Consider the following 57,671-nt stretch of genomic DNA (forward strand, 5'->3'; position numbering starts at 1 on the left):
GTGACGCTGTCACTTATAGCCAGTTCCTGCCAGGCAGACCGAAAGGCATTGAACAGGCTGTTCACACCGGCCTGGGTGCTGTCGGGAATAAAGTAATCATAGACATTCAGATGATGTGCGCCCGGCAGGGTTCCGGCCTGCCACTGCGTGATTTCACGGACATCAATCAGCGCAAACTGCTCGCCATTTTTGTGGCGTTCAAGCAGTTCGGCGGCGCTGATAAGGATGCGCGGCAAGGGTAATGCAGAATAATCAGTCAAGGTAAAATGACTCCGGAAAAAGCGGTAACAACGTACCGGTTCCCTGTTGCTGCGCGAGTGCCAGTACGCGGGCTGCCAGGGCGATGTCGAAGACGTTGAGGCCAAACGAGGAGAAATACACACTGTCATCCGGCGCAGGCCGCCAGCCATCGAGCAGCAGATGGGGTAAATCGGCATCCACGCGGTCCGGCGAAAATTTTCCGGCGCGGTACATCTGAAAAAGACTTTTGGCGCTGGTTTCGCAGAAATCTCCCCACAAATCGACCACCACCCGTGTGGCGCGGGCAATCGCTTCGAACGTGACTTCGTGATAACCCACCTGGATAACCAGCCTTCCGGGACGGATTGCCTCCGTGCCCAGCAGGGGTTCTGCGGCGCTGGTGCAGGTGATCACCGCACCGGCGTCCTGTGCGCAGGCGTGCTGTAAATTGCTGAACCTGATCAGCGGCCACGGCAGGTTTTCGCTGTCCGGGGCAAAAACCGTTGCGCTGCGGCTCCACCAGCTGACCTGTTTCAGCTCAGGGAAAAGCTGGCGCAGCATCTCAAGATGCGCCGTGGCCTGCACGCCGGTGCCGAGCAGGAGGACGTGCTGAACCGGGCGCGGTGCGGCATGGCGCAACGCCAGCGCCGAGACGGCGGCGGTGCGGGTGGCCGTCAGCGCGGCGCTTTCCACCAGCCCGAGCGGCAAACCATTATCTGCGCGGTTAATCAGCGTCATCGCCATCGCCTGCGGCAGACCGTCGTGTGCATCGGGGCGATGTGCCGTCCATTTCACCCCTGCGGCATTGAAACGGCCACCCACACTGGCGGGCAGCGCGTAGGCTTTTCCCCGGTCGCCACCGAGAGTGACATGGGTTTCCGACGGCATCTGCGCCTGTTGCTGACGCATTAAGGTGACAACGTCACGAATATCATCCAGTGCAGCCTGCGCCTGCGTACCGCCGAGCGTCATCACATCCTGCTGACTCAGATAGCGGAAACCCTGCGTCATCTCAGTGCTCCAGCAAGGTCTGCGCAAAGGGGTACAGCGCCGGAGAGCCGCCGCAATGGACGAAAATCACCCGTGAACCGGCGCTGATTTTACCTTGCTCCACCAGACTGATCAGCCCGTGCATGGCTTTGCCGGTGTAGACCGGATCCAGCAGTAAACCTTCGGCCTGGGCGACGCGATAGATGGCTTCAATGCCGCCGTCAGACGGCACGCCATACGCGGTGCCGACGAATCCGTCCTCAATCCAGATATCTTCCGGCGTCCAGTTTTGCGACCATTCCAGCAAATCCGCGCAATCCTGCGCCATAGCGGAAATCCGTGTCTGAAACCATTCTGCTTTGGCGCTGACGCTGATGCCGGCAATTCTGGTGTCCGGCCAGTATTTGCGTGCGCCGACGTAAAGCCCGGCAAGCGTGCCGCCGGAACCGGTCGGGGCAACAATCACGTCCGGCGGCAACTGATTGCGTTCTCTCAACTGGGCGTCCATTTCTTCTATGGCACGCACATAACCCAGTGCCCCGAGCGGTGTGGCACCGCCGAGCGGAATAATCAGCGCCTTTTCGCCCCGCGCCTGTGCGGCGTCGGCATGGGCGTTCATCGCGCCTTTAATTTGGGTGAAATAGCCCTCGGGATCGAGAAATTCCAGCTCCGCACCGAACAACTTATCGAGCAGAAGATTGCCCTGATAGACATCCGGCTGATTGCCACGCAACACCAGCACCGGTTTCATGCCGAACTTACGCGCCGCCGCCGCTACCATGCGGGCGTGGTTGGACTGATGCCCGCCGGTGGTGATCACCACATTGATCTGCTGACGGCAGGCGTCGGCCATCAGATATTCCAGTTTGCGGACTTTGTTTCCGCCTCCGCCAAAACCGGTGTAATCATCACGTTTGATATCCAGCGTGATGCCAAGTGAATCGCCAAGTGTGTTCAGGCGCTCCAGCGGTGTGGGGAAAAATCCCAGTGAAACACGTTCAAAATCATCTGTTTGTTTCATCATAATTTTCCTGCTGATTATCTTTTAAACATTCCCGGATGTTGACGCAAAGCTTCGCCGGCTTATTCCGGCAAAGCAGAAAAAGAGCTGTCATGGGTATAAAAACGGATCCAGTCAGTGACGGATTGCTGAAAGCGCTCCAGCCCGTGCAGGGTGACAAATTCATTCACGCCGTGCGCATTGCCACCGTGACCCAGGCCGCCAATCAGGAAGGCCGGTGCGATGCGGGCAAAGGTATACGCCGGTGCGCAGCCTGGTGCCCACGGCCAGATCTGCGGTTTTGCGCCCTGTAGCTGGTAGCTGGCAAGCAGGGCATCGACGCCGGGGCTGTTGCGCGGGAAACGGTGGCCGGGATAGCTGTCGTCCAGCTCAAGCTCCACGCCGCCAAATTCCGCCTGGCTGAGCGTCCGGCGGACGTCTGCCAGCAGATTTTCACCGTCAATGCCCGGCGGCACGCGCAGGGCGAGTTCCGCGCTGGCGCTGTGCGGGATTACACCCCGTGCCTGTTGCGGGTCACTGCGGATTTCTGAAATGTTAAGCACCGCGCCGTTAATCAGTTGTTGCAGGCAGGCCAGCGTATCGCCGCTGACCGATAAGGTTTCGCTGTGGCGAAAGCGCAGTTCATCGCGAATGCTGAAGTGTTCCGCCAGCGTATGCAGCAGCTCGTTTGCCGCCTCATCGACGGGCAGACGCGCGATGACGCCGCTGTTTACGGCGGGCGCAATGGTATGAAGGGCATGAACCAGCCGCCAGACGGGGTTGGCAATCCAGTTGGCATTACTGGCGTGGATCGCTGCATGAGGGCCGCCCCATGCGCCGCCGCTGACGCGTAAACGGCCGCCGCTCAGTCCGCTGAAACCAAGATACACGCGGGGTTCGCCCCCGCCGTACTCGCACAGCGAGGGGAAAAATACTGCCCCGGCGGGCGGCACAGGGCACGGTTCCTGCGCCAGATAACGGCGTAACCGGCCGCTGCCCGTTTCTTCTTCGCCTTCGAGGATGATCTCGAGGTTGACGTCCAGCCCGCCAGTGTCGCACAGCGATTTTATCGCCATCAGCATGCCCGCCAGCGGCCCTTTATTGTTCTCCGCACCGCGTGCGATATACACCGCGCCGGTGCCCGGCCATTCAGTCATGCCGCCGGTGAAAGGCGGGAATTCCCAGCCTTCATCCGTGGCGGGCATCACGTCGTACATGTTGTACAGCACCAGCGTTTTCGCCGCCTGACGCTCAATGCGCATATGTACCAGCGGCGGGGTGCTTTCGTCGTTTTGCAGGCTGACCGGCAACACCGGCACGCCGTTCAGTTGCTGGCGGATCCAGTCTTCCAGCCACTGTGCCAGTTCGCGCTGCTGGCTGAGCTGGCCGGACACACTGGCAAACGGCGTCATCGCATTGAGTAAACCGAGCGTCGCATGCAGTGAGGGGGAAATGGAACATGTCACAGGCGGATCCTCGGATTGAGTACCACATAGAGCAAATCGATGATCAGGTTAATGCCAACAAACACCAGCGCGGCGAGCAGCACAATGGCCTGTACCAGCGGGAAATCGCGGTTCTGGATCGCCTGGACCGCGAGGCGGCCGATACCCGGCCAGGCAAAAATGATTTCAGTCACCAGCGCACCGCCAAGCAGCGAGGCAAAATACATGCCCTGCACCGTAATGACCGGGATCAGCGCATTGCGTAAACCGTGGCGAACCACAATACGCCAGCGGCTCAGCCCTTTGGCGCGGGCGGTGCGGATGTAATCTTGTTGAAGAACGTCAATCAGACTGGCACGGATCAGACGCGCAATGGCGCTCATGTAATACGCACCAAGGCTGATGGCAGGCATCACCAGCTGACTGGCACTGCCATAACCGCCGGAAGGCAGCCAGCGCAGGTTAAGGCTGAAGGCGATAATCAGCAGCAGGCCAAGCCAGAACACCGGCACCGCCTGGCCGCTGAAAGCCAGCAGACGTGAAATCAGATCCCACACTGTGTTCTGATATAACGCGCTGATGATGCCGAGCAGTAAACCGGCGGCAGTGCTCCAGAGTAACGCGGTAAAGGCCAGCAGCAGGGTGGCGGGAACGCGCTGGCCAATCAGTTCAGTGACCGGCTGGCTGTAGCGCAGCGATTCGCCAAGGTTGCCCTGTAAAACACCGGTCAGATAATGCCAGTACTGCCATGTCAGTGAACGGTCAAAACCCATGCTGTGCCGGAAGTTATCAATTTCCTGCTGGCTGGAGCCCGGCGGCATCATCACCGCCGCCGGGTCACCGGTCAGGTGCAGACTGTAAAAAATCAGCAGTGACACACCAAACATCACCAGTACCGATTGTCCGAGGCGTTGCAAAATATAACGCAGCATATCAGTCGAGCCTCGTGTGGGTTTTACGCAGCAGGCTGTCGCCAAGCAGATTGCAGCCAATGACCAGTGCCGCAATCACCAGCCCCGGGTACAGCACCAGCCACTGTGCAAGCAGCATGTAAGAACGGCCTTCGCCGATCAGATTGCCGAGTGTTGGTGTCGGCGGCTGAATGCCCATGCCGAGAAAACCAATCGAGGCTTCCAGTACGATCAGGCGCGGGATATCCAGCGTCAGCAGCACAATCAGCGGCGTCATCAGATTGGGCAGCACATGGCGCAGCACAATACGCGGGGTGGAAAATCCCATGGCTTTGACCGATTCGATAAATTCCAGCTCGCGGATCTCCAGCGTTTTGGCGCGGGCGACGCGGGCATAAATCGCCCAGCTGGTCACGCCCATGATCAGAATGATATTAGTCAGCGACGCGCCGAACAGCGCCATTACCAGCAGGATCAGCAGGATAAAAGGCACCGCCAGCTGAATGTCCATCAGACGCATGATCAGCGCATCAAGCCAGCCGCCGGTGTAACCGGCAATCATGCCCAGCGCCGAGCCAATAACGGCGGCAATGACTGCGGCCAGCATCACCACCATCAGCGAGAGACGCGTACCCGATAAAATCCGCGACAGCAAATCACGCCCCAGCTGATCGGTGCCCAGCAAATGATGACCGTCCGGCGGCGAAAAGGCCGCAGCCAGATTGTTTGTCAGCGGATCAGGCAGGGGCAGCCACGGCGCCAGCAGCGCCGGGACAATCACCAGTAACAGCAACAGTGCGCCGAGGATCCCGTCGCCATAAAACCGGCGGCGGGATTTCCGTTGCAGGGTTGTACGCAGTGAAATCATTTAATCCTCAGGTCAAACAGCGGGATCCGCGAATCAGCGCGGCCGGTGAAGGCTACGTTGTCGGCGCTGGCATACAGGGAATCTTCTTTGTACAGCGGGATAAGCGGTTGCTGCCTGGCGACAACCTCCTGTATCTGCTGCAAAATTTTCTCACGTTTGGCCGGATCGACGAGGGTGCGGCTGCTGTTGAGCAGAGTATCCAGCTCTGGCGAATTCACCGTGGAATACGGCTCGCCGGAGTGCAGGATCGGATAAAGCGCGGCATCTGCGTCCAGCGTCTGGGTTGAACCCCATGCCAGCATGTACATCGGTGCCTGTTTTTGCGCCGCCACCTGTTGGGTATAGACCGACCATTCCGGCACCTCGAGTTGCGCTTTCACGCCGATCGCAGCCAGATCCTGCACAATCGCCTGGGCGACGTCGGCGCTGGCAATATAACGGCGGGGAGCCTGGAAGCGCAGGGTGAAACCTTGCGGATAGCCAGCTTCTGCCAGTAACGCTTTGGCTTTGGCGATGTCCTGAGCGGGGGCGGGGATGGCCTCATAACCGAAATCTTTCGGTCCGGCCATGGTGCCGGTCGGTGTGCCAAAACCGTGCAATAAATCGCGGGTATAAGCCGCACGGTTCAGCGCGAGTGATAACGCCTGGCGTACGCGCACATCGTTCAGTGGTTTCTGGTCATTCTTCAGTCCGAGGTAAATGGTCAGCCCGCCATTTTTTACCTGCTCAAGATGTACGCCCGGCTTGTTTTTCAGCGCCGGTACCAGATCAGCCGGTACACCATCAACCAGCTGTACTTCGCCGGTCAGCAGAGCAGTGATGCGTCCGGTAGCCTCCGGGATCGGACGCCAGGTCACGGTATCAATGGCGGGTTTGCCGCGCCAGTAATCCGGATTGGCCTGCATCACCACTTTTTCATCGGGAATAAACGCGATAAGGGTATAGGCGCCTGAACCGACCGGCTTACGGGCAAATTCTGCCGCACCGACTTTGGTGACATACGCCGGTGGCACAATATAGGTCGGGTAGCGGCTCATGCGCGTTGGCAGCAGCGGGTCGGGGCCGGCGGTGTGGATGTTCACCTGATACTCGCCGGTGATTTCCACGGATTTGATGGTGCGGATATAGGAAATGGTCGGTGCGTGATTAGCAGGGTCAAGAATACGGTCAATGGAGAATTTTACCGCCTTCGCATCAACCGGCTCGCCGTCGCTGAACTTCACGCCCTGACGCAGGGTGAAGGTCCAGGTGGTATCATCCAGTGGTTTCCAGCTTGTCGCCAGCCCAGGCTGCAACTGCATATTGGCGTCGCGCAGCACCAGCGTATCGAAGAGGTTATCCACCAGCGTGGCAGACTCTTTCAGGAAGCCCGGATCCATGGCCGTGGCGGAAGCCGGTTGGGCGATCACCAGTTCAGAGGCGAAAGCAGCCGGTGTTGCCAGGCTGATAAGCAGGGCGAGTGAAGCCAGTTTGAAGGCAGGTATTCTCATTACGGTCATTCCCAAAGTGAAGCCGTCAGAAGAGTTGACGGAATTAACGTGAAGGTGTGCGTCACAAAAAAGGTCAGTCAATATTCAATTCTTCAATACATGATATATCCTATATAATGTATTTTTTGCAAGCTACGGATTAAACCGCAAAAGAAAAGCCATTATTTTGCTAAAGGAAAACGTCACATGTTTGAGATGGAAAAAGCGCAGCGTGTCAGCCTGACCATGCAGGTGGAAGCCAAACTGAAAGGGGCATTAATCGTCGGCGTACTCAAACCAGGCGCGCGGCTGGTGACCAAAGAAATCGCTGAAAAACTGGGTACCAGCGTGACGCCGGTGCGCGAAGCGTTGCTGCGTTTAGTATCGGCCGGTGCGCTTGATGCCACACCGGCACAGGCCTTTCTGGTGCCTAAAATTGCACCTGCGCGCTATCAGGAAATTACGCTTATACGTAAAAACCTTGAAGGTCTGGCGGTGTCGCAAGCTTGCGGGCAGATCACTGCGGAACAGATTGCCTTACTGAAAACCCTGAATGCCCGATTTATGGCAGCGAAAGTGGAAAATAACGTGGAGGGTGCTTTAGAGGCGAACCGGGAGTTTCGCTTTACGCTGTATGACATGGCCGCGATGCCCACGCTGACCGCGCTGATTGAGCAACTGTGGGTGCAGATTGGCCCTTGCTTTAACTATCTTTATCCCCAGTCGCCGCATATGGCGCAGGGGCAGCACAATTACGATCAGTTGTTACTGGCGCTGGAAGCCGGTGATGATAAACGCTGCGTGAAGCTTATCCACAAATCGATTGATGACGGCGCGGCCATCCTGAGTAAGCATTATTTTCTACAGGAATGACAGATGGTTGCGGTGATGCAAAAAGGGTTGCCAGACTGCGGGAGGCAGTCTGGCGGGGGCACGTATCAGAACATCATGACCATCCACGGGTAGGCAATCAGCATCATGCTACCGAGGAAAATCGCACCAAAAATGGTACCGAGACGCCAGTAATCTTTGGTCGGCAGATAGCCACTGCCGTAATAAATCGGGCTGGGGCCGGTGCCGTACGGGGTGATGATCCCCATCACACCCAGCGAGGTCACCATCATCAGGCAGTAAACCGGCATGTTTATGCCCGGTATGGCCGCCGCGATTGTCAGCATAGCCGGTAACAGAGCGGTGGTGTGTGCCGTGGTACTGGCGAACAGGTAATGCAGCAGGAAGAATGCAATCAGCAGCATAACAGCGGCGACCTGCGGGTCGAAACCGTTAAGCAACTGGCCGCCTTCTTTACCCAGCCAGGCGATAAAACCGACACGGGCCAGGCCATCCGCCAGCGCCACCAGAGTGGCAAACCACGCAAAGGTATTCCAGGCCGGTTTGTTACTGGTGATGTCGTTCCAGTTCAGCACGCCGGTCCATAGCATCAGCACCACGACCAGCAGTGCAGCCAGCGCGGGTTCAATCCACGCCGCAGCGAAAATCCACATCAGCAGCGCAGAACACACGAAGATCAGCAGCAGGATCTCGTTGCGCGACAGCTTACCCAGTTTCTCCAGCTCACTTTTCGCCCAGCGCGGCACCTCATCATTAATTTTCACTTCCGGCGGATAGAACCAATAGGCCAGCAGTGGCATGGTCAGGATCAGCAGTACGCCCAGGGGCAGGAAGGCCAGGAACCACATCCCCCAGGAAATAGTAAAGCCGGTGATGCTTTTGACTAACGCCAGCGCCAGCAGGTTCGGGGCCAGCGCCGACAGGAACATCGAACTGGTGATACATGCCGCGGTAATCGCTACCCACATCAGATAAGAGCCGATTTTACGCGCACTCGGGTCATTCGGTTTGGAGCCATATAAGGGTGGCAGGTTGGCAATGATCGGGTAAATGGTCCCGCCGCTGCGTGCGGTGTTGGATGGCGTGAAAGGTGCAAGCAGCAGATCCGCAAAGGTAATGGCGTAACCTAACGTCAGGCTGCGGCGGCCGAGATATTTCACCAGGATCAGCGCCAGACGGCGGCCAAACTGCGTTTTGTCATACCCGGCGGCGAACATAAACGCGCCAAAGATAAGCCAGACCGTCGAGTTGCCGAAGCCGCTCACCGCCCATTTGAATGCCTCGGCGGGCATCTTAAATTTTGGATTAGCGATTTCGGCCGGGCTGAATAACAGCCACTGGCTGAACAGGGCGATTACCACCACACCGGTCAGGCCGATCACGGCGCCAGGCAAGGGTTCAAAAATCAGGCCGACTATGACGCCGACAAAGATAGCGAAGAAATGCCACGCATAGGGTTCAAGCCCGGCAGGGACCGGGGTCAGCAGTAAAAGCACCGCCACCAGCACCGGCAGGAACAGCATAATCAGACGTTTTGTGAGTACCCCGGAGGCCGGATCGGCTGTGCCGGGATCATTCAATGTGGATGTGGGTTTCATAAATTTTGTCTGCCCGTAATTGAGAGTGAGCGTTACGCCACGGTTATCTGAGAGGGTGTTCTGATTCAGAAAACCATTAATTATTCTTTCGATCTGAAATGCGTTAAGCGGTACGTAATGATGGTGGATCCTTTGTGACGAAATTAAGACGTTACTATTATTCTGAGGTAAATGTTCTCAGGCAAAATGGCGTAATGCATTCATTCAGCAACCCATGACATTACAGAAATTGTGGTTAATTTTTTTTGACGTTAATCCGTTTAAATGACTGTAGAGTAAATTTGAGTAAACGCCAGTTTTGCGGTCAACGTACTGATTTTCAAGGTGGAGTTTTTTATGTTATTCTAAAGTTGATTTTTGTCAACTCATCATTAACAATTGATGATGGTATCGGTTTTCATGCCGGTTAAATAAACAACTCCTGCTTAAACAACGTTTATAACGCTAATTTTATCGTCTGATATAAATACATTAGCCCACAGATTTCTGTATTCATCACCTGCTCCGGGTTGCTTAATTAAATGGTAGTTTTTATTTACGGTAAGCAAGGATAAGCAATGCGGCCACGAAAAAATTCAAGACTTACACATTTCGGAGTTGATCATAATGAATAAGCTGACACCGGTACTTAATCCGCTCACGCTTCCTAACGGTGCGGTACTGAAAAACCGTCTGCTGATGGCCCCCATGACGACCTGTACCGGCTTTTATGACGGTACCGTGACCAGTGAACTGGTGGAATACTACCGCGACCGTGCCGGTAGTATCGGTACAATCATCGTCGAATGCTGCTTCATTGACCGTATGGGGCCGGCGTTCCCGGGCGCGATCGCTATCGACAGCGACAACAAAATTTCCGGTCTGAAGAAAATTGCTGATGCCATTAAATCTAAAGGTTCAAAAGCGATTCTGCAGATTTATCACGGCGGCAGAATGGTGGAGCCGGAACTGATCGGCGGCCGTACGCCAGTGGCACCAAGCGCCATTGCTGCGCCGCGTGAAGGTGCGACCCGGCCGAAAGAGCTGACCGGCGAAGAAGTGGACACGCTGATCACCAAGTTTGGTGATGCCGTGAACCGTGCCATTAAAGCCGGTTTCGATGGCGTGGAAATCCATGGCGCAAACACCTACCTGATCCAGCAGTTTTACTCGCCGAACTCCAACCAGCGCACTGATAAATGGGGCGGTGACCGCGACAAACGCGCACGTTTCCCGCTGGAAGTCCTCGAGATCACCCACAAAATGGCGGAACGCCTGGCGGATGCGTCTTTTATTATCGGCTACCGCTTCTCGCCGGAAGAACTGGAAGTCCCCGGTATCCGTTTTGACGATACAATGTATCTGCTGGAAAAACTCGCCGCCCGCGGGCTGGACTACGTACACTTCTCAGTCGGGCAGTTGTTGCGTCCTTCCATTGTCGATACCCAGGATCCGACGCCACTCATCACTAAATACCGTGCCATGCGATCTGAAACCCTCGCCAAAGTGCCGGTGATTGGCGTCGGCGGGGTGATCAATAAAGCTGATGCCGAAAAGGGGCTGGAATACGGCTTTGATCTGATCGCCGTCGGGAAAGCCTGTATTGCTTATCCGGACTGGGCTGACCGTATTATCAATAACGATCATCTCGAGCTGTTTATCGACAGCCATAAACGCGAAGAACTGAACATCCCTGAGCCGCTGTGGCGCTTCTCGCTGGTTGATGCCATGATCCGCGACACCAGCGTCACCGGCCGTAAATACAAAGCCGGGGTTTATCAGGAAAAAGTCGAAGCTGAAGCGCTGAAGCTGAAGATCAGCGTTACGCTCGATACTGACCGTATTACTGATATTGCACTGGTCAAAGATGACTCGCTGGACGTCGATTTCACCACCACGTTTGAAAGCCTGCGAACCCGTATGCTGGTCGCCAACAGTCCGCATGTCGATGCCATTACCGGCGCGACCACCCAGAGTGAGGCGCTGAAAAAAGCGGTCTCACGTGCGCTGGCGACGTCCAGTAAAGAACATGTTATTGAAGAGGGCGGTAACCCGCAGGCGCCGCAAAACTATGATGTTGTGGTGGTGGGCAGCGGTGGCGCAGGGTTGGCTGCGGCGATTCAGGCACATGACGAAGGCGCGCATGTGGTGATTATCGAAAAAATGCCGACCATCGGCGGCAATACCATCAAAGCTTCAGTGGGTATGAACGCCGCAGAAACCCGTTTCCAGAAACTGAAAGGCATCGAAGACAGCAAAGAGCTGTTTTATGACGAAACGCTGAAGGGCGGCAAATTCAAAAACAATCCGGTGCTGCTGAGAGAGTTTGTGGAACTGGCCCCGGAAGCGGTTGAATGGCTGGCGGCGAAAGAGATCGAACTGAACGATATCACCATCACCGGCGGGATGAGCATCGACCGCACGCATCGTCCGGCGGATCGTTCAGCAGTCGGCGGCTTCCTGATCAGCGGTCTGGTGAAAAACATCAACAAGCGCGATATCGAAGTGCTGCTCGAAACCACCGTCGCCGAAATTCTGTCTGAAAATGGCGTGGTGACCGGCGTTAAAGTGGTGGATGAATACAATGACAGCCGCATTCTGAATGCCAAAAGCGTGATTGTCGCCACCGGAGGATTCAGTGCCAACCGCGAGATGGTGGTGAAATATCGCCCTGAACTGGATGGTTTCGTGACCACGAACCATGCAGGTGCAACCGGCAGCGGGATTGCCTTGCTGCAGAAACTGGGCGCAGATACCGTTGACATGGGCGAAATACAGATCCACCCGACGGTAGAGCAGACGACTTCTTATCTGATTTCAGAGGCGATCCGTGGCGGGGGTGCGATCCTGATCAGTCAGGCCGGGAAGCGTTTCTATAATGAAATGGAAACCCGCGACAAAGTATCTGCCGGGATTATCGCGTTACCGGAAAAAAGTGCATGGGTGATCTTCGACGAACAGGTGCGGGCGGGTAACAAAGCGGCCGACGAGTATATCGCCAAAGGCTTTGTGATCAGCGCGCCTACGCCGGAAGAACTGGCGGTGAAGCTGAATATGGATCCGCACACGCTGTCGGAAACGTTGTTGCGCTACAACCTGTTTGTCGTGGAGAAAAAAGACGAAGACTTTGGCCGCACGACTGCGCTGCGTCACCCGCTTAATCAGGGCCCGTTCTTTGCCATCCGCATCGCACCGGGTGTGCATCACACCATGGGTGGCGTGACCATTAACCCTGATACCGCCGTGCTTAATGTGCAGAAACAGGCGATCACCGGTGCCTGGGCCGCAGGCGAAGTGGTCGGTGGTATCCACGGTGCGAACCGCATCGGTGGTAATGCTGTCGCCGATATTATTATCTTCGGCATTCTGGCCGGTAAAAATGCGGCGGCGCTGGCGAAACGGTAACCTTCTCACTGTTCACCGCGTCAAAGTGAAAATCCACGCACAAGCGTGGATTTTTTTTGGCCGGGGGGGTCAGCCAAATGCTTGTTTTACCGCCTGAATAAAACTGCGGATCTTCACGGTTTGCCGTAAACCGGCAGGTGTCAGTACATGCATTGGTCGCGAAGGGCCTTCGTAGCCGGGTAAAACCTGTATCAGCCGTCCTGCATTTATTTCTTCCTTCAGCACATCTTCCGGCCCCAGTGTCACGCCATATCCGCTGACAGCGGCGTGCAGCAGCGCGCGCCAGTCGTTCGAGCGCAAACGGCCCTCTGGGTGAATTTCCTGCATTTTTCCTTCTTTATAAAATTGCCAGCGGCAGGGGGCCTGTGGCGACCAGATACCGTAAACCAGACATGAATGGTTGGCCAGTTCTGCAGGCGTTTCCGGCACCCCATTTTGGGCAAGATAGTCCGGAGACGCACAGGCAATCAGCCGGTACGGTCGCAGCGGATAAGCAATCATCTGGCTGTCAGTGAGTTCACCAATTCGCAGGATCACCTCATAACCTTCTTCAACCGGATCGACCAGACGGTCGCTCAGGGTCAGCTCTATTTGTGTCTCCGGATATTGTGCAAGATAGTGCGTGATGAAAGGCGTCAGCGAGGATGTGCCGAAGGTAACCGGAGCGTTAACGCGCAAAGTGCCTGAAGGCGTGATTTTCATCTCAAGGGCGATGGCATCCGCCGCGTCGGCTTCTGAAAGCACGATTTTACAGCGCTCATAATAACTGCGTCCGATATCCGTAAGATGTTGACGCCGCGTCGTGCGGTTGATCAGTGGCGTCCCCAGTCGCGATTCGAGACGGGCAATATGCTTCGCGACCATTTGCGGGGAAATACGTAATGCCTCAGCTGCGGCCGCGAAAGAACCGAGATCGGCCGTTCTGACGAATACATTCATGCTGGTTAAACGATCCACGATTCCCTCTTATATGTTGTTTGTGTGTGTCGATAGCGACGATTTATCAATATTGAGTAGGGAATTATTCTTAACCTATCGACAACAAAATGAAAGGTAAAAATCATGAAAATAGGCATTATCGGGGCAGGTTTTGTGGGCCGGGCAGTGGCGAAACTGGCGATAAAAGCCGGACATCAGGTCATGCTCAGTAATTCGCGGGGGCCTCAGACGTTATTCAGCCTCAGACCGATGATCGGGTGTGAAATCGGTACGGCCACAGAAGCGGCTGCTTTTGGCGATATCGTGGTGATTGCTGTGCCACTGACGGCTATCGGGCAATTGCCGGTCGCGGAAATCGCCGGAAAACGGGTCATCGATGCTGTGAATTATTATCCCGAACGTGACGGTCAGGTGGCAGAACTGGACAATCAGACCACGACCACCAGCGAATATCTTGCAGGCTTCCTGCCACAGTCAAAAATCACCAAAGCGTTCAATGCGATTCAGATGACGGATCTTGAAAAAGACGGCTTACCTGCCGGAAACCCGCAACGCCGGGCATTGCCTGTCGCCGGCGATGATGCGGAAACGAAAAAAACGGTCATTGCGTTATACGACGCATTTGGTTTTGACGCCGTTGATGTCGGCGCACTTTCCGAAGGCTGGCGCTTCCAGCGCGGCATGCCGTCCTATTGTGTGCGGATGACCGAAAGTGAATTAAAGGCTGCGCTGGAAGGCGCAGTCAGGCCGGAACCGGCAGGAAGATAAAGGGGATTTTGCTCCTCCCCCTGCGCAGGGGAGGATCTGACCGGGCTATCAGCCCGTTTCTTTGCGCCGCCTTAAACCCCTTCAGGTACCCAGGCCCCCTGCAACTGTACCTGCGGGAAACCTGAGGTCAGAATGCGTAACTCCGCATCTCGCGGGGTGTTATCACCCTGGCCCTGAATGCTGACGATGTCCTGCGGGCAGGCGGAGAAGGCGACGTAGCAGTCCATTTCGGCGCGCAGGATAATGTAGTCGCCAGGGCGCGTGACCACGGGCAGGGTTTTCAGGGTACGGCCGTCCGGTTGTACCTGAATGTTCATGAAGATGTTGAACGAGGCCAGATTGCCGTGCGGCAGTGTTACGCCCAGTTCCGCCATGCCTTCAAACAGGTTGTCGTGGCAGTTGCGGTGCGGTTCGGTGCAGCCGAGTAACTCGTAACGACGCGCATCGCAGGCGGCCATAAAAGTGTCATGCACGCCGGGTGAGGTGTCGGCGACCAGCGTCAGAATCGGGTGGCGCTGGCTGGTGATAAAGCTGTCACCCACCTGTGGATTCAGCCTCTGATTCCACACGCGCGTGGCTTCCATACACATATATTCACTGACGTCTTCGGCGTTATACGCCCAGCAATCCACCACTTGTGTGCCGTACAAATTCACGACCTGCACGGCTTCGCCTTTCGCCAGACGCACGGCTTTACCGTGGCGGGCGGGGATCAACCGGATGTCACGATGCTCAAATTCAACCGACATTTTTTTCTCCTGGTTAATGTTGCATGCCACGACGATAGCGCGTCATGCGAAATTCAATATGGCGCGCCAGCCAGTCAATCAAACTGTTCAGCATCCAGTAACACAGCGCGACCGTGAGATAAATCTCCAGCGGCGCGTAAGTCTCAGAAATCGCCTGTCTGGCGGCGTACATAAACTCCTGCACTGACACAATCGACAGCAGGGCGGAGTCTTTAATCAGGCCGATCATCAGCCCGACCAGCGGTGACAGCATCTGCGGCAGCGTTTGCGGTAACACCACATCGCGCAACTGTTCCGTACGGCTCAGCCCTAACACACGACAGGCTTCCCACTGGCCGCGGGGCAACATCTCAATCGCCGAGCGTACAACCTGCGCAATATACGGCGCGTAATACAATGTCAGCGCCAGCACACCGACCTGCGGTGAGGTAAAAGTGATGTCGTATTCCGGCAGCACGAAATAGAGCAGATAAATAACGATCAGCAGCGGAAGCGCCAGCGTCAGGCTGGTGTAAAGATGCAGTAACCGTTGCCAGAATGGCGGGGCACGCATCAGTGCGACGGCCATGAGTGTGCCCCAGAGAAGGGAACAGATGGCCGCCAGGGCACACAGGCCGAGGGTCGACAACATGCCATCGCCCAGCGACGGCAATGACATGAGAATTGCCTGCCAGTCCATTACGCCATCCTCCGTTTTGTTTCAAGATGTCGTACTACGCTGATGAGCGGCAGTGCGATCAGCAAATATCCGGCTGATACCAGTAACAGTACCTGCGTGGCGTCGTAGGTACGGGCGATCACGATTTGTCCGGCATAGGTCAGTTCGGTCAGCGCCACAACGGACGCCAGCGGCGTAGTTTTCAGTAAAATCGTAAACTCGTTCACCAGCATCGGCAGGCTGGCGCGGATCACCTGCGGATTGATCACATACCACCATGTCAGCCAGCGGTTCAGCCCCAGCGTGCGCGCCGCTTCACGTTGTCCACGGGTCACCAGACTCTGATTGACCCGCAAGATTTCCGCGACGTACGCGCCGCTGTTCAGGCCAATCGCCAGCACGGCCGCCAGCATTGGCTGACCACCGAGGCCGAGACGCGGCAGGGTAAAGAACACCACAAAGAGCTGCACGATAGCCGGTGTGCCACGCATCAGGCTGACATACAACCGCCCGGTGACGCGCCATAGCCTGGCATTGCGCAACTGGATAAAGCAGATGATTTGCCCACACAACAGACTCAGCAGCGCCGCCAGGACGGTAAGTGTCAGCGTCATCAGCAGGCCATGGCCTAATTCGGGAAGTGCTGCAATCACCTGGTTATCCAGCCCCAACATGCGTTATTCCTCGTCAAATGCTGACAGATTTTCCGCGACCGAAAGCTTCAGCGGCGCGGGTTTATCATTGCCTTCAATACCGGTGCAGCAGGCGGAAACGATAAATAGCGTGTCGGCCACCACGCGACAGGTAATGCTGTCGCCCGGCTGTGTGCGGTTGGTTTCCGGCAAAATATCACCTTCGCGTGTCAGCCGGACGTGCATGAACAGATTGATGGGATCCGGCAGTTTCGGCACGTTCATGTCCAGACGTGCCAGTTCACTTTTTACCGATTCAATGCAGCCATCCCCCTGATAACCACGCTCAGTCAGCCATGCGGTGGTCGAACCCGGCAGCAGCAGGTCATGGCGTTTTACGCTGTCTTTGCCCAGCACCATCACCGGACGACGGCGGTTATTCACCAGACGCATCCCGGAACCCAACAGATAGCTGTTGCTGAATACGCGGGTGTGATGAACCGACAGCCAGACGGCAGGGTCGCTCAGGCTGAAGCCAAACAGTGAGGCCACCGCGCCTTCGCCCGCTGCCGTGATGCGTAACAGTTGCCCGCGTAGCACGCGAATGGAGCCCGTCTCACCGGCTTTGATATCTACCGGCCTGGCCAGCGGACGGACTTCGCTTTCGGCCCAGCCTTGACGCATTAACAGCATGCTGAATTTCCCCCGTGGTAATGATTGCTGACCTGAATATCAATCGGCGTGACCTGTAAACCGTTGCCGGGAATGATGTCCTGCGGGCAGGACGACACCGCGCAAATCAGGTCACACAGGGCTTCAAAGACAATACAGTCACCGGCTTTACTGTTCGGATCCGTGACTTCCATGCGGCCATCGGCGGTGACCGGCCCGTTCTGGAACAGGTTGAACGGTTCCGGCAGGCTGAAATAGGTCACGCCGTGTGCCTTCATGCCTTCAAGCAGGTTATCGACGCAGTTGCGATGGCCTTCAACGCCGAAATCAATACTGAAACGCGTGCGGTCACAGGCCGGAACATTGGCATCATGAATACCAATGGTGTCGGCGACGATGCGCAACATCGGGCGGTTTTCACTTGACCACAGCGCCTCACCGGGTTTGAAGAGCAGCGAACGAAGATGCTGACGCGTATGCACCGGCGACAGTTTTTCATTCAGGTCGGCGGCATTCACGGCCACAAAATCGGCGGCCTGCTGCCCCTGGGCATCAGTGACGGTAATAAATTGCCCTTTGTTCACGGTAAAGGTTTTGCCATGACCGGCGGGCACCGTCAGCAGGGATTGGCACATAACTTACTCCTGAGGAATGAAATCGCTGGCGGGTACGGTAAAGGTGGTGCCGAGATACTGTTTTTGCAGCGTGGTGAGTTCGCCGTCTTTCTGCATCGCCAAAATATGATTGCTGATGGCTTTGTTCAGGCTGGTGTCGTCTTTACGTGTTGCCCACGCCATCCACTGCGACGGACCGGCTTCGCCAACCTGAGCGACTTTGTTCGGGTATTTTTTAACGATCGGCGCGAGCACCGAAATGTCGTCAAACACGAAATTGGCGCGTTTAGTCATCAGCGTGCTGACGGTCTGATCCAGCGTATCCACGCTGATGATGGTGATCGGCTTTTTGCCTTCTTTGGTCAGCGTTTCGTTAAAGCCCTTCAGCAATTGTTCCGGCACGCTGGCGCTTTTCACAGCTCCGCTCAGGCCAGACAACTGTTCCGGCGACAACGTTTTGCCGCTGAATTTTTTCACATCTTCCGCGCGCACCAGCACACCATTGACAGTTTTGCTGTAAGGCACCGTGAACAGTACTTTTTTGGCGCGTTCGGCGGTGACGTTAAGGGAAGAACCTTCGGCATTGAATGAGCCGGAGATCAGGCCGGGCAGGATGCCACTGAACGCAGTTTTCTGAAACTCCAGTTTCACGCCGAGGTCTTTGGCGAAAGATTGCATGATCGCCACGCTGTAGCCGGTGATCTCGCCTTTATCGTTGGTGAACTCATAAGGCGGGAAGGTCGGGTCGATGCCGACGGTGATTTTACCGCTGCTTTTGATGTCTGACAGCGTGTCAGCGTGTGCGGTGCCGGCCGCGCCAGCAGTGATTAAAGCAGCGATCAGCAGTGCTATTTTTCTCATTATGGTGATTCCCTGGTGTGGGTGAAATGTCACTGACCACAGAGCAGTTTCCATGCCACTTTTTTAAACAGTCGCCGCCTGAATATGATGGGAAACATTTTTTTCTTCGATAATCAATGAGAAACAAACGTTTCTTATTATAATATTTTTATTTCTCTGGTTTCATTGGCGGGAATGAAAAAGCAGCGGAAAGATCCGCCGCTGCACTGATTTGGGGATAAGTGTTCAACCGTTGCGCCAGTGCGGCGCATTACTCCAGTTCTTCGAGGCTCTGGTGCAGGGTTTCGATGGTGGCGAGATGGTAGCTGCCGGTTTTACCCATGCTACGGGCGACCAGTGAACAGAGCAGGTTACAGACGCCGGAGAGCGCCACGGTACTGTCGAAAATCAGATTAACGTCGGTATGGCAGCGCAAGACCCAGTTGGCATATTTCGCCGGTTTACCGGCCAACACATCGGAGATATACAGCATCGGCACCTGCATGTCAGCCAGGGCACTCATGGCGGTTTCCAGTACAGGCATACGGCGACGCAGCCCGACGCAGATCACCACATCTTGCGGGCCGAGCGCTGCCAGATGTTCTGCCAGCGAATCACCGGCGCGCGGCAGCAGGCGGACGTCGGGGTGAACGTGGATCAGGTCGCGGTAAATCAGCATGGCGATGGTCTGACTGTGACGCCAGCCCATCACCACCACACGCTTCGCTTTGGCAATGGCCTTCACGCAGGCTTCCATCTGGTCATCTTCCAGTGAACGGAACGTGTTCACCAGGCTGGAAACCTCTTTTTCCAGATGATTTTGTATCAGCGTGCCGAGAGGCGAAGCGCTGGGTGCGGCCTGAAGATACAGAGGCGAGCCGCTGTTTTGCATTTCACGCGCCTGACGGCGGGCAGCATCGTAGCTTTCATAACCGATGTGGCGAAAGAATCGTGTGGCGGTCGCTTTGGATACGCCCGCGCTCTGCGCCAGTTCAGTCGCGGTATTCATCGCCAGCTGGCCCGGCGCTGCTAACAGGACATCGGCTAAACGTTGTTCATGCAACGAAAGCTGATCCCATTGCTGCCGGATACGGCTTTCCAGCGATGCCGTTTTTACGCTCATGAATGATCCCCGGAAAGAAAAAATCCATCCTGCACATAACGTGCCGGATTGTCATGCACAATCTGTATCGCGATCTTGACAGTGCACAGAGGTTGATGGTTGTATGATACAACTATCAACCAGAAGCCCGGGTAAACTCATGCCAGACCACGCCTTAATCGAAGAAATCCGTTCCTCCTCGCGCCTTATGGTACGCGAACTGGGTTTTATGAACGCCACACTGGCAGCCACGGAATATTCACCTTCTGCCGTACACAGCCTGGTGGAAATTGAAAATCAGGGCGCGATGACCGCCGCACAGCTGGTGCAGATCCTCGGGCTGGAAAAATCCAGCGTCAGCCGCATGCTTGCCCGCTTGCTGGCTGCGGGTGAACTGCAGGAAGTACCGGTGGAAAATGATGCCAGGGTGAAACAGCTGACACTCACGGAAAAGGGCATACAGACGGTCGGGCGGATTAATGAATACGGCGCCATGCGCGTGATCAAGGCGCTGGAAAATCTGGATGCTACGCAGCAGCAAGCCGTCGCCAACGGCCTGACGGCGTATGCCCGCGCCCTTGAACGCTGTCGCGACGCGGACAATGCTGCACCCCAACAAACCATTGAAATCGTCACGGGATATCAGCCGGGCATGATTGGCCGGATTGTGGAAATGCATGGCACGTATTACGCCAATAATTACAACTTCGGGCATTTCTTTGAGGGAAAGGTTGCCAGCGGACTGGCCGAGTTCTGCGGGCGTCTGCATGAACCCTGCAACCGGGTCTGGCTGGCGATCAGCAATGGTCGGGTGATAGGTTCAGTGGCTATAGACGGTCAGGATCTGGGAAATAACGAAGCCCACCTGCGCTGGTTTATTCTTGATAACCGCTGCCGGGAAGCGGGCATGGGCAGAAAACTGCTCAGTGAAGCGATAGCGTTTTGCGACGGGCGCGGATTCGACGCTGTTCAGCTCTGGACCTTCAGTGGTCTTAATGCTGCGCGACGTCTGTATGAATCGTTTGGTTTCGAACTGATGAAAGAATGGCAGGGCGACCAGTGGGGCATGACGATGACCGAACAACAGTTCACCCGCCGGTCACCGCGTCATGCCGGTGTGACCTTTTAGGCTTCTGTTAAAGGTGATTTTATTGATTGATGAATATGGGCTACAGGGGCCGGTTTTCCGAGGAAATACCCCTGACCAATATCACATCCGAGTTCCTGTAAAATAACAAGCTGACTTTCATATTCAATGCCTTCAGCAACAACTTTCACGTTGAGTGCATGGGCAAGGGAGAGAATCGAACAAACAATTTTATTCTGTTTCTCATTCGTCTGGAATGTATCAATAAAACTCTTATCAATTTTTAAGGTATCAAAAGGGAAGTTGCAGAGCTGGGAAAGGCTTGAATATCCTGTGCCAAAATCATCGAGAGCAATTTTAACGCCTGCGTCACGGAGTCTTTTAAGGGTATGCCTGGCAAGGTGTTTATCGCTAAACAACGCACTTTCCGTGACTTCAACTTCCAGACGCTCCGGCGGAAAACCCACATCGTCAAGAATATCTATGATTCTTGATTTAAGATCCTTGTTACATAAAAGTAAAGGTGAAAGATTAAAGGACAACAGTTTGTCAGATGGCCATTTTAGCGCATCAAGGCAAGCCTCCCGTAAGAGATATTCTGTCAGTTCCGCTATTGCCCCCGTGTCTTCAGCAAGAGCAATGAACCTGGAGGGTGGGATGAATTTTCCCTCCGAGATTTCCCATCGGGCAAGGGCTTCAAAACCTATAGTTTTTTCTGATTTCAGATCCACTAAGGGTTGGTAATAACTGACAAAAACTTTGTTTTGCAACGCTGATTTAAAATCACGTTCCAGTTGTGCCATGGATAACAGAGAATCTTCCATGCCCGCAGCGAATGCTCTGATCTGCTCTCTGCCGGCTTTTTTAGCAACGTGCATGGCACAATCGGACTGCTGAATGACCTTTTTAAGATCGGACGAATCTTCCGGAAATCGTGAAATACCCATATTGGCAGAAATATTGAATGTAATTCCGTCCAGATTAACAGGTGAACATAAGGTGCGCATAACCCGCCCGGACAGCAATGTCAGATTGGTATTATCAATATTAGCTTTCAGAACAAGGAAACTATCTGCTGTGAGTTTATAAACGCAACCCGGAAAAATATTCACCAGTCTCTCTGCCACGATCTTAAATATTCCATTATGATAGTCATGGCCGAAAATATCATTAATATCCTTCAGTCTGTTTATTTCTATAGTGAATACACCGAAGCTGTTTTTGTTTTCATTATTATATTGGGCAATGGCAGAGGTTAATGTGATTGTATTGGGTAATCCCGTCACGGGATCATGACATTCAACCCAATGAAAATTCTGTTCGGCCTCCATTCGACGGGTCACTTCCTTCTCCATGGCCTTTATTCTCATAAAGGAAAAAATCAGGCCAAGAAAACCAGTCACATTGAGTGCGATGAAAATTTCATCTAAATTGTAGGTTTCATATGAAGTAAAGAAAGAATAAAGAATTTCATTCATATTAAAATACAAAGAAATTAAATAAATTACTATGAATAACCCGATCCAAAAATACAACTCGACTTTTACCTTATTGCGAAGCTTTCTTAACATATATAACCTCACAATAAGTCACAAAGTCAGTGAAAATAATTTATCTGCATGTGTTATCGGCATTTTTATGCAGATATTTAGCCCGGATACGGTTTTTTTAATAAGGGATCTGTTTATTGCGGATTTTTGTGGTGTTGATCACTGTGGACAAGAGGGGGTCAGTAAAGCACGCAGACTTTTAGGGGGCAAGGCCACCGGTCGGACAGGGCCGGTGGCCTGATATTATTTGATTTCGGTCACGAAGTTTTCACGGCTGCGGCGAACTTTCTTCAGGTTCACCAGCCAGTCACCTTCATGGGCGCGATAGCCCAGCGGCAGGATCACGACACTGCGCAGGTTTTTGTCTTTCAGGCCGAGGATTTCATCCACGGCAATAGGATCAAACCCTTCCATCGGCGTCGCATCAACTTCTTCAAACGCGGCGGCAATCAACGCGGCGCCTAAACCAATGTAGGCCTGACGCGCGGCGGCCTGATAATTGGCTTCGGTACCGCGTTCAGCAACGATAGCCAAGAGCTTCTGGCGGTAGCTTTCCCAGCCTTCGTTTTTAAAACCACGGACTTCATTGGTCAGGTCAAACATCATGTTCACGCGTTCAGGTGTGATGTCATCCCATGCTGCGAATACCAGCAGGTGAGAACAGTCAGTAACCTGTGCCTGATCCCAGGAAACGGTGCGGATTTTTGCACGAATATCAGGATTGGTGATCACTAACAGTTCGAAGGGTTGCAGGCCGCTTGAGGTCGGTGCCAGACGCACGGCCTCAATAATATTTTCAATCTTTTCGGCCGGTACCGTTTTGGTCGCATCAAACTTCTTGGTTGCGTAACGCCAGGCCAGTTTTTCGTTTAAGGTCGTCATCTTTTTTTCCTGAAGGATAAATTTGGAAGCGGGGCGTTGCCTGTGACAATTATCCCCGAAATAGCCGCCCGATAATCGCATGAACCGGATCCGGGGTTTTATGCTTTTGAGCCCTCAGAAAGCGCGTGGCCCGCGAAATTTGCAGGGTTTTGCCTGCGGATCGGGTGACAGTAACGATCACCCGCCGGAGGCCGAACCGGGAGGCAATACAGGAAACACTGAAACAGGTAATGTGCAGTATTAGTTTTCTGGATATCATTATAATCCCTCATCACCCAAACGTATGTTTCGTAGCGGATTGCAGCCGCGTCTGAAACCTGAAGTAAGAAGAGGCAGTGCAGTAAACTGCCGGGAATTTATGATGAAACAGTCAAGGCGACCACGATGCAGACAAAGCGGATCCTGATTATTGAAGATGATGCCGATGCGGCAGATGTTCTCGATGCTTATTTAAAACGTGAAGGGTATGACGTGCAAATTGCCGGTGACGGCCTTTCCGGGCTGGAGCACGCGCTGCGCTGGAAGCCGGATCTCATTCTGCTGGATGTCATGCTGCCGGGAATGCGTGGCACCGATGTTCTGGCATCGCTGCGGCGTGAAAGCAGCACGCCGGTGATCATGGTGACAGCGATGGGCGACATGCCCGATAAAATTGGCGCGCTGCGTTTCGGTGCGGATGATTATGTGGTCAAACCTTATAATCCGGGGGAAGTGGTGGCCCGGGTGCAGGCAGTGCTGCGCCGTGTTGCAGCAGAGGAAAACAGCACCCCCGCCGTGTTGCGCTGGCAGGGACTCGACGTGGATGTCGAGGCGCTGACGGCGGCGGTTCGCTCAACCTCGGGCGAATCGCATTATCTTGATTTAACACCAACAGAATTTGGCGTTCTGAGCACACTGATGCGGGCACCGACACGACCGTTCTCACGTCAGTACTTACTGGAACATTGTCTGCCGGAAAGCGAGGCGCTGGAAAGGGTGGTTGATACGCATGTCTATAACCTGCGCAAAAAACTCGAGTCCGCAGGTATCGTTAACGTATTAGTCAACGTGCGTGGCGTCGGTTACCGGTTCAGACAACCATGAATCCGTCAAATTATCAGTCCTTGTGGCGCTGGATTTGTGTGCGGGTCCTGACGCTGGCCATCGGCAGTGTGGTCGTGATCGCGTTGTGCATGTGGCTGCGTTTTGCCATTCAGAATCTCTGGGTATTGCACCATATGTCTCCCGCGCTCAGGGCAGAATTCTACCTGCTGCGGGACAATCCGGATCTTAACCTCACGCGCTTTCATGAGATTGTCGATCAGGGCTGGGGGGCGCGGTACTCCGATCCTTCCATCGCTTCGGCCGACTGGCTTATGGTTGGCATCCTGGTATTAGTGGTGACGCCGTTTATCGCTATTTTGGGATTAAAAGCCGCGCGTCCGCTTTCGTCGCAATTTAGCCGTCTGGCGCAGGTGGCGCGTGCGGTCACGCAGGGGGATTTCAATACGCGGGCTGAGCCGGTGAAAAATGCCCCGGCGGAGCTGATACAGTTCACCGATGATTTTAACGCCATGATGCTGCAACTTTCACGCTATGAGCGGGAGTTGCGGGCCTCCCATGTGGCGATGGCGCATGAACTGCGATCGCCGCTCACGGCGGCGGTCGGGCGTTTACAGGGCATGCTGGACGGTGTGTTCCGCCCGGAGCCGCAGCAGTTGCAGATGGTGATGACACAGCTTTTGCATCTGAACCGTCTGATCGACGAACTGCATTTGCTGTCGCTGGCGGATGCCGGTCAGCTGAACCTCAGTAAGACAGAGCTGGATCTGGCAGAACTGCTGCGCGAGCGGATTACATGGCTGAAACCTCAGTCGGCGAAAGCCGGTTTTGATATCACCCTGACGCCGGGTGCCCCGTGCCGTTATATCGGTGATCCGTTCCGGCTCGGGCAGGTATTTACCATTCTGATGGAGAATGCATTGCGTTATGCGCTGGAAGGACAGCGTCTGGACATCGCGATCGCCCCCCGCAATGGCGGTTATGAGATAACGTTTCAGGATAAGGGGCCGGGTGTGGATGACAGTTTTCTGCCTGTTATGTTTGAACGCTTCAGCCGGGCAGAATCTTCTCGTGCAAGGCATTCCGGGGGTAGCGGATTAGGTTTATCCATCGCCCGTGCGATTTGTGAAGCTCATAGCGGGCAGATCCGTGCAGCGAAGAAAACGCAGGGCGGGCTGAAGATCACGGTCATCTTACCGCCGCCGGAAAACAGCCAATAAAAACTCCGCACTGCAAAAAATAAGGGATGCTGTGTGCATAATGCCGATCGTTTAAGGATCAGTTGACCGATCCGGTGGCTCGTGTAAAAAGGGTTCATGCTCATCATGGACCCTTTTTAAATGGAACTTTCACACGCTCTCGGTATTATCAATCTCACTGCCCCCGATGAAGTTCAAAGCCTCGCTGACCTCCTGTCTCCTGACCTCATTCAGCAAGCTTTTTCTCTCACTGACACCGTCACCCTACGCAAGCGTAAACTCCCCCTCGAGTCCATGGTCTGGCTGGTTATCGGTATGGCCATATTCAACAATAAGCCTATGAGTCATATCGTTAATCTGATGGATATTGTTGACCGAACCGGACGCTCATTCACCGCACCCAGCTCCGTTATTGCCCGCAGAAAAACGTTAGGTGAAGATGCCATCCGGGTTCTGTTTGATATCACTCAGCAACACTGGCATGCAGAGGCAAAACATCCTCTCTGGCACGGACTGACACTCAATGCCGTCGATGGCGTAGTCTGGCATACGCAGGACACGCCTGAAAATGCAGAGGCCTTCGGTAAGGCTTCGAACCAGCACGGCGAACGCGGATATCCTCAGGTCCGCATGGTCTGCCTGATGGAACTGAGCAGTCACCTGTTGCGGGCCAGTGTGATGGACAGTTACGACGTGAACGAGATGCGCCTGGCGGCACAGCTCGCAGACAGCGCGCCGGATAACAGTATTACGCTGTTCGATAAGGTTTTTTACTCTTTAGGCCTGCTACATGACTGGCATAATGCGGGCGAAAATCGCCACTGGCTGACGCCGCTGAAAAAGAACACGCAGTACGAGGTGGTGTGTAAGCTCGGCAAACAGGATGAGCTGATACGGCTGAAAACGTCACCGCAGGCCAGAAAACAGTGGGAAGGACTGCCGGAAGAAATGACCGTGCGGCTTATCCGCCGGAAGGTCAATGGCGTTGAACGGCAGGTTCTGACGTCAATGACGGATGCGATGCGTTATCCGGCCGCCAGCGTGGCGGAGCTTTATAAGCATCGCTGGGAAATCGAGTTAGGATACCGGGAGACGAAGCAGTTTTTACTGGGGAACCGGTGGGCGCTGAGAAGCAAACTGCCGGAAATGGTGAGGCAGGAACTGTGGGGTATCCTGCTGAGTTATAACCTAATTCGTTACCAGATGATCAAGATGGCGTTCAGCCTGAAGGGAGATTATCTGCCTTATCAGCTGAGTTTTAGCGGTGCAGTGTCGGAGATATTACGGTTATTAATCGGGCTGCCGTGGGCATCAGCGGGAGCCATCCCGGGTCATCTGAAGCATTTTTACAGCAACGCAGCGATGCTCAAACTGCCCTCGAGGCGTGAGCGTGAATATGCGAGGGAAGTGAGAGAAAAAAGGTCGAAATATCCCTTAAAAAACAATGCCGGTCACCTTAAGTGACCGGCATTATGCTGTGTGCATCCCTTTTTTATATCGGTTTTTTACATCAGGATCAGAAGTCGTACGTCATTGAGACTTTGAGCGAACGCGGTTCTCCCTGATAGATATAGGTTCCGGTGCTGTCGATATTTGACCAGTATTTTTCGTTGGTCACGTTATCAACACCCGCACGCCAGACCATATCATTTTGGTTAATTTTGGTCCGGTAGCGCACGCCAAGATCCAGAACGGTATAAGCGTCAATTTTCTTCGTGTTGGCGGAGTCTGCCCACTGGGAGCCGGAATGATTCACCAGCGCGGTGGCCGTCAGGCCGTCAACCGGTTTAATGTCATATTCCGCCCCCAGAACCAGGTTGTAACGCGGCACGCCAATCGCATCTTTACCGTTGTAGGTATTGTCTTCTGTTTTGGTCATTTCCGGATCAATCCAGGTGGCGCTGCCGTTCAGACGCAGGCCCAGCACCGGCTCGCCAAAGACGTTCAGTTCTGCACCCCGGTTACGTTGCTCACCGTCCATGCCGTAGAAATCCTGACTGTTGAGGATGCCTGAAGGTTTTTTGATTTCAAATAACGCAAACGAACCGCCAACACGCCCGAAGTCCGCTTTTACACCCACTTCGTTTTGTTTTGAATGCGCAATGCCGGTGGTTGTACCGTAGTTTTTCGCTGTGTCCGGTGCCACATCACCGGGTTGTAAAGATTCGGTGTGGTTGGCGTACAGGGAAATAACCTGCCACGGTTTGTACACAACGCCGTACGTCGGCATCCAGCGGCTGTCGCTGTAACGTGATGACACGTCTTCAGCGCCGGTCGCATTCTTGTAATTACGTACGATCACTTTCTGATGACGGGCACCGACGGTGAACAGTACGGTGTCATCCAGAATGCCCAGCGTGTCGGCTAACAGATAGCCCTGAGTCCGGTTACGCCCGGTGGTCAGCGGGTCGTCATAATGACCGCCAGACAGATTAGGTGTCGGGTTCGGGACATTCGTGGTGTGATAAATATTGGTGTTTTCGGCATTGGCACCGTAGGCCATACGCCACGCGGTATTATTGCGTGAAGTCAGGGCGGAATAACCGAAATTGACCTTGTGGGTAATAAATGCGGTATCGAAATTGCCGCGAATGCCTGCCATTCCGCTGAAGTTATTGATGATGCGGTTGGTATCCAGACGGCCTATTGTTGCCGTTCCGTCAGCCTCTTTCAGCGCAGGGGAGGCATAGTCACCGGTTTCATGCGAATGTTGTGCACCCACGCCGCCATACACTGTCCAGTTATCGGTCACATCATATTCCGCTTTGGCCATACCAAATTCGGACTCAATATTGCTGTATATCCAGTCCTGACTGTAATTGTGACTGTTGGATGGCACTTTCGGGATGAAATCCACACCACTGATATTTACGCCAAGACGGGCGTCGTGGAAGGTTTTCTTTTGATAGCCCATATCCACCGAGGTACGAAGTCGATCACCGCGATAATCAAGGCCCAGCGAGGCTGCGGTGGTGCGTTTTTTCTCACCATCAATACCGGTTTCACCTTCGCGGTTAACGGCATTGAGACGGACACCGAACTGATTGTCATCACCAAAACGACGGCCCAGATCCAGCGTGCCGCCGACCTGCGAGGAAGAGGTATAATCCACACCCACGCGGGTCAGCGGCGCGTCATCCGCATGTTTTGGCTCAAGGTTAATCATGCCGCCAACGCCGCTTGTCGCCGCGCCGTTCAGTAATCCGTTCGCACCCTTGAAGATTTCCACCCGGTCAATTAATGACGTATCAATTACCTGACGGGGAACCACGCCGGGTAATCCGCCATACGTCATGTCATCACCATCGAGTTCGAAGCCACGGATACGGTAGGTTTCCGCGAAGTTGCCATACCCCTGAACGTTCTGAACACCGGCATCATTGCGCACGACGTCAGCAATGGTTCTGGCTTGCTGATCCTGCATCAATTTTGAGGTGAAGCCGATGATGTTAAACGGCACATCCATCGCATTCTGTTCGCCAAGCATACCAAGACGGCCACCATGTGCCACCTGGCCGTCCAGATAGGCCGGAACCAGCTGATTACCGCCGGGCCGGAATTCATTATCCGGCGTACTGACGATGGTCATCGTATCGCCCGCCGCAGCTGTTGAACCGGTCGCCGGAGCAGGGGCTGTGGCCGCGAGTGCAGGCGTGCAGCTGACGCTGACAAACAGGGCCAGCAGGGTCGGTGTAAACCCCGCAGGTGAAATTTTTTCGCGCATAGTGTAACCCTAATGTAAAAAGGACTGAGAATCATTATTATTTGAATTTGCGATTATGCGTATGGCGCTTTGGGATGCAAGAAAAATCTCAGGGGCAAATGTTTTCGGGAGAGCGGGCGGAGACAGCATAAAAAAATCCACGGCAGGGCGTGGATTTTAAGCGAATGCGCAGGGTTACGGCATCGGATTCTATTTTTTCTTATTAAGCATCGATTTCAAATCGGCAAAGGGATTGTAGGTGGCTTCGCCAACATCTTTTTGTGCATCTTCTCCTGCCACAACGGTTGTGCCGTACTGGTCAGCCTCAGTGTATTTTGAATGTTCGTGGTCATGGCAATACAGACATAACAACTCCCAGTTACTGCCATCTTCCGGATTATTGGTATGATCATGGTCGATATGGTGAACCGTTAATTCACGCAGGTTTGAGTAAACAAACTCCCGCGAACAGCGCCCGCATACCCACGGATAGATTTTCAGCGCTTTCTCGCGATATCCGCTTTCCAGACGCTGGTAGTTTTTTGGGATCAGTGCCATTGAAATGTTATCCGTTACAAAAAGATAATTTTACGTTTGTGCCGCTAATATATCCCGTAATGCGGCAGAAGGAGAAATGAAAGAAGGCCCGGACAGCCACTTTTAAGCAGACCTTTGCGATAAAAAGAAAAATCCACGCCATGACGTGGATTTTCGCAGAGGTTTCAGAACAATATGCGCTGAGTTTGGAATCAGACGTTAAACAGGAAGTTCATCACGTCGCCATCTTTAACGATGTAGTCTTTGCCTTCTGAACGCATTTTGCCCGCTTCTTTCGCGCCTTGCTCACCTTTGTAGGTGATGAAATCGTCGAATGCGATGGTTTGTGCGCGGATAAAGCCTTTCTCAAAATCAGTGTGGATTTTACCTGCAGCTTGCGGCGCCGTTGCGCCAACAGGGATGGTCCATGCACGGACTTCTTTCACGCCGGCGGTGAAGTAAGTTTGCAGATTCAGCAGCTCATAACCGGCGCGGATCACGCGGTTCAGGCCCGGTTCTTCCAGACCCAGCTCAGCCATAAATTCTTCACGGTCAGCATCGTCGAGTTCAGCGATGTCCGATTCAACCGCAGCACAAACAGCAACGACGACTGAGCCTTCCGCTTCTGCAATTTTGCGCACAACGTCGAGGTAAGGATTGTTCTCGAAACCGTCTTCATTAACGTTCGCGATGTACATGGTGGGTTTCAGTGTCAGGAAGCTCAGGTAGCGGATGGCCGCTTTGTCTTCCTCAGTCAGAGCCAGCGCGCGCAGCATGCCGGCGTTTTCCAGCTGTGGCAGGCATTTTTCCAGTGCGGCCAGTTCTGCTTTCGCGTCTTTGTCGCCGCCTTTGGCGCGTTTCTGCACACGATGAATCGCACGTTCGCAGGTATCAAGGTCAGATAACGCCAGTTCGGTATTGATGACATCAATGTCATCAGCCGGATCCACTTTATTGTTAACGTGAATAATATTGTCGTTCTCGAAGCAGCGCACCACGTGGCCGATCGCTTCGGTTTCACGGATGTTGGTCAGGAACTGGTTACCCAGACCTTCGCCTTTAGAGGCACCTTTTACCAGGCCCGCGATGTCCACAAATTCCATGGTAGTAGGCAGGATACGCTGGGGTTTTACAATTTCTGCCAACTGGTCGAGACGCGGATCGGGCATAGGTACCACACCGGTATTCGGTTCGATGGTGCAGAACGGGAAGTTTGCCGCTTCGATACCCGCTTTGGTCAGCGCATTGAACAGCGTAGATTTACCGACGTTCGGCAGGCCGACGATACCGCATTTGAATCCCATGTTTTTCTCACCTTAATATCTTAATTATCAAACGATTAAATATAACCGCACGATGTAATGACCACAATTCCCCACATTATACACGAGAACCACATTTATCTCGATCCGCTTGTGGCCGTCCCTGATATCAGCACACAGGATAAACCTTGCCTCGTCTGGTTCATTTTTAGATACTTGTCACAATTTTTTAACTGATCGGGAAATGTACCGGATGTTCTATGTTTAGTCCGCGTAGTCTGAAGTTGTCTGAAGTGAAGAATGAAACGCTGGCCGGATTCGTGGTGGCGGTATCAATGATCCCTGAGGCGGTCGGCTTTTCACTGGTTGCCGGGTTGTCACCGATTGTCGGTCTGCATACGGCGTTTATTATCGGGCTGGTAACGGCACTGTTTGGCGGTAAACCGGGCATGGTTTCGGGCGCGGCGGGTTCCATTGTAGTTGTGCTGATGAGTCTGGCGGCGCAACACGGTATGGGATACGTGTTGTGGGCGACCATTTTTGCCGGGATGATCCAGATACTGATTGGGGTTTTCCGCCTCGGAAAATTTATCCGGCTGGTGCCGTTGCCTGCGGTTCACGGCTTCGTGAACGGTCTGGCGATTGTCATTATGCTGGCTCAGTTGCACATGATTGCCGGGCAGGGGCCACTGATGTACGGGCTGGTGCTACTGGCGATACTGGTGGTGGTGCTGTTCCCGAAACTGACCAAAATCATTCCCGCTTCGCTGGCGGCGCTGATCATCGTTTCTGCCGTCGCGATCGGTTTTAACCTGCATACCTTGCGGGTGGGTGATCTGGCGGATATCTCAGGAGCATTGCCGCATTTCAGCCTGCCGGTTGCACCGTTCAATGTGGAGATGCTGAAAGTCGTGCTGCCCTATGCCGTCGTGATCGCGCTGGTCGGCCTGATTGAATCGCTGCTGACCATGACAGTGCTGGATGAAATGGGGAATCAGAAGGGCAACGGTAACCGCGAGAGTATCGCCCAGGGCGCGGGCAATGCCATTTGCGGGTTGTTCGGTTGCTTCGCCGGTTGTGCGATGATTGGGCAATCGATCATTAATTTTACCTCCGGCGGTCGCGGGCGGATTTCAGGTACGGTGGGGGCCATCCTACTGATTCTGTTTGTGGTCAGTCTCTCCGGTTATATTGGTCTGCTGCCCGTCGCGGCGCTGGCCGGGATTATGCTGGTTGTCTGCTACAACACTTTTGAGTGGAGTTCGCTGCGGCGTCTTCGCCGTATGCCGAAAGCCGACGTGCTGGTAATGCTGATTGTCACGGTCATCACGATTTTCACCGATCTTGCTGTGGCGGTTATCAGCGGCGTCATTATCTCAGCGCTGGTTTTTGCCTGGCAACAGGCGCGTATCCGTATTCGTGAGCACAAAACCAAAGGCGATCTGACGGTGTATAAACTAGACGGGCCGCTGTTCTTCGGTTCTGCGGCGACATTTGCTGAACTGTTTAATCCTGAAAACGATCCGCAAAATGTGGTGCTGGATTTTGCCGGTACGCGGGTCATGGATTCCAGTGGGGTAGAGGCGATTGATAAGCTGACTGCGCGTTATCTTGAAGCCGGTAAAACCATCCGCCTGCGCCATCTGAGTCATGACTGCATCAGTCTGCTTAAGAAAGCCGGGCCTTTCTGCTCTCATGAACTCGACGATCCGCAATATTATGTTGCGGAAGATAATTTGTAACGAATAGGTTAAATGTAATTTATTTTCCATCTTTGTGGATCTGACAGATAACTGAATTTGAAATTATAAATTCAGTTATCTATTTTATTTTTACACTTTACTATAATCATCTCATTTTCCGAACGGTATACTCTGAATCATATTTAATAGTTATTAATCACTGATTGTTATATAAAAAGCGTATGGTTTTCATATCCTGGTCATTCAGCGGGGTGGTGAATAGCTTTCGCTGTTAACAGATTAAACTCGTTTAAATGGAAGGGAAGTTAAGGATGATCTATGTATAGATTAATAAGTAATATTATGCCAGCTTATGTTCGGTATGCGGATAAGATTGGAACTAAAGGCGCGTGTATGGGAATGGTGCTGACATGGCTTGGCGATGTTTTAAAAAGCCCCATGGGTCAGAGTGCTGAAAAATGCTTACAAAAGTCTGTTTTCCCGAAAGATGTTGATGAGGCAGCACTGCAAGTCTTATTTGAGCGTTCAACAAGAAAACAGACGCATTATATGGACAGAATTCGTGCCTACGTATTATCAGGTGGTAAAGAGTCCCATTTGAAATTCTTAGCCGCTTACAAGGACAAAAAACAACGAATAAATGAAATTAAACGCAATGTCCCGGGGTTATACTACAGAGAATACCCACTTACTTATTACAGGGATATTAAAGGGCTGGATGTTGAGAATGCATACTCATCTACGAAACAAGGGGTGATCATATCTGTTGATCTTCTCAGGGAAAATCAGAACCTTCATGTTACCGCTGCTATAAGAATGAGTGAGATTCTGACTTATTTTCTTGATCCTAATTATGGGTTATATCGCATAGATGGCAGAGATCCTAATAAAGAAATAGAGGCAATACTTTACAACCTATACGGTCGTTTTTATTTCTCCGGGCAGATTGTCGTTAGTCAGTAATGCAGAGATTAACGGAGCCTCCGGTGAAGATCTGTGGGTGTCATTCCCTGGCCTCGCAGATGTCAAACCGCTGACAGCGGGCAGGCCTGCCTGTCCGCATACTTTTAAGATAAACGCTTACAATTCGTGGCAAAAAAACGGCCAAATTCATATCGCTGAAAATTCTGTAATGTTATACCGTTACGACCGGTCAATTTCGCATTAACAGGTTTCAGGCCTGTTCTGCGGTTTTTTTTCCTTTGCCGGAGCGGACATGAGCACAGATAAGGCATCCGGGACTGATAACAACAGTAAACCACTGCGCTTTCAGTCAGCCGCCTCCCACACACATTGGCTGAGCGGGCTGATGAACGCCATCATGGTGATCAGCAGCCTGATGTACCTGATATTGCTGATGTTTTATCTGGTATCACCGGAATCGGTCTGGCCGTGGGTGACCGGCAATATCATGGCCGCGATGTGGGTTTGTGCGGCCTCTCTGCAATGCGCGAGGCGCATCAGTCGCTGGCGTGAGCAACAGTTTGCGCCTGCCATTGACATGGCGGCTGAAACCATCACACCACATACCTCTTCAGGATTTTCTCAACGCCTGGCGTCCCGGTCGTGGATACGCCCGGTTTTACGTTATGTCGACGAGCAGGTGTTCTTTCAGGCATTTCCCGCGTTAGCGGCACTATTACTTATCGCATTATTGTGGCGATTACCGTTACCGGCAAATGACGCCGGTGCTGCGGGGTATTTTGCCGGTACGGTATTCATTCTTTGCGCTTTTGCGGTGCTGGTTCTGGAGCGTCACTGGACGCTTAAAAGCCCGCTGGAATGGCCGGAAGCGGCAAAACTCGCGGCAATATTGCGTATGCTGATTGGCGTTTTTTTGCTGAGTGCATTAGCGCTGATGTTTGCCCATGGTGCTTCGGTGTGGCCGGCGCATCTGCTGATGTTTACCGGATTGTTACCGGGACTGGTGGCGCTGGAGCTTGTCCTGCGGGCGCTGATGGCGATGTTTTCGCCGCTGCGGGAGGGTAAAGAACCTGAGTTTATTGCGGGCAGTCTGCTGGCTGCACAAATTTGCTGGCCGCCGCGTCCGTTACAGTTTGTGCAAAACGAACTGCATCAGCATTTTGGTATCGATCTTCGTCAGATTTGGGCATTTCATTTTATGCGCCGTGCGCTGTTACCTCTGGCCGCAATTTTGTTACTGACCGGCTGGCTGCTGACGGGCATCAGCGAGGTGCCACTGACCCAGCGTGGGATCTATGAATCCTTCGGTAAACCGGTGGCAGTCAGGCAACCGGGTTTGCATGCCGGGCTGCCATGGCCTTTTGGCCGCACGCTGTTGGTCGATAACGGTGAGGTGCATGAACTTACCACGGGGTCAGAAGACGCAGCGACGCTCGCATCCGTCACGGTGGCTGACACCGCCGAAGGTCCGGCGCCGGAAAGTGCGAACCGTCTGTGGGACTCCGGCCACAGCAGCGACAAATCCCAAATTATCGCCAGCGCCGCGAACGACCGGCAAAGTTTCCAAATCATGGACATGGACGTGCGCTTCGTATACCGGGTCGCCATGAACGATGATGCTGCCATGGCAAGCCTTTATCACACCGCAAATATACCGGTGCTGATCCGCAGTATTGCCAATCAGGTACTGGTACATGATTTTTCTTCGCGCACACTCGACAGTCTGCTGGGTAGCGAACAGACACGCCTTGCCGCTGACATTGGCCGGAAAGTGCAGAGTCAGCTTGATCATCTCAACAGTGGCGTGGAATTGCTGGCCACAGTGATTGAATCGATCCATCCGCCTGCAGGTGCGGCGGATGCTTATCATGGCGTACAGGCGGCACAAATATTGGCGCAAAGCGCGATTGCCGGTGAGAAAGGGCAAGCCGCACAGCAACTGAATGCGGCACAGCAATTTGCCCGTCTGGCGCTGGATGCCGCCAGCGCCAAAAATGACGAAAATCGCGATCAGGCGCAGATCATGGCGCTGCGCTTCAACGCAGAAAATCAGGCATATCAGGCCGGCGGGCAGTCGTTCCTGACCGGGCGTTATTTCAGTCAGCTGGCGCTGGCAATGCAGCAGCATCCGAAGGTGTTGATTATCGATCATCGTATCAGCGGCGGAACGCCACCGGTGTTGGATCTGAGAAGTTTTACCCTGCCATTTACGCCCGCAGCGGATAAAGCGGCGCATTCTGTTAAAGCGGAGACTACCCGGTGACTGATTCCCCACAACCTGAAGTCCACGGACATGATCATGACGCACATGGTGGGCATCATCACGGCGCCGGACATCATCACCATCATCATTCCGGGCCTGCAACCCCCGGACTCTGGCGGCGGGTCACGATTGCCGTTGTCCTGGTGGCGCTGATTGCCGCCACAGCCTGTCTGGTACAGGTGCGTTCCGGTGAGGCGATGGTAATTACACGCTTTGGTAATCCGGTGCGTGTACTGCTGCAACCCGGGCTGGCGTGGCATCTGCCGGTGCCGCTGGAAACGGCGATCCCGGTGGATTTACGTATCCGTACAACGTCCAGTGGCTTGCAGGATGTCGGCACGCGTGACGGGCTACGGATCATCGTGCAGGCTTATACCGTCTGGCAGGTGAAAAACGATCCCCAACATGTACAGCGTTTTATCCGTGCGGTACAAAATCAGCCGGATATCGCCGCCGCGCAGATACGCACCTTTATCGGCTCGGCGCTGGAAACCACCACCAGCGGTTTTGCGCTGGCTGATCTGGTGAACACAGACGCCGGCAAAATCCGCCTTTCCGGCTTCGAACAGCATTTGCATGATCAGATTGCCCGTCAGTTGCTTGACAGCTACGGCATCGAACTGGTGCAGGTCGGCGTTGAACGCCTGACATTGCCGTCGGTCACCTTAGATGCCACGGTAGATCGTATGCGGGCAGAACGCGAAACCATTGCCACCGAGCGGTCTGCTGAAGGCAAGCGTCAGGCGGCAGAAATCCGCTCATCCGCTGAGCGCGATGCCCGCGTGATTAAGGCCTATGCATTGGTCAGCGCGGCCAATATTGAGGCGCAGGCGCAGTTGGAGAGCACGGCAATATACGCCAAAGCCCGGGCCGGTAACCCCGAATTGTACGATCTGCTGCGATCGCTGGACACGCTCAACAACGTGATTACGCCAGGCACTCAGCTGATATTGCGCACTGATGCGGCACCGTTCCGGCAACTGGTGGAAGGCCCGCCGTCATTACCTGCCGCCAGTAACGGGACGCCGCCATGAATCCGCTGTCCCGTTTTCACGGAAATGCGTGGTTTCAGGCAGGGCGTATGGCCTATCTGGCGCTGTTTGCCATGACGCTGATTGCGGCCGCAAACTGGCTGTTCTCTAATGTCCGGCAGATAGCACCTGATAAGCGCGCGGTGGTGATGCGCTTCGGGGCCGTTTCGCGTACGGCGGGGGCCGGGCTGCTGCTGGCCTGGCCGGAACCGCTGGAACATGTTGAAATTTTGCCTGCCGCCGACCGGGTGATCGAACATCACGTTACGGCTTTGCTCAGAGAGAATATTGTGCCCGCGTGGACCAATACCGGCGGTGAGAAAAATGATGCTGTCGCAGGTGCGGGGTATTTACTGACCGGTGATTCCGGCGTGGTTCAGCTGGATGTGCAGGTATATTACGTGATAACCGATCCGGTGGCGTTTGTCCTGCAAGGGGAACACGTATTACCGGCGCTTGATCGTTTAACCGGGCATGCGGCGGTCGCGATTTGTGCTTCCCGTGATCTGGATACCATTCTGGTCGCCCGGCCGGAAATGGTGAGTAACGGCAACTCTGTTGCAGAACGCCGTGAGCGGCTGCGTGGTGATTTACGTCAGGCAATTAATCAGCAACTTGCCGCGCTGACGGCGGCGGGCAGTAGCCCGGGGATCGAAGTCCGTCGCGTTGATGTGCAATCTTCACTGCCACCGGCGGCGGTTGATGCCTTTAATGCCGTACTGACGGCCAGCCAGCAAGCGGAACAGAACATCGCCACTGCCCGTAACGAGGCCGCACATGTTCATCAGGAGGCGGTTCAGTCGGCAGATCGTGCCGTGCAGGTTTCCCATGCCAAAGCCAGCGAGCAGATCGCGCGCGCCTCAACGGATACAGCAACCATTGTACAACTGGCTAACGACCACTCGCCTGAATTGCTGTGGCGTTTATGGCGTGAACGGATGCCGGGGATCCTCGCTCATGCCGGCAGCGTCACGGCTGTTGATCCCCATGACGACGCGCATCTGATCCTGCCGGGGCCAGACCGTCCATCATCTCAACCCTGAGGTATTGCTCCTGTGACTTCTTTTTCTTCTGAAGAACCGCAAACATCGCCGGCAAAAAGTGTGCTGTTAACGCGTCATGAGCAACGAAACATGGCGGTGCAGTTACTTCTGGCAATGGCGGCGTTTGGTCTGTTGCTGTGCGGCTGGATCTGGCAGTGGTTGTTTGCGCAGCAAAGTGACATCGGGCAAATTTTATTTGGTGTGGCGTCACTGCTGGTGGCGGTTCCGGTGCTGCGCTCGGCCCTGTACAGTTTACGCAGCCCCAGCCTGCATGGCGTTACCGATCAGCTGATTGCGCTGGCGATGTTGGGGGCCTGGGCTACGGGTGATCTGATGACCGCGGCACTGTTACCGGGCATTATGATTTTGGGTCATATTCTAGAAGAGCGCAGCGTTATCGGTTCGCAGGAAGCCATCAATGCACTCAGCCATCTGACCCGCAGCCGCGCCCGGCGGATGTTGCCCGGCGGTGAGATTGAGGAAATCGATAACCACCGGTTGCGAACCGGTGACCGGATTGAAGTGCGCGCCGGTGACCGGTTACCCGCCGATGGCCGCGTGTTAACGGGCAGCGCCAGCCTCGATACCGCGCCGATCACCGGAGAATCAGTACCACAGGAAGCCCGCGTGGGTGACGATGTGTTCGGCGGTGCCATTAATCTCGACGGATTGCTTTGCGTTGAAGTCACGCGCACCGGTGCGGATGCTACGCTCGGAAAAGTGATTGCGTTGATGCAAAAAGCGGAGCATGCCAAACCGCCGATCACCCGTTTGCTTGAGCGTTATGCCGGGCAATACCTGGTGCTTATTCTGCTGATTGCTGCCGCGACCTGGTTCGTTACGCAGGATGCCCATTCCATGCTGGCGGTGCTGGTGGCAGCATGCCCCTGCGCGCTGGTGCTTTCCGCACCCGCGACGGCAATAGCCGGTATCGCTGTGGCCGCGCGTCACGGCATTCTGATCCGCAGCTCGGCATTTCTTGAGGAACTGGCAGATCTGAATGCCATCGTGGTCGATAAAACCGGCACGCTGACGCACGGTGAATTGCATTTGCAGCGTACGGTTTTGGCCGGACAGGAATCTTCTGACGCTGTGCTCTGTCTGGCAGCCAGTCTCGGTGCCGCGAGCAGCCATCCGGTCAGCCGTGCGCTGGCGAAGTTACTGCCGCGTGAACAATACTTGCCGCTGGAAGATATATCAGAACTGCAGGGGATGGGGGTGCGTGCACGAACGGCGCAAGGCGAGGCCCTGTTAGGGCGTCCGGCATTTTTCAGCCGGAATGCTATCCCGGTGACTGCCGAACCTGAGCATGACGGACCGCTGGTCGGGCTGGCGCTAAACGGGCGTTTTCTCGGCTGGTTACTTCTGTCAGATTCTTTACGGCCTGAGGCACTAACCGCCTTAACCGAACTGCGTCAGTTGGGGCTGCAACGACAGCTTCTGCTAACCGGTGACCGCGCCAGTGTGGCTGAGCGTATTGCCAGTGAGCTGGGCATCAGTGATGTGGTCGCGCAGGCCTTACCGGAAGATAAACTGCATCAGGTATCAGCGGAAATTGCGCAAGGATTCCGGCCGATGGTGGTCGGTGACGGCATAAATGATTCTCTGGCGTTAAAAGCAGGCGTTGTCGGCATTGCGATGGGCGCGGGCGGTAGCGATATTGCGCTGGCCTCCGCCGATGTGGTGCTGATTGGCAGTGATTTGCGTCGTCTCGGCACCTGTGTCCGCCTGAGCCGGGCGTGCCGTAAAACGCTCAAAATCAATGTGTTCATCGGGCTGGGCTGCACGTTGTTAGTGATGGCGGCTGCCGCCACCGGTTTACTGGGCGTAGGCGGTGTGCTGATTGCGGCACTGCTGCATAATCTGAGTACCTTGCTGGTGCTGGGCAATGCCGGACGTTTGCTGCGTTTTGACGAACCACTTTAGATAAATTAATGGAAAGTAAAACGGGCGCAAACATTTGCGCCCGTTATCGTCAGTACTGATCGCAAAGTGGTGTTTAAAGCTCTGCTTTAAAAGTATGTAACCGACGCATGGTTTTTTCCAAACCTTCTTTCATCAGCAACTCAGTACAGCGCAGTGATTCATCAATCGCATCGTCGATTAGCTTCTGTTCGCTGGCCGGTGGCTTACCCAGCACAAATCCTACCACTTTACTTTTATCGCCAGGATGACCGATACCGATACGCAGACGGTAAAAGTTCGGGTTATTGCCGAATTTACTCTGAATATCTTTCAGGCCGTTATGGCCACCATTGCCGCCACCCAGTTTGATTTTCGCCATACCGGGTGGGATATCCAGCTCATCATGTGCCACCAGAATTTCATCCGGCTCAATGCGATAAAACTGAGCCATCGCCAGAACTGCTTTACCGCTGAGGTTCATAAAGGTGGTCGGCACCAGCAGCCGGACATCCTGACCTGCCAGTGACAGTCGGGCGGTGTAACCAAAAAACTTACTTTCTTCTTTCAGTTGCTGATTGTGCTGACGGGCGAGAAGGTCGACGTACCAGGCGCCGGCGTTATGGCGGGTCTGGGCGTACTCTGCGCCGGGATTGGCCAGCCCAACGATCAATTTAATGCTGCTCACGATGTTCGCTTCTTTAATCCGGTGAGGTGTAGCGGGCTAGTTTACCTGTCGCTGGTGGTTGTGCCAAACACCTGGCAGCGTTAATTCCTGCCGATGCATCAGAAACTGAATAGTTCATGGCGCTGACTATTAACCTTTCGAACGTATCTGTCTGGAAAACGTAAAGATTTGTCATTCAATATGCTCTGTCTGTGATCATGACCGCAAAGTGAACCGGATGGGACGTCTATAGTTAAAGGCAGGAAAAGACAAGACAGCAATGATGCTAAGACTATCGACAACCGGAGGTGACTTATGAAACGTAAAACCGCAACAATAATCGGCAATGGCCTGATGGGACTCGGTTTGCTCACAATGGTCGGTGGTGTTGGTTATTCTATCCTGAATCAGATGCCTGAACTGGGGTTACCGCAATTTCTGGCCCACGGAGCCATTGGGAGTATCTTTATCGGTGCTATTTTATGGCTGGCCGGTGCCAGAGTCGGTGGGCAAGAGCGTGTTGCAGACAGGTACTGGTGGGTGCGTCATTTCGATTCCCGCTGCACGAACGGTAAATCACACCGTCATTCCTGAGTGTATCAGAGAATGTTCTGATGTTCCGGGTCATAAAAAAACCGTTGTCGCTTTCGCGATAACGGTTTTTGCATTTCAGGTTCTGCAAAAGCAAAATGCCCCCTGAACACAGGGGCATGATGATTAATGCTCGAACATTGCAGAAATGGATTCTTCATTGCTGATGCGGCGGATAGCCTCAGCCAGCATGCCTGACAGGGTCAGGGTACGTACTTTTTTCAGTGCACGGATTTCTGCGGACAGCGGGATGGTGTCACATACAATCACTTCGTCGATCACGGAGTTTTTGATGTTTTCTACTGCATTTCCGGAGAAGATCGGGTGAGTGGCATACGCGAACACGCGTTTAGCACCGCGTTCTTTCAGTGCTTCAGCCGCTTTACACAGCGTGCCACCGGTATCGATCATGTCATCAACCAGTACACAGTCACGACCGGCGACATCACCAATAATGTGCATTACCTGAGAAACGTTTGCGCGTGGACGACGTTTATCAATAATAGCCATATCAGTGTCGTTCAGCAGTTTTGCCACGGCACGGGCGCGGACAACACCGCCGATGTCCGGAGAAACAACAATCGGGTTTTCCAGGTTCTGTTGCAGCATATCTTCGAGCAGGATAGGGCTGCCGAAAACGTTGTCTACAGGTACATCGAAGAAACCCTGAATTTGCTCTGCATGCAGGTCTACAGTCAGAACACGGTCAACGCCAACGCTGGACAGAAAATCAGCCACAACTTTAGCGGTAATAGGCACACGGGCAGAACGCACCCGGCGATCCTGACGTGCATAGCCGAAGTAAGGGATAACGGCGGTGATACGACCAGCGGAGGCGCGGCGTAAGGCATCAACCATGACCACCAGTTCCATCAGGTTATCGTTAGTAGGCGCGCAGGTGGACTGGATAATGAAAATATCTCCGCCACGTACATTTTCGTTAATTTGCACGCTTACTTCGCCGTCGCTGAAACGACTGACGGCGGCGTCACCAAGGCTGGTGTATAAACGGTTGGCAATACGTTGTGCTAGTTCCGGGGTGGCGTTACCAGCAAAAAGCTTCATATCAGGCACGAGAAGAACCTCAGGCTTGCGTCCAGGGAAGACATTGGCTTTTGGCACCACCGGGCGGTGAGCGGTACCAAAGCATTATGCTCACGATACTTCTAAATCTTACTACTTAAATCTGTTGAATAATTGGCTGGCAAAGAACAGACACAAAATCTCTGTGACTCTCTACGCTTTGCCCGCAGTTCTCAACCAGACGTCACGAAAACGGTGTAATGGCGATACATTAACACCTTGTGCGACAAAACCCCGACTCCACGACGGTGTTTTATCTAAAACATGACGGGCGGCAGATTCGGTGTTGAATTCTGCAAACACACAGGCACCGGTTCCGGTCAGTCGCGACGGCGCGTATTCTAACAGCCAAGAAAGTAGCTGTTCAACCTCGTAAAAACGTTTTCTCGCAATCGGTTCGCAATCATTTGCGTAAGGCGTGTCCAAAAGCACATTAACAGTGCGTTTTGGTGTATTTCTGGTCAGATCAGGATCACCAAAAATCACCGGCGTCGGAATACTGACACCCGGATGTGCAATCAGATACCATTTTTCTGCCGGTTCGACCGGCTGTAAGATCTCGCCGATGCCTTCAGCAAACGCAGCATGGCCCATCACAAAGACGGGCACATCCGCGCCCAGCGTCACCCCTATTTGAGCCAGTTGAGGATCGGAAAGGCCGCAGTTCCAAATTGCATTCAGTGCCACCAGCACGGTGGCGGCATTGGAAGACCCCCCCCCCAGACCGCCCCCCATCGGAATACGTTTTTGCAATGTAATGTCTGCGCCCTGAGACGTGCCCGTGTGCTGTTGCAGAAGACGTGCGGCACGTGTCACCAGATTGTCTGCATCCGCCACGCCTTCAACAGGTGTGGCCAGCACGATATTGCCGTCGGCGCGGACGTTAAAACTCAGGCTGTCACCGTAATCTACAAACTGAAACAGGGTCTGCAGATTATGGTAGCCATCCGGACGCTGTCCGGTGATATAAAGAAACAAATTGAGTTTAGCCGGAGAAGGCCACCATTGCTGCGTCATATCAGTTTAGCGTCCAGTTATCCATTTTGAGCTTGATACGCTGTTCGCCCTGGGTCATTTCCAGACGTTGCGGGAGGGACGGTTTGGCATCTTCGTCATAACTCTGATACACCACGGTACCCGGTTTTCCGTTCTGCGTGAACTTAACTTGTGACAGGCGGTACTGGCTGTCGAGTGTGAAATCGGTGCCGTCACCTGGCAAACCGAGCATCCACAAACGCAGATTAGCCAGCGGAATCGACATACCGGTCAGCTTCTGGATCATGTCATCCGGATTATCACTGGTGTAATGCTTGCCTTCATTGTTGGTCAGCTGCGCAATCCCGCTTTGCACTTTCAATTCCATTTCCGTACTGCCCAGCGGATTGGTCAGCAACAGACGATAGCTGTCCGGGGAATATTGTTGCCAGAAGAAGCGCGCATAAACTTTTTGCTTATCGGAAAGATAAGCGAAAGAGCCACGGGTCTGATAATGCTCAAGCTGTTTAACCTGAGCTTCATGCTCACGCCATTGCGCAGAGGTCGGGCTGGTTGCCGGGCCTTTGGGTGCATTTATGGAACAGGCGGCAAGAACTAAACTTGCAAGAGGAAGAAGGCGAACGAAATGTGCTTTACGCATTGGCATAACCGATTAAATCCTTTGTGCTTTGGCGAAATGAGTTACCAGGACAAATGTGGCGAGCGTCAGTTTAGCACAGCCCGCGCGGCGGGTGATCTCAACCCTGCGCAGATGATCAGCGATTGAAAGACTTTGGGACAATGCTGATGTGTAAAAGGATTTAATTTAGATGACATCTTTCAAGGCATGACACGCGACACGCGGGTCAGCAAACCTTACAATCTTGCCTGCAACAGCCACCAAGAGTATTTTAAAACCCTTCAAATTGAATGGATATAACGAATGGATACGGTTGAGCAATTAAACGGAACTTATTTTTACGATGGAACATCAAATTTAAGTGCAGGCGAATTATTTTTTTGGATGATGCATTGCGATGAAAATTCTTGGGGGGCAATGCTGCGCTGAATGCAAATGAATAACAGGAATAACAGTATGGGCGATACATTCCAAAAATCATGCTGCAAGCCGCTATCTGTGCGGTTTTTCACCCAGGACAGACATAAACTCACATCATATTTAACCGAAGATGCTGTTCACCTTTTATTGATCTCGCGCATCTTGTAGAATGCGCAACAGACGTAAACCCATACTATTATAAAGTATAAGCCGAAAATCGCTCTCCCTATGACCCTGCTTGCATTAGGTATCAATCACAAAACCGCCCCGGTGTCTCTGCGTGAACGGGTAACATTCTCACCCGAGACCCTCGATCAGGCGCTCTCCAGTCTGCTCCAGCAACCGCTGGTGCAGGGCGGCGTCGTGTTGTCTACCTGCAACCGCACTGAGCTGTACCTGAGTGTTGAGCAGCAGGAAAACTTGCAGGAACAGCTGGTGAAGTGGTTATGCGATTACCATCATCTGAGTGAAGATGAAGTGCGCAAAAGCCTGTACTGGCATCATGATAATGAAGCGGTCAGCCACCTGATGCGTGTTGCCAGCGGGCTGGACTCTCTGGTACTGGGCGAGCCGCAAATTCTCGGGCAGGTCAAAAAAGCCTTCGCAGAATCACAAAACGGGCAGGCGGTTTCCGGTGAACTGGAGCGTTTGTTCCAGAAATCCTTCTCCGTGGCCAAGCGAGTGCGCACGGAAACCGATATCGGTGCCAGCGCCGTTTCTGTCGCGTTTGCTGCCTGTACGCTGGCACGCCAAATTTTCGAATCCCTTTCTGATGTGAGCGTGTTGCTGGTCGGTGCAGGTGAAACGATCGAACTGGTCGCGCGTCATCTGCATCAGCATAATGTGCGTCATATGATGATTGCCAACCGGACGCGTGAACGTGCGCAGGCGCTGGCGACCGAAGTGAATGCACAAGTGATCAGCCTGCAGGATATCGATTCCCGTCTGGCGGAAGCCGACATTATCATCAGTTCTACCGCCAGTCCGCTGCCCATTATCGGGAAAGGCATGGTGGAACGTGCGTTAAAAGCCCGCCGTAACCAACCCATGCTGATGGTGGATATTGCCGTTCCGCGCGATATTGAACCGGAAGTAGGTAAGCTGCCTAACGCCTATCTGTACAGTGTCGATGACCTGCACAGCATCATTCAAAACAATCTTGCACAACGTAAAGCCGCGGCTGTTCAGGCGGAAACCATCGTTGAGCAGGAGAGTTCCAATTTCATGGCCTGGCTGCGTTCGCAGGGAGCCGTTGAAATTATTCGTGATTATCGCTCGCGTGCTGATATCATTCGCGCCGACGCACAGGCCAAAGCTCTGGCCGCCATTGCGCAGGGCGCTGACGTCGAAGCGGTGATCCATGAATTAGCTCACCAATTGACAAACCGTCTTATTCACGCGCCAACCCGTTCATTGCAACAGGCAGCCAGCGACGGTGACGTGGAGCGTTTGCAAATTTTACGCGACAGCCTCGGGCTGGGTCAGCAATAGTTCTCCTTTTCTCACAGGGTTATACACCACGCATGAAGCCTTCTATTGTTGCCAAACTGGAAGCGTTACAAGAGCGCCACGAAGAAGTGCAGGCGATGCTTGGCGATGCCGGCGTTATCGCCGATCAAGATAAATTCCGCAGTCTTTCCCGCGAGTATTCTCAGTTAACCGCCGTCTCTGAATGTTTCCTTGCCTGGCGTCAGGCGCAGGACGATTTAGAAGCGGCTGAAATGATGCTCGATGATCCTGAGATGCGCGAAATGGCGCAGGAAGAAATCAAAGACTGCAAAACGACTATCGAAGAACTCGAACAAAAACTACAGCTTCTGTTATTACCCAAAGATCCCGATGATGAGCGCGGTTGCTTCCTGGAAATTCGCGCCGGAACCGGCGGTGATGAAGCGGCTATTTTTGCCGGTGATTTATTCCGTATGTACAGCCGTTACGCCGAAGCGCGCCGCTGGCGGGTGGAAATTGTGAGCGCCAGCGAAGGCGAGCACGGTGGCTATAAAGAAGTGATCGCCAAAATCAGTGGTGATGGCGTCTATGGTCAGTTCAAGTTTGAATCAGGCGGCCACCGCGTCCAGCGTGTGCCGGAAACGGAATCTCAGGGACGCATTCATACATCGGCCTGTACCGTCGCAGTCATGCCAGAAATACCGGAAGCTGAACTGCCGGAAATCAACGCGGGTGATTTGCGTATTGATACTTTCCGCTCATCGGGCGCTGGCGGTCAGCATGTTAACACCACCGATTCCGCCATTCGTATTACGCATATACCAACCGGTATCGTGGTGGAATGTCAGGACGAACGTTCACAGCACAAAAACAAAGCCAAAGCGATGTCTGTGCTGGGCGCGCGTATCCGCGCGGCAGAAGTGGCAAAACGTCAGGCTGAAGAAGCCTCGACGCGCCGCAACCTGCTTGGCAGCGGTGACCGTTCAGATCGTAACCGTACCTATAACTTCCCCCAGGGGCGCGTCACTGATCACCGCATCAATCTGACCATTTACCGTCTGGATGAAGTGATGGAAGGCAAACTGGACAGTCTGATCCAGCCGATCGTGCAGGAATATCAGGCCGATCAGCTCGCCGCGTTATCTGAGCAGGACTGATGGATTTTCAGTCCTGGCTGCGTGAGGCTGCCTGCCGTCTTGCTGCGGGTGAAAGCCCGAAGCGGGATGCTGAAATTTTGCTCGGCTTTGTGACCGGCCGGGCAAGAACTTTTATTATGGCTTTTGGTGAAACACCGCTGACGGCCGACCAACTGCAACGCCTGGATACTTTGCTTGCGCGACGTGAGCAGGGTGAACCGGTGGCTTATCTGACCGGCGAGCGTGAATTTTGGTCGTTGCCTCTGTCAGTCTCTCCCGCGACATTGATTCCCCGTCCTGATACCGAATGCTTAGTCGAACAGGCACTGGCCCGTCTGCCTTCTGAACCCGTCAGTATACTGGATCTCGGCACAGGAACCGGCGCGGTTGCACTGGCGCTGGCCAGCGAACGCCCTGACTGCAAGGTGACCGGTGTCGATCTGCAACCGGATGCCGTCAGGCTCGCGCGACATAACGCGCAGAAGTTAAATATCCTGAATGCGTGTTTTTTGCACGGCAGCTGGTTTTCACCGGTAGCCGGTGAGCGTTTCGCGCTGATAGTCAGTAATCCGCCGTACATCGATGCCGCCGATCCGCATCTGGCGGCAGGGGATGTGCGTTTTGAGCCCGCCAGTGCGCTGGTGGCAGAAAATGCCGGTCTGGCTGATCTGGCGCATATTATTCAGGCTGCACCCGCGTATCTTCATCCGGGAGGCTGGTTACTGCTCGAACATGGCTGGCAGCAGGCGGCTGACGTCCAGGCGTTATTGCACGATGCCGGTTATCAGCAGATCGCGACGATTAAAGACTATGGTGATAACGATCGGGTCAGCCTCGGACAGTGGCACCCTTAACGCGGATTCTAAGAAAATCAATCCAAAAAAGTAAATTTAAAGGAAACGGGTCATGGCATATGTCTGGATCAAGTATCTGCATCTGTTCACTGTAACCCTGAGTATTGTATTGTTTGTTTTACGATTTTTTTGGAAATGGGCGGGTTCTGCTATGATGCAGAAACGCTGGGTGAAGATCGTTCCGCATATGGTGGATACTTTACTGTTATTAAGTGGTATTTCGCTTATCTTCATCACACACTTTTATCCGTTCAGCCCTCAGGGAACCTGGCTGACCGAAAAGATTTTTGGCGTTATTATCTATATCGCGCTGGGTTTTGTGGCTCTGAGCAAGCGACCTGTTAGCCAGAACACCCGCTGGCTGGCCTTTATTCTGGCGCTCGCTTGCTTGTATCTGATTCTTAAACTGGCGCTGACGAAAATACCGCTGCTAATGGGATAACTATGAGTACCCTTGCTGATTTTGAATTTAACACCGTCCGGCTCAGTACCGGCGTGATCAAAGTAACGGAAGCCGTGCGTTTCGATTTCAATGCGGACGACGTTCGCCACCAGTTGCAGGCACTGGTCGATGAAGCCCGCCGCGTCGTTCCCGAAGAGCTTGATCAGGATCAGCAGCTCGAAGTGTTGATTGAACTGTTTTACCGCACCTGGGGTTTTGGTGGCGCGGGGGGCGTTTATCGTCTGTCTGACGCTATCTGGATCGACAAAGTACTGTCCTCACGCCAGGGTACACCGGTTTCACTGGGTGTGATTTTTCTGCACATTGCCCATGAACTGAGTTTGCCGCTGATGCCGGTAATTTTCCCCACTCAGCTTATCTTGCGTGCCGACTGGCTTGACGAAGAAATGTGGCTGCTGAATCCGATCAACGGCGATACACTCAACGAGCATATGCTCAGTGTGTGGCTGAAAGGGAATCTGGGCGTGATGGCGGAAATAGAAGATGACGATCTGGAAGAAGCGGAAAACACGCTGATCGTTCGCAAAATGCTCGATACACTGAAAGCCGCGCTGATGGAAGAAAAACAGTTTGAACTGGCCCTGCGCGCCAGTGAAACGGTACTGCAGTTCGATCCGGAAGATCCGTATGAAATCCGCGATCGCGGGCTGATTTATGCCCAGCTGGAATGCGATCATGTGGCGATCTCTGATCTTAACTATTTTGTTGAGCAGTGCCCGGAAGACCCGATTTCAGAGGTGATTAAAGTGCAAATCCATTCGATTGAGCACAAGCAAGTCACGTTGCACTAATTAATACTTACCTTACATCACATCCGGAATGCCGTTCCAGAACAATCCGTTATGTAACTTCCGGATGAAAGATTTATCACTAAAAAGGCCAAAGCATGAAACATAAAGTGGTTAGCATTCAGGACATCAAAGTCGCCAATGATCTGCCGTTTGTATTGTTCGGCGGAATGAATGTACTCGAATCGCGCGATATGGCGATGCGTGTATGTGAGCATTACGTCACTGTGACGCAGAAACTCGGCATTCCTTACGTATTCAAGGCGTCTTTCGATAAAGCCAACCGCTCATCTATTCATTCCTACCGTGGCCCGGGCCTGGATGAAGGCATGAAAATTTTCCAGGAGCTGAAAAAAGCATTCGGCGTGAAAATCATCACCGACGTGCATGAATCCTGGCAAGCACAGCCTGTATCTGAAGTGGTTGATGTGATTCAGTTACCGGCCTTCCTGGCGCGTCAGACCGATCTGGTTGAAGCGATGGCGAAAACCGGTGCAGTAATTAATGTGAAAAAACCACAGTTCGTCAGCCCGGGACAGATGGGTAACATCGTCGATAAATTCAAAGAAGGCGGCAACGATCAGGTGATTTTGTGCGATCGCGGCAGCAACTTTGGTTATGACAACCTGGTTGTCGACATGTTGGGCATGAATGTGATGATCAATGCCACTGGCGGCCATCCGGTGATCTTCGACGTGACGCACGCACTGCAAACCCGTGATCCGTTCGGTGCGGCTTCGGGTGGTCGTCGTGCTCAGGTCGCTGAACTTGCGCGTGCCGGTATGGCGGTAGGCATCGCCGGTCTGTTCATTGAAGCTCATGAAGATCCGGCTCATGCAAAATGCGACGGTCCGTCAGCATTGCCGCTGGATAAACTGGAACCTTTCCTGGTCCAGATGAAAGCCATCGACGATCTGGTGAAAAGCTTCCCGGCGCTCGATACCAGTAAATAACTGACAATGTGCAGATAAAACAAAGGCGACCTCCGGTCGCCTTTGTCGTTTACCGCGCAGAGCTATAACGCATCCTGTAAGGAGCTGTGGAAACTTAGCTTGCCTTCAACCGGTTGCATTCTCGCGCGGGCGAGTGTTTTCAGCGGCTGGAAAGGGATCTCTGCGATTCGCAGTTCCGTGCCCGGCGGCAGGGTATTGATGAAATGGCGTAATGCACTGACGCCACCGGCATCGAGCACGGCCACACGATCCCACACCAGAACGATGACTTTCTTACCTTCACTGCGTACCTGCAATTCACTGAAGATACGTTCCGCCGCAGCAAAGAACAGCGGGCCATTGATCCGCAGAACCAGCGCATCTTCGGGAGTTTCGGACAGGACTTCGGTCAGGCGGGTGAGTTTGGCAATACGGCGCATAAACAGCAGCGACGCCATCACGATACCCGCAGTAATTGCGATCACCATGTCGAACAGCACCGTCAGGCTCATACAGGTCAGCATCACCAGAATGTCGTCTTTTGGCGCGCGGCGCAGTAAATCCACCACTTTATGCGCTTCGCTCATATTCCATGCCACCATCAGCAACAGCGCCGCCATCGCCGCCAGCGGCAGCCAGGAAAGCAGGGGTGCCAGAATGAGCAGCGCGAGGATCACCAGCAGCGAGTGAATAATGGCAGAAACCGGAGAGGTTGCACCCGCGCGAACGTTAGCCGCAGAACGTGCAATTGCCGCTGTGGCGGTGATGCCGCCAAAAAAGGGGCTGATCATATTGCCGATACCCTGACCGATCAGTTCATTATCCGAATGGTGTTTTTTGCCGGTCATGCCATCAAGCACGACGGCGCACAGCAGTGATTCAATCGCGCCCAGCATTGCCATTGAGAACGCTGCCGGTAACAGCGCCTGCACCAGCGTCCAGCTCAGACCCCCGCCGCCGTTTTGTGTCCACGGCAGGGTGAACTGCGGCAGAATTGACGGAATACCGTTGCCCTGCGAACCGTCAGGCAGCAGGAAATGAAAGCGTGAACCTATGGTGGCAATCGGGTGTCCTGCCTGCATGAAAATTGCCATCACCGCACAACCAGCCAGCAAAGCCGGAAGATGGCCGGGCACACGCAATCCCAGTTTTGGCCAGAAGATTAATATACCAAGAGTCACAATGCCTGTGGCGGCATCGCCAATATCCAGCGTGGGCAGCGCCATTACCAGCGCCGCCACTTTACTCAGATAATGTTCCGGCACTGTCGCCATCGTCAGACCAAAGAAATCTTTGAACTGCATGGTACCGATGGTGATCGCAATACCGGAGGTGAAGCCGAGGGTGACAGGCAGCGGGATGTATTCAATCAGCCTGCCAAAACGCGCCATCCCCATGAGAAGAAGCATGAAACCTGACATCAGCGTAGCCAGCAATAAACCGGACAAGCCGAACTGTTGCGACACAGGGTAAAGAATAACAACAAACGCCGCCGTCGGGCCCGAAACACTGAAGCGCGAGCCACCGAAAACAGCGATGACAATCCCTGCAATGGCCGATGTATACAGCCCGTATTGCGGTGGTACACCGCTGGCAATTGCCAGTGCCATTGCCAGCGGGATGGCGATGATCCCCACAGTGACGCCGGCAATGGCATCGTTGAGTAAACGTTGAAGCGTATATTTTTCACGAAAACAGGCGTCTATCAGTGCGCTGAAAGGCCTGATATGGCGTCTTCCTGAAGTATTCATAGGATGTAAATCACCTGACAGAAAAATGGATATGAACCCGGTACTCCTTCACCGGAAAAAGAGTAGCCTACGCCTTTCAGGCCCGCATCGCGCAGACATAAATCAAGCTTGGCATGAAAAAAACGCCACCAGACGTGCTCCGGGGGCGTTCTGCAGGATGATTGTACAGAAGTTATGTTCCCGGATGCCAGGTGCTGCGGCACTCATCACGGCGGAAATTCAATACACGGCTACGGTTGGAGATGAGTTTTACCGTGTAGCCCTGGAAATACAGACAGAAGTTTTTCTTCCACGGACCGTCAGGAAGTTCCACCAGTAAGCGTCCCGCACCCAGCGAAGTCAGCTGACCACTGGCGCGTAACGTGCCGACACCGATAAGCAATTGATCGCCTTCAATATCAAAGGCGGCTTTCGATTGAGGATGATACCAGCGTCCCTGTACCATTTTCAGGCAATCGTTGGGTTCCACGGGAGTGAAATAACGTGGTGCATGGCCGATCTCACCCTGAATGGCGGTGCCGTTCCAGCGCAGACGCATCGGCATATGCGCGGAAAGCGTGATGGCTTCGTCGACATCCGCGCCCTGATACAAATTATCCGCTGAACCGAGATAACTGGCAGTGCCGTTGCTCACTTTCAACCAGTAAGGCTCAGCCGCGCTGGAATATAAGCCATCCGGCAAAGCATGACTGCGTGCCGGAAGCGGCGTCGCTAACAGTGACGACATGACGTCCAGCGCGTGGGTAAAGGCCGTGGTGTCTTCGCGGTTAGAGACCAGCGCAATGCCTGCGTCAAGCTCAGGATGGAGCAGGAAATAGGTTTTATAACCGGCATGGGAACCCCCGTGGCCGTAAACCCTATGTTCACCGATTTGTGTCGAGGTGATGCCCAGTCCGTAAGCGGAGGGAATATTGCCATGCAAATAGCGTGGTTCTGTCAGTGTTTTCAGTACGCCCGCACCGGGTCCGCTTTGTGAAAGCAGGCTTTGCAGCCACACTGAAAGCGAACGCAGGCTGCCGGTGAGGCTGCCGGATGCGGACAAATGCAAACCCGCGACAGCTGTTTTCCAGCCTGTTGTGTCCTGCCAGTAACCGGGGACCAGATCCGGGACGATATCGAACCAGGTTTCCGGGGCATGAAAGACGATACCCAGCGGCTGCGCGATATGCTTTTGCAGCAGATCCTCAAACAAAATGCCTTGTTGTTTGAGGATCTCTTCTACCAGCCGGTAACCGGTATTGCTGTAGGAAATTTCAGTACCTGCCTTGAAGTTCAGCGCGCCGTCCTGCGCCAGAAATTCCATAATGGCAGCGGCTTCGCTGACGTTGTAAACCGAAATGCCCAGCAGAGAGAGGGTTTCCCGCACGTCCGGCAAACCGCCTGTCATGTCCAGCGCCTGCCCGACAGTGACCCGAGACATCGGCGCTTTCAGTTGCGGTAAATATTGGCCGAGGGTATCACTCGCCGACAGACCGGCATGGCTTTTCAGCAAAGCCAGGGTGGAAAAAATATGTTTCGTGACTGAGGCATAGCGGACAACAGAATCGATACTAAAAGGTATTGAGGTGCTGAGATTTGCCAGTCCGCCGGTCGCGAAACCACGGAGAGCTTTACTGTCGAAAAGGGTGATTGCACCCCCCGGTTCACCGGGTTTATCCCAGTTCCGGGTGATACGCTTTGCTGTTTCTTCAGCCGCCTGCCACTGTAATGCAGACTGTGCGGTGGATGTCATTAATGTCTCCTGACTATCTTTCAGTGAAAAAGTGGGCCGCCCGTGAAATCCATAAACCTTCCGTGCAGGAAGGTTTATTCGGGTTCCTCTAAACTGAGACTTAACGATCGCAACTCAGCGGTATGCGGATGGCTGACGTTGCCCATCCGTAAATCGTCCGCGCTCAGAAGTTCGACCATTTCACCACCAATCATCACGCCAATGCTGGTGCAAAGATGCGTTACGACGGCCAGATTGTGACTGACCAGAATATAAGTCAGTTTGCGGCGCTCACGCAGGTCGCTTAGCAGATTGAGGATCTCAGCCTGCACTGAAACATCCAGCGCCGAGGTCGGTTCATCGAGCAGTAAAATTTCCGGTTCTGAAATCATCGCCCGCGCGATAGCGACCCGCTGGCGTTGGCCGCCGGAAAGCTGATGCGGGAAGCGAAAACGCACCGCCTGTGGCAGGCCGACTTCAGCCAGCGCATCAGTTATGCGTTTTTCGATATTCAGAAACCCGTGCACGATCAACGGTTCGCTGAGGATGCGGTCAATGGTCTGGCGCGGGTGCAGCGAGCCGTACGGATCCTGAAATACCATCTGTACGCGGCGGAAAAAGCGTTTCTGACGCACCGGCACCTGGTCTTCGCCGCCAATGGTCATCCCACCGGACCATGCCTGATTTAACCCGGCCAGCGCGCGCAAAATTGTGGATTTGCCCGAACCGCTTTCTCCTACGATGCCGAAACATTCGCCGGGTGCGACACTGAAACTCACGCCTTTCACCACCTCGGTATCGCCGAACGCGATGCGCAGGTTATTGAGGATAATTTTGCTGTTATCTAAAGGGGGGGATTCTACTGTCATGAGGTTTTCCATGCTTCGTCACGTACCAGCACCGGCAGTCTGTCCCGCGGATGTTTGAGCGACGGCAGACATTCCAGCAGTCCGCGCGTGTAAGGATGTTGTGCTTTGAGCAAATCACCCGCCTGTAACGTTTCGACAATACGCCCGGCGTACATGACGGCCACGCGGTCGCAGAATTTCGACACCAGAGGTAAATCATGGCTGATCAGAATCAGCCCCATACCACGACTGGACACCAGGTCATCCAGCAGACGCAAAATCTCAGCCTGCACGGTGGCATCCAGTGCGCTGGTCGGTTCATCGGCAATCATCAGCTCCGGATCCGGTGCCAGCATCATGGCAATCATCACGCGCTGGCCCATGCCGCCGGAGACTTCATGTGCATAACGGCCCGCGACTTTGTGCGGATCACGGATACGCACCTGATCGAGCAGTTCTATGGCGGCATTCATCGCCTGTTTTTTCGAGCCTCCTTTATGTGTTTGCCAGGCTTCTGCCACCTGTTTACCAATCGGCATCACCGGATTCAATGAATACTTCGGATCCTGCAAAATGAAACCCACGCGCTTGCCGCGGATCTGACGCATTTGCTTTTCGCTGGCATTGCGCAGATCGATGCCGTCGAAAGACAGCGTTTCGGCGCGGCACTTTGCAGCGGAAGGCAGAAGGTTCATCAGGCAACGTGCTGTCAGGGATTTACCGGAGCCACTTTCGCCCACGATCCCAAATTTCTCCTTGCCCAATGACAGCGATACGCCGCGAACGGCGTCGAAACTGCCGCTGTTGGTCTGAAATGTAATATGCAAGTCTTTAATATCAACCAGCATCATTGCTCCTTAGGATCGAGAACGTCACGCAGCCCGTCGCCGAGGAAGTTAAACGCCAGAGAGGTCACAAAAATGGCTATGGCCGGAATTAACGGTACCCACCATTCACTGAACAGGAACCGGCGGGCAGTGGCAATCATCGCGCCCCATTCCGGTGATGGCGGCTGAGCGCCCATGCCTAAAAAGCCCAGACTGGCGGCAGTGATAATAATCGAACTCATGTCGAGTGTGATACGCACTACCAGGCTCGGCACACACAGCGGCATAATATGGTGCAGCACGATGCGGGCTGGTGTCGCACCGGTCAGACGGCAGGCGGCAATGTAATCCGTGCCGCGCACCTGCATGGTTTCCGCGCGCGCAAGACGGGCATACGGTGGCCAGGCCGTGAGGGCGATAGCCAGAATGGCGCTTTCGATACCGGGTTTCAGCGCAGCTACAAAGGCCAGTGCCAGAATCAGGCGCGGGAAGGCCAGAAAGATGTCGGTGATGCGCATCAGGATGCGATCGAGTAAACCGCCGGCATAACCCGCCACGCAACCGATCAGCAAGCCTAACGGGGCGACGATCGCGACTACCACGATCACCATACCGAGCGTAATCCGGCCACCATAAAGAATGCGGCTCAGGGTGTCGCGGCCCAGTTCATCGGTGCCCAGCCAGTGCAGGGAAGAGGGTTTCGCCAGACGGTGCGCCAGGTCTTGTACACCTGGGTCATAACTGGTCAGCCAGGGGGCGCAGAGGGAAACCAGCAAGACAAGCAGTACGGTGAACAGGCCGGTGACTGCCAGAGGATTTTTACGCAGGCCAAGCCAGATACGGTAACGGCGGCCCCAGACGGCTTGCGTACGGGTGTGCGGCGTATCCGCCAGCAGCCAGGCGCGGCTGCCCGCGCGGGGTTGAGGTGTGACAGGAAGAGTGCTCATTTTACGCGGGGATCCAATAGTCGGTAGAGAAGGTCAGCCAGCAGGTTGAGCAGCACATAAATCGCGCCAATCAGCAACGTTGAGCCGATCACCGGATTCATATCCGCGTTCATCAGCGACACGGTGAGATATTGTCCAAGACCCGGCCAGGAGAAGACGTTTTCTGTGACCACGGCACCTTCCAGCAAACCTGCATACGTCAGGGCCAGCACGGTGATCAATTGTACGCCGACGGTGGGGAATGCATGTTTCCAGATAACCCGTCGCGCCGGGAGGCCTTTGGCGCGGGCGGTGATCACGTATTCGCCGCCCAACGCGTTGAGCATAAAAGTGCGGGTCATGCGGGTAATGTAGGCCATGCTGAAATACGCGAGGATCAGAACCGGCTGCACCATATGAGCGAGCGCGTCCCAAAATGCGCCCATATCACCCGCCAGCAGGGAATCGACCGTCAGTAAACCGGTCACCTGTGGGATCATATCCTGATAGATGATGTCCTGGCGCCCCGGTCCCGGCGCGATACCCAGCGCGGAGTAGAAAATCAGCAGGCTGAGCAGGGCCAGCACGAAAACCGGCAGCGAGTGACCTGCCAGACAGACCACGCGGATAGTCTGATCAATCCAGCTTCCCTGACGGGTAGCGGCCCAGACACCCAGCGGAATACCGACAATGGCGGCGATAATGATCGCCGCTGTGGCCAGCTCCAGCGTGGCGGGGAAAAAACGGGCGATGTCCGTAGTGACCAGATTGGAGGTCAGGGCGGAGCGCCCTAAATCACCGTGGAATACCTGACTGAGATAATGGAAAAACTGCAACCAGAGGGGCTGATCCAGCCCCATTTCATGACGAACCCGTTCGACGACTGCCTGCGGGGCGTTATCGCCAACCGCAGCCAGAACCGGGTCCGTCGGCATGACGCGACCAATGAAAAAAGTCACTACCGACAGACCAAACAAAGTAAGACAAACGCTGATGCAGGTACTCAGAAATCCTTTGAGTCTCTTGCTCACGCTTTAACAACCTTCTCGTAGGGGCTGGTGCTCATTACAGTTAATACCACGCCGGAAATCACGTTGCGGCAGGCGGCGGTCATGGTCGGTTGCAGCATGATGGCAAACGGGCTGTTTTCCATATGTCTGGTCTGCAATTCTTCATACAGCTTGATGCGGGTGGCCGGATCCGATTCTTTCAGCGCTTTGGTGCTGAGATCTGAAATTTCTTTATCCTGCCAGCTGCAGCGCCATGCCAGTGTGCGACTCTTGGCTTTGTCGGTATTATCGGGATTGCTGCAGAAGGCTTCGGCGTTAGAGTTAGGGTCAAAGTAGTCCGCGCCCCATTGGGTCATCGCCAGTTGTTGCTGACGCGCACGCATTTTGGTCAGGACCTGACGACTTTCCGCTGCCAGCAGCGTGACTTTAATCCCGACTTCCGCGAGGTTTGACTGCAATGCCTGCACAATGTCAGAAGAGGGGGAGGCGGAGTAGTGATCTAATGTAATTTCAAAACCGTTAGGGAAACCGGCTTCGGCCAGCAACGCTTTGGCTTTAGCCACATCACGTTTGTACATGATGGTATTCACTGCCGCCGGGAAACCTTCCGGCAGGAAGCTCTGATGGATTTTATGCGTCAGCGGCACGATATGCTGCTGGATATTCTCATAATCGATGGCCCATTTGATCGCCTGCCAGACCTGCGGTTTAGCCAGATTCGGATGTGCGGTATTGGCAGACA

At 53.9% G+C, this 57,671-nt stretch carries 51 protein-coding genes and 2 pseudogenes (2 of these 53 cut by a window edge); 21 read left to right on the forward strand and 32 right to left on the reverse strand.

Going from position 1 to position 57,671, the window contains the following annotated elements; genetic code table 11:
* The 7 genes from EVX52_RS04230 to EVX52_RS04260 form a co-directional block, all read right to left on the reverse strand.
* Positions 1 to 260, reverse strand: the 5' portion of a protein-coding gene (locus EVX52_RS04230; protein ID WP_129990670.1) for a sulfurtransferase. It extends 598 nt beyond the left edge of the window; 260 of the gene's 858 nt are visible here — the first part of the coding sequence; the start codon lies at positions 258 to 260; its stop codon lies beyond the left edge, outside the window.
* Entirely contained in the window at positions 253 to 1,251 is a 999-nt protein-coding gene (locus EVX52_RS04235) for an ornithine cyclodeaminase (protein WP_129990671.1), read from the reverse strand. Before EVX52_RS04235 ends, EVX52_RS04230 begins: the two co-directional genes overlap by 8 nt.
* Before the next feature lies 1 nt (position 1,252).
* Entirely contained in the window at positions 1,253 to 2,251 is a 999-nt protein-coding gene (locus tag EVX52_RS04240) for a 1-aminocyclopropane-1-carboxylate deaminase/D-cysteine desulfhydrase (RefSeq protein ID WP_129990906.1), read from the reverse strand.
* Between the two features lie 62 nt (positions 2,252 to 2,313).
* Entirely contained in the window at positions 2,314 to 3,696 is a 1,383-nt protein-coding gene (locus tag EVX52_RS04245; RefSeq protein WP_129990672.1) for a M20/M25/M40 family metallo-hydrolase, read from the reverse strand.
* A complete protein-coding gene (locus EVX52_RS04250; RefSeq protein WP_129951372.1) occupies positions 3,693 to 4,607 on the reverse strand; it encodes an ABC transporter permease in 915 nt (304 codons plus the stop codon). Before EVX52_RS04250 ends, EVX52_RS04245 begins: the two co-directional genes overlap by 4 nt.
* A 1-nt stretch (position 4,608) precedes the next feature.
* Positions 4,609 to 5,454 carry an ABC transporter permease gene (locus tag EVX52_RS04255; RefSeq protein WP_129990673.1) on the reverse strand — a complete coding sequence of 282 codons (846 nt, stop codon included), beginning with the start codon at positions 5,452 to 5,454 and terminating at the stop codon, positions 4,609 to 4,611.
* Complete coding sequence (locus EVX52_RS04260) at positions 5,451 to 6,944, reverse strand: ABC transporter substrate-binding protein (protein WP_129990674.1); 1,494 nt, start codon at positions 6,942 to 6,944, stop codon at positions 5,451 to 5,453. Before EVX52_RS04260 ends, EVX52_RS04255 begins: the two co-directional genes overlap by 4 nt.
* Positions 6,945 to 7,130: 186 nt before the next feature.
* On the opposite strand from EVX52_RS04260, the gene EVX52_RS04265 reads away from it, so the two are divergent.
* Positions 7,131 to 7,796 carry a GntR family transcriptional regulator gene (locus tag EVX52_RS04265; RefSeq protein WP_129951369.1) on the forward strand — a complete coding sequence of 222 codons (666 nt, stop codon included), beginning with the start codon at positions 7,131 to 7,133 and terminating at the stop codon, positions 7,794 to 7,796.
* A gap of 65 nt (positions 7,797 to 7,861) precedes the next feature.
* Here the strand turns inward: EVX52_RS04265 and EVX52_RS04270 are convergent, their stop codons facing one another.
* Positions 7,862 to 9,373, reverse strand: a complete 1,512-nt coding sequence (locus EVX52_RS04270; protein ID WP_129951368.1) for an anion permease — start codon at positions 9,371 to 9,373, stop codon at positions 7,862 to 7,864.
* A gap of 606 nt (positions 9,374 to 9,979) precedes the next feature.
* Between EVX52_RS04270 and EVX52_RS04275 the strand changes: the two genes are divergently transcribed.
* Entirely contained in the window at positions 9,980 to 12,757 is a 2,778-nt protein-coding gene (locus EVX52_RS04275) for a flavocytochrome c (RefSeq protein WP_129951367.1), read from the forward strand.
* A 69-nt stretch (positions 12,758 to 12,826) separates the two neighbouring features.
* Here EVX52_RS04275 and EVX52_RS04280 read toward each other — a convergent pair whose 3' ends face one another.
* Positions 12,827 to 13,714 carry a LysR family transcriptional regulator gene (locus EVX52_RS04280; protein ID WP_129990675.1) on the reverse strand — a complete coding sequence of 296 codons (888 nt, stop codon included), beginning with the start codon at positions 13,712 to 13,714 and terminating at the stop codon, positions 12,827 to 12,829.
* 105 nt (positions 13,715 to 13,819) lie between these two features.
* Here EVX52_RS04280 and EVX52_RS04285 point away from each other — a divergent pair, with 105 nt between their 5' ends.
* Positions 13,820 to 14,464 (forward strand): NADPH-dependent F420 reductase, encoded by a 645-nt coding sequence (locus tag EVX52_RS04285; protein WP_129990676.1) that lies wholly within the window; start codon positions 13,820 to 13,822, stop codon positions 14,462 to 14,464.
* Between the two features lie 71 nt (positions 14,465 to 14,535).
* Here EVX52_RS04285 and EVX52_RS04290 read toward each other — a convergent pair whose 3' ends face one another.
* The 7 genes and pseudogenes from EVX52_RS04290 to EVX52_RS04320 form a co-directional block, all read right to left on the reverse strand.
* Positions 14,536 to 15,213, reverse strand: coding sequence for a DUF1989 domain-containing protein (locus EVX52_RS04290; protein ID WP_129990677.1), 678 nt, complete (start codon positions 15,211 to 15,213; stop codon positions 14,536 to 14,538).
* 13 nt (positions 15,214 to 15,226) lie between these two features.
* Positions 15,227 to 15,892: an amino acid ABC transporter permease gene (locus EVX52_RS04295; RefSeq protein WP_129990678.1), complete on the reverse strand. Its 666-nt coding sequence runs from the start codon at positions 15,890 to 15,892 to the stop codon at positions 15,227 to 15,229.
* On the reverse strand, positions 15,892 to 16,545 hold the full coding sequence (locus tag EVX52_RS04300; RefSeq protein WP_129990679.1) for an amino acid ABC transporter permease: 654 nt from the start codon (positions 16,543 to 16,545) through the stop codon (positions 15,892 to 15,894). The genes EVX52_RS04295 and EVX52_RS04300 overlap by 1 nt, the downstream gene beginning before the upstream one ends.
* A gap of 3 nt (positions 16,546 to 16,548) precedes the next feature.
* Positions 16,549 to 17,196, reverse strand: coding sequence for an urea carboxylase-associated family protein (locus EVX52_RS04305; protein ID WP_129990680.1), 648 nt, complete (start codon positions 17,194 to 17,196; stop codon positions 16,549 to 16,551).
* A pseudogene (locus EVX52_RS04310) lies at positions 17,183 to 17,810 on the reverse strand (DUF1989 domain-containing protein); the annotation flags it as partial. The gene EVX52_RS04305 and the pseudogene EVX52_RS04310, both read right to left, overlap by 14 nt.
* Before the next feature lie 3 nt (positions 17,811 to 17,813).
* Complete coding sequence (locus EVX52_RS04315) at positions 17,814 to 18,650, reverse strand: transporter substrate-binding domain-containing protein (protein ID WP_129990682.1); 837 nt, start codon at positions 18,648 to 18,650, stop codon at positions 17,814 to 17,816.
* 250 nt (positions 18,651 to 18,900) lie between these two features.
* Positions 18,901 to 19,752, reverse strand: coding sequence for a MurR/RpiR family transcriptional regulator (locus EVX52_RS04320; RefSeq protein ID WP_129990683.1), 852 nt, complete (start codon positions 19,750 to 19,752; stop codon positions 18,901 to 18,903).
* A gap of 139 nt (positions 19,753 to 19,891) precedes the next feature.
* Between EVX52_RS04320 and EVX52_RS04325 the strand changes: the two genes are divergently transcribed.
* On the forward strand, positions 19,892 to 20,860 hold the full coding sequence (locus EVX52_RS04325) for a bifunctional helix-turn-helix transcriptional regulator/GNAT family N-acetyltransferase (protein ID WP_129990684.1): 969 nt from the start codon (positions 19,892 to 19,894) through the stop codon (positions 20,858 to 20,860).
* On the opposite strand, the gene EVX52_RS04330 is transcribed toward EVX52_RS04325, so the two are convergent.
* Positions 20,857 to 22,389 carry a bifunctional diguanylate cyclase/phosphodiesterase gene (locus tag EVX52_RS04330; RefSeq protein ID WP_129990685.1) on the reverse strand — a complete coding sequence of 511 codons (1,533 nt, stop codon included), beginning with the start codon at positions 22,387 to 22,389 and terminating at the stop codon, positions 20,857 to 20,859. The genes EVX52_RS04325 and EVX52_RS04330 overlap by 4 nt on opposite strands.
* Positions 22,390 to 22,611: 222 nt before the next feature.
* Complete coding sequence (locus EVX52_RS04335; RefSeq protein ID WP_129990686.1) at positions 22,612 to 23,250, reverse strand: nitroreductase family protein; 639 nt, start codon at positions 23,248 to 23,250, stop codon at positions 22,612 to 22,614.
* Positions 23,251 to 23,634: 384 nt separating this feature from the next.
* Here EVX52_RS04335 and EVX52_RS04340 point away from each other — a divergent pair, with 384 nt between their 5' ends.
* From EVX52_RS04340 to EVX52_RS04355, 3 genes are all read left to right on the forward strand, one after another.
* Positions 23,635 to 24,333, forward strand: coding sequence for a response regulator (locus EVX52_RS04340; RefSeq protein ID WP_129951356.1), 699 nt, complete (start codon positions 23,635 to 23,637; stop codon positions 24,331 to 24,333).
* Entirely contained in the window at positions 24,330 to 25,511 is a 1,182-nt protein-coding gene (locus EVX52_RS04345; protein WP_129951355.1) for a cell wall metabolism sensor histidine kinase WalK, read from the forward strand. The genes EVX52_RS04340 and EVX52_RS04345 overlap by 4 nt, the downstream gene beginning before the upstream one ends.
* 120 nt (positions 25,512 to 25,631) lie before the next feature.
* Positions 25,632 to 26,954 (forward strand): IS4-like element IS1271 family transposase, encoded by a 1,323-nt coding sequence (locus EVX52_RS04355; RefSeq protein ID WP_129990688.1) that lies wholly within the window; start codon positions 25,632 to 25,634, stop codon positions 26,952 to 26,954.
* Positions 26,955 to 27,006: 52 nt separating this feature from the next.
* Here EVX52_RS04355 and EVX52_RS04360 read toward each other — a convergent pair whose 3' ends face one another.
* The 3 genes from EVX52_RS04360 to ychF all read right to left on the reverse strand — a co-directional run bounded on the left by EVX52_RS04360 (position 27,007) and on the right by ychF (position 31,034).
* Positions 27,007 to 29,214 carry a TonB-dependent siderophore receptor gene (locus tag EVX52_RS04360; protein WP_129990689.1) on the reverse strand — a complete coding sequence of 736 codons (2,208 nt, stop codon included), beginning with the start codon at positions 29,212 to 29,214 and terminating at the stop codon, positions 27,007 to 27,009.
* 189 nt (positions 29,215 to 29,403) lie between these two features.
* On the reverse strand, positions 29,404 to 29,751 hold the full coding sequence (gene yajD, locus EVX52_RS04365) for an HNH nuclease YajD (RefSeq protein ID WP_129951353.1): 348 nt from the start codon (positions 29,749 to 29,751) through the stop codon (positions 29,404 to 29,406).
* A gap of 191 nt (positions 29,752 to 29,942) precedes the next feature.
* A complete protein-coding gene (gene ychF / locus EVX52_RS04370; protein ID WP_129951352.1) occupies positions 29,943 to 31,034 on the reverse strand; it encodes a redox-regulated ATPase YchF in 1,092 nt (363 codons plus the stop codon).
* Positions 31,035 to 31,252: 218 nt separating this feature from the next.
* Between ychF and EVX52_RS04375 the strand changes: the two genes are divergently transcribed.
* The 6 genes from EVX52_RS04375 (at position 31,253) to EVX52_RS04400 (ending at position 39,882) form a co-directional block, all read left to right on the forward strand.
* On the forward strand, positions 31,253 to 32,734 hold the full coding sequence (locus EVX52_RS04375) for a SulP family inorganic anion transporter (protein WP_129990690.1): 1,482 nt from the start codon (positions 31,253 to 31,255) through the stop codon (positions 32,732 to 32,734).
* 279 nt (positions 32,735 to 33,013) lie between these two features.
* On the forward strand, positions 33,014 to 33,658 hold the full coding sequence (locus tag EVX52_RS04380) for a hypothetical protein (protein WP_129951350.1): 645 nt from the start codon (positions 33,014 to 33,016) through the stop codon (positions 33,656 to 33,658).
* A 253-nt stretch (positions 33,659 to 33,911) separates the two neighbouring features.
* Positions 33,912 to 35,882: an SPFH domain-containing protein gene (locus tag EVX52_RS04385; RefSeq protein WP_129990691.1), complete on the forward strand. Its 1,971-nt coding sequence runs from the start codon at positions 33,912 to 33,914 to the stop codon at positions 35,880 to 35,882.
* Positions 35,879 to 36,916, forward strand: a complete 1,038-nt coding sequence (gene hflC, locus EVX52_RS04390) for a protease modulator HflC (protein WP_129990692.1) — start codon at positions 35,879 to 35,881, stop codon at positions 36,914 to 36,916. Before EVX52_RS04385 ends, hflC begins: the two co-directional genes overlap by 4 nt.
* Positions 36,913 to 37,956 carry a protease modulator HflK gene (gene hflK / locus EVX52_RS04395; protein WP_129990693.1) on the forward strand — a complete coding sequence of 348 codons (1,044 nt, stop codon included), beginning with the start codon at positions 36,913 to 36,915 and terminating at the stop codon, positions 37,954 to 37,956. Before hflC ends, hflK begins: the two co-directional genes overlap by 4 nt.
* Positions 37,957 to 37,968: 12 nt before the next feature.
* On the forward strand, positions 37,969 to 39,882 hold the full coding sequence (locus tag EVX52_RS04400; protein WP_129990694.1) for a heavy metal translocating P-type ATPase: 1,914 nt from the start codon (positions 37,969 to 37,971) through the stop codon (positions 39,880 to 39,882).
* Positions 39,883 to 39,955: 73 nt separating this feature from the next.
* On the opposite strand, the gene pth is transcribed toward EVX52_RS04400, so the two are convergent.
* A complete protein-coding gene (gene pth / locus EVX52_RS04405; RefSeq protein WP_037034067.1) occupies positions 39,956 to 40,546 on the reverse strand; it encodes an aminoacyl-tRNA hydrolase in 591 nt (196 codons plus the stop codon).
* Positions 40,547 to 40,840: 294 nt separating this feature from the next.
* On the opposite strand from pth, the gene ychH reads away from it, so the two are divergent.
* Positions 40,841 to 41,119 (forward strand): stress-induced protein YchH, encoded by a 279-nt coding sequence (gene ychH, locus EVX52_RS04410; protein WP_129951345.1) that lies wholly within the window; start codon positions 40,841 to 40,843, stop codon positions 41,117 to 41,119.
* A gap of 123 nt (positions 41,120 to 41,242) precedes the next feature.
* Here the strand turns inward: ychH and prs are convergent, their stop codons facing one another.
* The 3 genes from prs to lolB all read right to left on the reverse strand — a co-directional run bounded on the left by prs (position 41,243) and on the right by lolB (position 43,841).
* Positions 41,243 to 42,190, reverse strand: a complete 948-nt coding sequence (gene prs / locus EVX52_RS04415; protein WP_013575591.1) for a ribose-phosphate diphosphokinase — start codon at positions 42,188 to 42,190, stop codon at positions 41,243 to 41,245.
* A gap of 162 nt (positions 42,191 to 42,352) precedes the next feature.
* On the reverse strand, positions 42,353 to 43,216 hold the full coding sequence (ispE, locus tag EVX52_RS04420) for a 4-(cytidine 5'-diphospho)-2-C-methyl-D-erythritol kinase (RefSeq protein ID WP_129951344.1): 864 nt from the start codon (positions 43,214 to 43,216) through the stop codon (positions 42,353 to 42,355).
* 1 nt (position 43,217) lies between these two features.
* Complete coding sequence (gene lolB, locus EVX52_RS04425) at positions 43,218 to 43,841, reverse strand: lipoprotein insertase outer membrane protein LolB (protein ID WP_129951343.1); 624 nt, start codon at positions 43,839 to 43,841, stop codon at positions 43,218 to 43,220.
* 276 nt (positions 43,842 to 44,117) lie between these two features.
* On the opposite strand from lolB, the pseudogene EVX52_RS25665 reads away from it, so the two are divergent.
* The 7 genes and pseudogenes from EVX52_RS25665 to kdsA form a co-directional block, all read left to right on the forward strand.
* Positions 44,118 to 44,204 (forward strand): annotated as a pseudogene (locus EVX52_RS25665) (STM2901 family protein); the annotation flags it as partial.
* A gap of 258 nt (positions 44,205 to 44,462) precedes the next feature.
* Positions 44,463 to 45,725 (forward strand): glutamyl-tRNA reductase, encoded by a 1,263-nt coding sequence (hemA, locus tag EVX52_RS04430; protein WP_129951342.1) that lies wholly within the window; start codon positions 44,463 to 44,465, stop codon positions 45,723 to 45,725.
* A 32-nt stretch (positions 45,726 to 45,757) separates the two neighbouring features.
* Positions 45,758 to 46,840, forward strand: coding sequence for a peptide chain release factor 1 (gene prfA, locus EVX52_RS04435; RefSeq protein WP_129951341.1), 1,083 nt, complete (start codon positions 45,758 to 45,760; stop codon positions 46,838 to 46,840).
* Entirely contained in the window at positions 46,840 to 47,673 is an 834-nt protein-coding gene (gene prmC / locus EVX52_RS04440; RefSeq protein ID WP_129990695.1) for a peptide chain release factor N(5)-glutamine methyltransferase, read from the forward strand. Before prfA ends, prmC begins: the two co-directional genes overlap by 1 nt.
* Before the next feature lie 52 nt (positions 47,674 to 47,725).
* Positions 47,726 to 48,115, forward strand: coding sequence for a SirB2 family protein (locus EVX52_RS04445; RefSeq protein ID WP_129951339.1), 390 nt, complete (start codon positions 47,726 to 47,728; stop codon positions 48,113 to 48,115).
* Positions 48,116 to 48,117: 2 nt separating this feature from the next.
* Positions 48,118 to 48,927 (forward strand): invasion regulator SirB1, encoded by an 810-nt coding sequence (sirB1, locus tag EVX52_RS04450; protein WP_129990696.1) that lies wholly within the window; start codon positions 48,118 to 48,120, stop codon positions 48,925 to 48,927.
* Between the two features lie 95 nt (positions 48,928 to 49,022).
* Positions 49,023 to 49,877, forward strand: coding sequence for a 3-deoxy-8-phosphooctulonate synthase (gene kdsA, locus EVX52_RS04455; RefSeq protein WP_015689950.1), 855 nt, complete (start codon positions 49,023 to 49,025; stop codon positions 49,875 to 49,877).
* 62 nt (positions 49,878 to 49,939) lie between these two features.
* Here kdsA and dauA read toward each other — a convergent pair whose 3' ends face one another.
* From dauA to EVX52_RS04490, 7 genes are all read right to left on the reverse strand, one after another.
* Entirely contained in the window at positions 49,940 to 51,607 is a 1,668-nt protein-coding gene (dauA, locus tag EVX52_RS04460) for a C4-dicarboxylic acid transporter DauA (protein ID WP_129951337.1), read from the reverse strand.
* A 172-nt stretch (positions 51,608 to 51,779) separates the two neighbouring features.
* The gene (locus EVX52_RS04465; protein ID WP_129990697.1) at positions 51,780 to 53,339 is read right to left on the reverse strand and encodes a serine hydrolase; all 1,560 of its coding nucleotides are present in this window, start codon (positions 53,337 to 53,339) and stop codon (positions 51,780 to 51,782) included.
* A gap of 74 nt (positions 53,340 to 53,413) precedes the next feature.
* Positions 53,414 to 54,187 carry an ABC transporter ATP-binding protein gene (locus EVX52_RS04470; protein WP_129951335.1) on the reverse strand — a complete coding sequence of 258 codons (774 nt, stop codon included), beginning with the start codon at positions 54,185 to 54,187 and terminating at the stop codon, positions 53,414 to 53,416.
* Entirely contained in the window at positions 54,184 to 55,014 is an 831-nt protein-coding gene (locus EVX52_RS04475) for an ABC transporter ATP-binding protein (RefSeq protein WP_129990907.1), read from the reverse strand. Before EVX52_RS04475 ends, EVX52_RS04470 begins: the two co-directional genes overlap by 4 nt.
* A complete protein-coding gene (locus EVX52_RS04480; protein ID WP_129951334.1) occupies positions 55,014 to 55,940 on the reverse strand; it encodes an ABC transporter permease in 927 nt (308 codons plus the stop codon). Before EVX52_RS04480 ends, EVX52_RS04475 begins: the two co-directional genes overlap by 1 nt.
* Positions 55,937 to 56,950 carry an ABC transporter permease gene (locus tag EVX52_RS04485; RefSeq protein WP_129951333.1) on the reverse strand — a complete coding sequence of 338 codons (1,014 nt, stop codon included), beginning with the start codon at positions 56,948 to 56,950 and terminating at the stop codon, positions 55,937 to 55,939. Before EVX52_RS04485 ends, EVX52_RS04480 begins: the two co-directional genes overlap by 4 nt.
* Positions 56,947 to 57,671, reverse strand: the 3' end of a protein-coding gene (locus tag EVX52_RS04490; protein WP_129951332.1) for an ABC transporter substrate-binding protein. It continues 871 nt past the right edge of the window; the window shows 725 of its 1,596 coding nt (coding positions 872-1,596); the start codon falls outside the window, past its right edge; it ends in the stop codon at positions 56,947 to 56,949. Before EVX52_RS04490 ends, EVX52_RS04485 begins: the two co-directional genes overlap by 4 nt.

Source organism: Rahnella sp. CFA14(1/10), assembly GCF_004195095.1.
GTDB lineage: Bacteria > Pseudomonadota > Gammaproteobacteria > Enterobacterales > Enterobacteriaceae > Rahnella > Rahnella perminowiae.

What these genes read in the sequence shown, in the direction of transcription:
- EVX52_RS04235 (WP_129990671.1), bottom strand. Translation starts at nt 1,251, where the DNA reads ATGACGCAGGGTTTCCGCTATCTGAGTCAGCAGGATGTGATGACGCTC.
- EVX52_RS04240 (WP_129990906.1), bottom strand. Translation starts at nt 2,251, where the DNA reads ATGAAACAAACAGATGATTTTGAACGTGTTTCACTGGGATTTTTCCCC.
- EVX52_RS04250 (WP_129951372.1), bottom strand. Translation starts at nt 4,607, where the DNA reads ATGCTGCGTTATATTTTGCAACGCCTCGGACAATCGGTACTGGTGATG.
- EVX52_RS04255 (WP_129990673.1), bottom strand. Translation starts at nt 5,454, where the DNA reads ATGATTTCACTGCGTACAACCCTGCAACGGAAATCCCGCCGCCGGTTT.
- EVX52_RS04260 (WP_129990674.1), bottom strand. Translation starts at nt 6,944, where the DNA reads ATGAGAATACCTGCCTTCAAACTGGCTTCACTCGCCCTGCTTATCAGC.
- EVX52_RS04265 (WP_129951369.1), top strand. Translation starts at nt 7,131, where the DNA reads ATGTTTGAGATGGAAAAAGCGCAGCGTGTCAGCCTGACCATGCAGGTG.
- EVX52_RS04270 (WP_129951368.1), bottom strand. Translation starts at nt 9,373, where the DNA reads ATGAAACCCACATCCACATTGAATGATCCCGGCACAGCCGATCCGGCC.
- EVX52_RS04275 (WP_129951367.1), top strand. Translation starts at nt 9,980, where the DNA reads ATGAATAAGCTGACACCGGTACTTAATCCGCTCACGCTTCCTAACGGT.
- EVX52_RS04285 (WP_129990676.1), top strand. Translation starts at nt 13,820, where the DNA reads ATGAAAATAGGCATTATCGGGGCAGGTTTTGTGGGCCGGGCAGTGGCG.
- EVX52_RS04290 (WP_129990677.1), bottom strand. Translation starts at nt 15,213, where the DNA reads ATGTCGGTTGAATTTGAGCATCGTGACATCCGGTTGATCCCCGCCCGC.
- EVX52_RS04295 (WP_129990678.1), bottom strand. Translation starts at nt 15,892, where the DNA reads ATGGACTGGCAGGCAATTCTCATGTCATTGCCGTCGCTGGGCGATGGC.
- EVX52_RS04300 (WP_129990679.1), bottom strand. Translation starts at nt 16,545, where the DNA reads ATGTTGGGGCTGGATAACCAGGTGATTGCAGCACTTCCCGAATTAGGC.
- EVX52_RS04305 (WP_129990680.1), bottom strand. Translation starts at nt 17,196, where the DNA reads ATGCTGTTAATGCGTCAAGGCTGGGCCGAAAGCGAAGTCCGTCCGCTG.
- EVX52_RS04315 (WP_129990682.1), bottom strand. Translation starts at nt 18,650, where the DNA reads ATGAGAAAAATAGCACTGCTGATCGCTGCTTTAATCACTGCTGGCGCG.
- EVX52_RS04320 (WP_129990683.1), bottom strand. Translation starts at nt 19,752, where the DNA reads ATGAGCGTAAAAACGGCATCGCTGGAAAGCCGTATCCGGCAGCAATGG.
- EVX52_RS04325 (WP_129990684.1), top strand. Translation starts at nt 19,892, where the DNA reads ATGCCAGACCACGCCTTAATCGAAGAAATCCGTTCCTCCTCGCGCCTT.
- EVX52_RS04330 (WP_129990685.1), bottom strand. Translation starts at nt 22,389, where the DNA reads ATGTTAAGAAAGCTTCGCAATAAGGTAAAAGTCGAGTTGTATTTTTGG.
- EVX52_RS04335 (WP_129990686.1), bottom strand. Translation starts at nt 23,250, where the DNA reads ATGACGACCTTAAACGAAAAACTGGCCTGGCGTTACGCAACCAAGAAG.
- EVX52_RS04340 (WP_129951356.1), top strand. Translation starts at nt 23,635, where the DNA reads ATGCAGACAAAGCGGATCCTGATTATTGAAGATGATGCCGATGCGGCA.
- EVX52_RS04345 (WP_129951355.1), top strand. Translation starts at nt 24,330, where the DNA reads ATGAATCCGTCAAATTATCAGTCCTTGTGGCGCTGGATTTGTGTGCGG.
- EVX52_RS04355 (WP_129990688.1), top strand. Translation starts at nt 25,632, where the DNA reads ATGGAACTTTCACACGCTCTCGGTATTATCAATCTCACTGCCCCCGAT.
- EVX52_RS04360 (WP_129990689.1), bottom strand. Translation starts at nt 29,214, where the DNA reads ATGCGCGAAAAAATTTCACCTGCGGGGTTTACACCGACCCTGCTGGCC.
- yajD (WP_129951353.1), bottom strand. Translation starts at nt 29,751, where the DNA reads ATGGCACTGATCCCAAAAAACTACCAGCGTCTGGAAAGCGGATATCGC.
- ychF (WP_129951352.1), bottom strand. Translation starts at nt 31,034, where the DNA reads ATGGGATTCAAATGCGGTATCGTCGGCCTGCCGAACGTCGGTAAATCT.
- EVX52_RS04375 (WP_129990690.1), top strand. Translation starts at nt 31,253, where the DNA reads ATGTTTAGTCCGCGTAGTCTGAAGTTGTCTGAAGTGAAGAATGAAACG.
- EVX52_RS04380 (WP_129951350.1), top strand. Translation starts at nt 33,014, where the DNA reads ATGTATAGATTAATAAGTAATATTATGCCAGCTTATGTTCGGTATGCG.
- EVX52_RS04385 (WP_129990691.1), top strand. Translation starts at nt 33,912, where the DNA reads ATGAGCACAGATAAGGCATCCGGGACTGATAACAACAGTAAACCACTG.
- hflK (WP_129990693.1), top strand. Translation starts at nt 36,913, where the DNA reads ATGAATCCGCTGTCCCGTTTTCACGGAAATGCGTGGTTTCAGGCAGGG.
- ychH (WP_129951345.1), top strand. Translation starts at nt 40,841, where the DNA reads ATGAAACGTAAAACCGCAACAATAATCGGCAATGGCCTGATGGGACTC.
- ispE (WP_129951344.1), bottom strand. Translation starts at nt 43,216, where the DNA reads ATGACGCAGCAATGGTGGCCTTCTCCGGCTAAACTCAATTTGTTTCTT.
- lolB (WP_129951343.1), bottom strand. Translation starts at nt 43,841, where the DNA reads ATGCCAATGCGTAAAGCACATTTCGTTCGCCTTCTTCCTCTTGCAAGT.
- hemA (WP_129951342.1), top strand. Translation starts at nt 44,463, where the DNA reads ATGACCCTGCTTGCATTAGGTATCAATCACAAAACCGCCCCGGTGTCT.
- prfA (WP_129951341.1), top strand. Translation starts at nt 45,758, where the DNA reads ATGAAGCCTTCTATTGTTGCCAAACTGGAAGCGTTACAAGAGCGCCAC.
- prmC (WP_129990695.1), top strand. Translation starts at nt 46,840, where the DNA reads ATGGATTTTCAGTCCTGGCTGCGTGAGGCTGCCTGCCGTCTTGCTGCG.
- EVX52_RS04445 (WP_129951339.1), top strand. Translation starts at nt 47,726, where the DNA reads ATGGCATATGTCTGGATCAAGTATCTGCATCTGTTCACTGTAACCCTG.
- sirB1 (WP_129990696.1), top strand. Translation starts at nt 48,118, where the DNA reads ATGAGTACCCTTGCTGATTTTGAATTTAACACCGTCCGGCTCAGTACC.
- kdsA (WP_015689950.1), top strand. Translation starts at nt 49,023, where the DNA reads ATGAAACATAAAGTGGTTAGCATTCAGGACATCAAAGTCGCCAATGAT.
- dauA (WP_129951337.1), bottom strand. Translation starts at nt 51,607, where the DNA reads ATGAATACTTCAGGAAGACGCCATATCAGGCCTTTCAGCGCACTGATA.
- EVX52_RS04465 (WP_129990697.1), bottom strand. Translation starts at nt 53,339, where the DNA reads ATGACATCCACCGCACAGTCTGCATTACAGTGGCAGGCGGCTGAAGAA.
- EVX52_RS04470 (WP_129951335.1), bottom strand. Translation starts at nt 54,187, where the DNA reads ATGACAGTAGAATCCCCCCCTTTAGATAACAGCAAAATTATCCTCAAT.
- EVX52_RS04475 (WP_129990907.1), bottom strand. Translation starts at nt 55,014, where the DNA reads ATGCTGGTTGATATTAAAGACTTGCATATTACATTTCAGACCAACAGC.
- EVX52_RS04480 (WP_129951334.1), bottom strand. Translation starts at nt 55,940, where the DNA reads ATGAGCACTCTTCCTGTCACACCTCAACCCCGCGCGGGCAGCCGCGCC.